Raw genomic sequence first — 57,671 nt, 5'->3', positions numbered from 1 at the left:
TCCATGAACTGGGTGGTGAGGCGCTCCTGGTCCTCGACCTGGCGGGCGGCGTACTCGAGGAGCGCGGCGACGCCGCCGGGGCTGAAGGGGAGGAGCCCCTCCTTGCGGCAGTGGGCGGCCACGAAGAGGGCGTAGTCCTGCATGATCTCGGGGGTACGGTGGATCCTCGAGTCGAAGTCGGCGCGAACCTTGAAGAATTTGCGGTAATCGGGATCCAGGTAGAAGAGGAGGTAATAGATCCAGAGGGAGCCGATCATGATGATCTTCGCGTGCAGCGGGATCGGCTCCGGCTTCAGCGACACCACGGTCATGAAACGGTACTGCTCGAGGACGTCCTCGATCCGGATCTCCGAGTTGCGGATGCAGCGCTTCAAGGACTCCCAGGCGAAGGGATTGAGCAGCACCTCGCGGGCATCCACGATGAGGTAGCCGCCGTTGGCCCGGTGCAGCGCCCCCGGCTTGATGAGGGTGAAGTTGGTGGTCGCCACCCCTCCCATCTGCATCACGTTCTCGATGCGGCCGAAGAGGTTGTTGTAGGTCGGATTACTCTCGAAGATGATGGGGGCGCCGGAGTCCGGGTCGTTCTCGACGACCACGTTCACCTCGTACCGCTCGAAGGTCGGCTCCTGCCGGGGGAGCTTCAGGCCGGGTATCTGGGGGGGAGGGGTCTGGGGCTTGAAGTCCTCCAGGTTAAGAAGGAGGTCCTCCTGCACGGTCTCCAGGTAGTGGAGCACCTTCTGGAAGCCTGCGTACTTCTCCTTGAGGGGGTCGAGGTGGTGGCCGATGGCCGAGATGCCGAGCTCCCGGTCGAGGCGGGCCAGGTCGTCGCGAAGCCCCTTCTCGTTTTCCCGGACCTGCCTCAGGGCGTCGTTGAGCTTCTCGGTCAGCTCGCGGCCGATACCATCCATCCGCTCCCGCTCGTCCTTGTCGAGCCCCTCGTACTCCTCCTGGGTGTAATTGCGCCCCTCCTTCTGGGGCACGATCACCAGGCCGGAGACCGTCCGCTGCAGGGCGAACCCCTGCTCGGAGGCATCCTGTTCGAGCTGGGAGAAGATCTCGCCGTTTCTCTCCTGGTACTGCTCGATGATGGAGACCCGGTCGCTCTCGTACTCCTTGCTCTCGAGGGCGGAGGGGATGTTGGAACGGACGTAGTCGAGGAGCTCCTGCATGTCGTCGGCGAACTCCGCCCCCTTGCCGGCGGGGAGCGAGATGGCCAGGGGGGAATCGGGGGCCTCGAAGTTGTTGACGTAGCACCAGTCGGCCGGCGGGGGGCTGTCCATGGTCCGCTTGCGGAGCATGTGCTCGATGGTGGTGCTCCGGCCGGTACCGGGCTCGCCGGCCAGGTAGAGGTTGAACCCGTGGCTGGACATGCCGAGGCCGAAGTCGATGGAGGTGAGGGCGCGCTGCTGGCCGATGCTCCCTTCCAGACCTGAGATATCGGAGGTGGAGTTGAAGGTGAAGAGGGAGGGGTCACAGACCCATCTCAGTTTTTCGACGGGGACTTTGCGATCGGATTCCGACATGGGAGCCTCCTTGGGCAGCGGCGATCCGGCAGGGGAAGAAAGCGGCGGTCTCCCTTTTTGTGAGCCGCCTCAGCAGCGCGGCAGCCGGCTTTCCAGCCGTGGGTGAAACCGCTCGCCGACCAGCGCTTTCACCTGGTCCATCGGGGGAGAGTCCCCCCTTTCCCGCGACAGGGAGGTGATGGGGCACCCCTCCATCCCGCACGGGTTGATATGACGAAAGGGCGAGACGTCGGGGGCGACGTTGAGGCAGAAGCCGTGCATGGAGACCCAGCGTCTCACCCCGACGCCGATGGAGGCGATCTTCCCTCCCTCGCTCCAGACCCCGGTGCGCCCCGCCACCGTGTGCCCCGGGACCCCGAACTCCCCGGCAACCTCCACCAGGAACTCCTCCAGGAAGCGGAGGTAGCGGTGCAGGTCCCGGCCGCGGCGGGAGAGGGCGAGGATCGGGTAGCCGACCAGCTGCCCCGGGCCGTGGAAGGTGACGTCCCCGCCGCGGTTGATCCGGATGGCGTCGATGGCGGGGTCGAGGAGGTTGTCGAGGCTCCCGGCCGAGCCGATGGTGTAGACCGGCTCGTGCTCGAGAAGAAGGAGCGCCTCTCGTCCACCCTGCGCCACCTCCGCCACCTTCCGCTCCTGCCAGGCCAGCGCCTCGGCAAAAGATATGGTTCCCAGATCGACCACTTGCATCGACGCTCCTAAGGTTCTTTTTGTTCTCATGCCATCAAGATCTTCCCTTCTTCCCTTCCTTATCCCTCTCCCGGAGGGAGAGGGGATGACTATACAAGGGGCAGGGGAGGGTATCTCACGCGTGAATCGCCTTCTTGTCCACGTCCAGCGCCGCCTCCCTGAGAGCCTCCGAGAGGGTGGGATGGGCATGGATGGTGAGGGCGATGTCCTCGGCACTCCCGCCGAAGCTCATCACGGTGACCGCCTCGGCGATCATGTCGGAGGCGCGGGGGCCGAGGATGTGGATGCCGAGCACCCGCCCCCCTTCCTTCTCCGCCAGCACCTTCACGAAGCCGTCGGTCTCGTCCATGCACTTGGCCCGGCCGTTCCCCATGAAGTTGAACCGGCCGACCTTGTACTCCACCCCTTCCTCCTTGAGGGCCTCTTCGGTCTTGCCTACCGAGGCGGCTTCCGGCCAGGTGTAGCAGACCCCGGGGATGCAGCCGTAATCGGCCAGGCTCGGCTCCCCCTTCATCCGCTCCACGCAGACCACCCCTTCCTCGGAGGCCTTGTGGGCCAGCATAGGGCCGGCGATCAGGTCGCCGATGGCGTAGATGCCGGGGACGTTGGTCTGGTACTCGCCATCGACCACCACCCGCCCCCGGTCCAGCTTGATCCCGAGCTCCTCGATGCCGAGCCCCGCGGTGAGCGGCTTGCGCCCAACCGCGACGAGGATCTTGTCACACTCGATCTCCTGGTTGCCTCCCTCGCTCTCGACCCGGGCCACCAGCTTGCCGTCCCGCTTCTCGACCCCGGCCACCTTGGCCTGCATCACGAACTGCATCCCCTGCTTCTTGAGGGAGCGCATCAGTCCCTCGGCGACCTGGCCGTCGCTGCCGGCGACCAACCGCGGGAGCATCTCCACCACCGTAACCCGGGCGCCCAGCCTAAGCCATACCGATCCGAGCTCCAGCCCGATGTATCCCCCCCCGACCACCAGGAGGTGCTCCGGCACTGCCGGGAAAGAGAGGGCCTCGCGGGCGCTCACCACGCTCTCGCCGTCGAAGGGGAGCGCGGGGATCTCCACCGCCTCGCTCCCGGTTGCGAGGAGCACCTTGCGGGCCGATACCGTGGCCCGGGAATCCCCCTTCACCTCGACCCGGTGCACCCCGTTGCCGTCCGCCCCTGCCAGCCGTCCCTCACCGGCGAAGGAGGAGATGCCGTTTTTCTTGAAGAGGAAAGCGATGCCGTCGGTGAGCTTCTTCACGACGTCATCCTTGCGCGCCATCATGCGGCCGACGTCGATGGTCGGGGGAGCGACTTCGATCCCGTGGTGGGCGAAGCGGTCGCGGGCCAAGTGGAACAGTTCGCTGGAATCGAGGAGCGCCTTGCTCGGGATGCACCCCTCGTTGAGGCAGACCCCGCCCATGGCGGAGCGTTTCTCCACCACCGCCACCTTCATTCCCAACTGGGCCGCCCTGATGGCTGCCACGTAACCACCCGGTCCGGCGCCGATCACCACCAGGTCGAAGATCTCTTCAGACATGCCTCGTCCTCCTGAACGTTAGCGGCCGGCAGGAGCGCTGCCGCCGATTATGTGAGATGAAATAAAAGGAAGGGGAGTCGCCTCCCCCTAAACTATAGCCGGTTTCTTCAATGCTGCCGCCGGAGGGTTCCCGCCCCTTCAAGGGGAGAGAGAGGGTGAGGATGGAGATCACTCCCTACCCCTCCAGCAGCATCTCCTCCGGCTCCTCGATGTACTCCTTGACCTGCTTCAGGAAGCCGACCGCCCCCTTGCCGTCCACCAGCCGGTGGTCGTAGGAGAGGGCCAGGTACATCATCGGGCGGATCACGATCTGGCCGTCCCGGACCACCGCCCGGTCCTGGATCGCGTGCATGCCGAGCACGCCGCTTTGGGGGGTGTTGAGGATCGGAGTGGAGAGGAGCGAGCCGTAGATCCCCCCGTTGGAGACCGTGAAGGTACCTCCCTCCAGGTCGGAGACCGCCAGGCGGTTGGTGCGGATCTTCTCCCCGAACTCGGCGATCTGCTGCTCGATCTGGGCAAGCGTCATCCGGTCCGCGCTCCTCAGGACCGGGACCACCAGCCCCTTCTCCCCGCCCACGGCGACGCCGATGTCGCAGTAGTGGTGATAGACGACGTCATCCCCCTCGATGCTGGCGTTCACCTCCGGGAAATCCTTCAGCGCCTGGCAGCAGGCCCGCACGAACAGCGACATGAAGCCGAGCTTCACCTGGTGGCGCTTGAGGAAGAAGTCGCCGTGCTGCTTGCGGAGCTCGATGACCTTCGACATGTCCGCCTCGTTGAAGGTGGTCAGCATGGCGGTCTGCAGGCGCGCCGCCACCAGCCGCTCGGCGATCCGCTTGCGGATGGGGGGCATGGCCTTGCGGGTGATGCGACCTTCCTCCGAGGATGGCGGGGCCGGGGCCGGGGCCGGGGCCGGGGATGGCGGAGCGGCGGCAGCAGCCGGCGCTGGCGGCGCGGCAGTGGCGGCGGCCTCGCGTGCCTGCGAGCGGCCACTCCCCTTCACCGCCGGGGTGAGCGTCAAAGCGGGCTCCGGCCCGGCGGAAGCCGCCTTCTGGAGGTCCTCCACGGTCACACGGCCGCCCCGGCCGCTCCCCTTCACTTCCCGCGCATCCATCCCCATCTCGCGGGCGAGCTTCCGCCCGGACGGGGACATGGGGGGCTCGGGGCCGGAGGGGGGCTCCTTGACCGGCGGGAGGGTGGGCTTCGGCTCCTCCACCGGGGGCTTCGGCGGTGCCGGCTCACCTGCCGGGGGAGCCGTCTCAGCGGTGGCACCCTCCTCGATGGTCCCGATGACCGCGCCGATCTTTACCGTCTCCACCTCGGGAACCAGGATGTGCAGGACCCCGTCCGCCTCGGCGGTGACCTCGAGGGTAATCTTGTCGGTCTCTATCTCGCAAAGCGGCTCGTCCTTGGCCACCTGCTCGCCATCCTTCTTGAGCCACCTGGCAATCAGCGCCTCGAACACCGATTCGCCGACTGACGGGACCTTGATCTCCATAAAAAGCTCCTTTTCAAACAAGTTCGTAAGTCTTTAAAAACAGTTCTATGTTCTAGGTTCTATGTTCTAGGTTGGAGGCTTTGCGGACTCTTTTGAAATGCAAAACAGAGAGAGCTCTCCGAGGTCCATGCTTTTCAACATAGAACCTAGAACGTAGAACATAGAACAGCAGTTAGCGTTTGTCGTCGTTAGATTCCCAGCGCCTCGCTGACGATCCGCTCCTGCTCCACCCGGTCCAGCCGGTGCGAGCCGGAGGCCGGCGCCGCCGCCTCGGGACGCCCCACGTAGCGCGGGACATGGCCCAGGATGTCGGTCAAGACCGGCCTCATGAACCGCCAGGCGCCCATGTTGTGGGGCTCTTCCTGGACCCAGCTGAAGGGGACGTCGTTCGGGTAGCGCTGCAGCTCGTTGCGGAGCTGGTCCACCCCCAGGGGGTAGAGCTGCTCGACCCTGACCAGGGCGGTCCCCTGGAGCTGGTCGCGGGCGATGCGGTCGGCGAGGTCGTAGTAGATCTTCCCGGTGCAGATCAGGACCTGGCGCACGTTCCCCTGCTGGGGCGGCTCGGCGATCACCTCGCGGAACTGCCCGCCGGTCAGTTCCTCTACCTTGGAGACGCAGGAGGGATGACGGAGAAGGCTTTTCGGGGTGAAGAGGATCAGCGGCTTCCGGAAACTCTGCACGATCTGCCGCCGCAGCACATGGAAAAGCTGGGCCGGGGTGGAGGGATAGACTACCTGGAGGTTGCCGGCTGCGGAGAGGGCGAGGAAGCGCTCGATGCGGGCGCTGGAATGCTCGGCCCCCTGCCCCTCGTAGCCGTGCGGGAGCATGAGCACGAGGCCGCTGGAGCGCTCCCACTTGGCCTCGCCGCTGGTGATGAACTGGTCGATGATGACCTCGGCGCCGTTGACGAAGTCCCCGTACTGCGCCTCCCAGATGACCAGCGACTCGGGGGACTCGAGCGAGTACCCGTACTCGAATCCCAGGACCGAAAATTCGGCGAGCATGCTGTCGAAGGCGCAGAAGGCGGCCTCGCCGGTGGCTGCCGTGGTGAGGGGATAGAAGGGTGACCCGGTGACCTGGTCGAATAGGGCCGCGTGACGGTGGCTGAAGGTGCCGCGGCGGACGTCCTGGCCCGAGATGCGGACGCTCACCCCCTGGTTGAGGAGGGTCGCATAGGCGAGGGTCTCGGCGGTCCCCCAGTCGAGCGGTCCCCCTTTCTGCACCGCTTCGCGACGCTTCTGCAGGAGGGCGGCCACCTTGGGATGGGGATTGAACCCCTGCGGGGTAACGGAGATCTTCTCGGCGAGGGCCTGGATGACCTCCTCCCCCACCGCGGTATGCACCGCCCCCCTCGGGATTGCGGGCTTCATGCCGCTCCAGCGGGCCAGGAAGGCGGACTCGCGGGGGACGGATTCACGCTCGCTCGCCAGGCGAAGCTCCTCGACCACCTCGGCCTCGATCCCCTTCAGGCTCTCGGCGTCGTACCCCTCGGCGATCAGCTCGTTCTGGTAGAGTTCGTGGAGTTGGGGGCGGAGCTTGATCTGCTGGTACATGAGGGGCTGGGTGAAGTACGGCTCGTCCCCCTCGTTGTGGCCGAATCGGCGGTAGCAGATCACCTCCACCACCACGTCGCGGTGGTAGCGGTCCCGGAAGGCCAGCGCCAGCTCGGTGGCATGGAGGACGGCCTCCGGGTCGTCGCCGTAGACATGGAAGACGGGGGCGTTGACCATCTTGGCGGCATCGGTCGCGTAACAGGTGGAACGGGCGTCGGCGGGGAGGGTCGTGAAGCCGATCTGGTTGTTGAGCACGATATGGAGGGTGCCGCCGGTGCGGTAGCCGGCCAGCTGCGACAGGTTGAGGGTCTCCGCCACCACCCCCTGGCCGGAGAAGGCGGCGTCGCCGTGGATGAGCAGGGGAAGGACCCGGGTCTCCCCGTCGCTCCCCAGGCGGTCCTGGCGGGCGCGTGCCTTTCCCTCCACCACCGGATCGATCGCCTCCAGGTGGCTCGGGTTGGCGGCCATGGTCAGGTGGATGGAACGGTCGCCGGCGACGGTGAAGTCGGCGGAATACCCCTTGTGGTACTTGACGTCCCCCTCCCCCACCACCCCGAACTCGGAGTTATCGGCGAACTCGGCGAACATGTTCTCGTACGGCATCCCGAAGATGTTGCAGAGGACGTTGAGCCGGCCGCGGTGCGGCATCCCGAGCACCACGTCGGTCACCCCGAGCTCGGCCGCCTTCTTGATCGCCGAGTCGAGCATCGGGATCAGGACGTCTCCCCCTTCCAGGGAGAAACGGGTCTGCCCCGGGAACTTCTTCTGCAACACCCGCTCGAAGAGCGCCGCCTCCTTGAGCTTCCGGAGGATGGTGAGCCGCCGGTCGCGGTCGAACTCACCCCGGTTGCAGGTCGGCTCCATCTGGTCGATCAGCCACTGGCGCTCCTCGGGGGACTGCAGGTGCATGAATTCGACCCCGGTCGAGCCGCAGTAGGTGCTCCGCATGACCTGGACGACTTCCCGGAGCGTCACGGGACTCTTGGTGAACCTGCGCGTGTGGAAGGAGGTGTCGAGGTCGGAGGTGTCCAGCCCGAAGGCGGAGAGGGCAAGGTGCGGGTGCTCGAGCTTGCAGGGTGAGAGAGGATCGGTACAGGCCAGGAGGTGGCCGATGTCCCGGTAACGGTAGATGAGGGATTGAACCCCCGAGTGCTTCATGAGCTCCTCGACGGTGCAGGGAGCCCCCCCTGCCTCTCCGCGAGGAGCAAGGCCCAGGTCGAAACCGGTGAAGAAGGCGCGCCACTCTTCGGAAAGGGCTTCAGGATTCTCCTTCCAAAGCTGGTACTGGTTCTCGATCCACAGGGGACTCACATTGTCCGGCATTCCCATCGTCTGCTCCTTTTCGGTTTCATGAGCGTCCCGCGCTCATGAACTTATCGAAGTTTAGCAGATGAGGTATTCCTTTCAAGGGGTCGATTTCCTTGCGTAACGGCGGACAGTGACGTTCTCGGTGGTGATGAGTCCCCCATCGAGCATCTCCTCGATCTTCGGGATGACCGCTTCGCACTTGGCGGGCTCGTCGATCACCTCGACCACCACCGGGAGATCCGAGGAGAGGCGCAAGAGCCTTTCGGAGTGGATGCCGCTACGGGGGCCGAACCCGGAGATCCCGCGGAGTACGGTGGCGCCGATGAACCCCTCCTTGCGGAGCATTTCGACCAGCGCCTCGTAGAGGGGGATGTGCCGGAAGCGGTCACCCTCTCCAATGAAAACCCTGATCAGGGTCAGTTCCTCGGCCTCTGCGTGATCGGACATAGCTCACTCCCTATGGGTGGTAAGGTGCCGGGGGTGCGTTGCCAGCCGCCGGGCTACTGGAACTTCCATCCGACGTTGACTCCCCAGATATCCGAGGAGGAGTCGGGCTGATAGATATAATTAGCGCCGGAGAGCTTGAGGGGGGACTGGGTGAAGCGAAATCCCTGGTAACTGAGGCTCACCTTCAGCTTTCCGACGGTTACCCCGCCTTCCGCGAAGGCGCTCCACTCTCCCTGGGGCCGGACGGTGGCGGAGTTGACGGTGTTACTTACATAGAAGGGGTACTTGGCCCCTCCCTCCAACTCCAGGGTGGTCCGCTCCGCCAGGGGATACCGGGAACGGAGCCCCGCCAGCCAGTACCAGCTCTGCCACGCCTCGGTGTAACCGGAGGCCGGACCGACCTGGGTCATGGTGTCCTGCAGGTCCCGCAGCCAGAAGCGGTAGCCGATCCCGCCGAAGGGCTCCACCGTCACCCGCGCGAGCCGGATACGGTACGCGAGGTCGAGCTCTTCGCGAACGCCGAAGTAGACCACGTCGGTCTTGGCGGGGACGGGGGTGAGCCCCTGGGTCTCGCCGTCGTAATCGACCTTGCCGCCGAAGATCTCGCCCCTCCCCCGGAAAAGCACCGGCGTGTCGGTGGCCACCGTTCCCACCACGCCGAGGGCGAAGATGGCCCCGCTCTCTTTGAGCCGGGTCCGTCCGCCGTAGTACTCGTCCCAGTAGTGGTGAAGCGCCGAGAGGTACGGGGTGACCTCTTCGAAGGAGGCGGCGGATGCCGCCCCCGCACAGCAAATGGACATCACCGCGGCGATCGGGAGCAGCGTGATCGTCTTGCCCAGTCCCATTACTCCTGGCTTTCTCCCTTCTTCTTGCGCGGCGAGCGGGGCTTGCTGGCAGGCTCTTTCTCCGGCAGGGTCCCCGCCTCGCCCGCCTTGGGAGCGGCGGCGGTCTCCTTTTTCGCCTTACCGGTAGCCTTCGCCCCCTTGGCAGGCTTGGCCTTCGCCTCCCCCTTCGCCTCGGGTTGCGGTTCGGCCTTGGTTTCCGGCTCCGGCTGGGCCTTGGCGGCAGTGGACTTCGTTGCCCGCTTCGCCCCCCCCTTCGCCTTGGGCGCCGCCTCGGCTTCGCCCTTTCCGGCCTCGCTCTCCGCCTTAGGAGCAGCCGCGACCGGCGCCTTGCCGGCAGCCTTGGAGGCAGCAGCGACCGGCGCCTTGGCAGCAGCCTTGGGGGCCCTGGCTTTTCCTTTCCCAGCGGGCTTGGAGGTACCCGCCCCCTCGCCTGCTTCGGCGGCGGGTACCGGCTCGGCGATCGCCGCGGCGGGTTCCAGTTTGGGCGCGGCGGGCTCGGCCTGAGCGGCGGAGGCCACGGCGGCGGCAGGCTCGGTCCCCTCCTTGGCCTTGGTCCCCTTCCCTCCCCTCTTGCGGGACGGCTTGGCGGCAGGGGCTTGCGAAGCGGTGACGTTCGCCGGCTCCTGCACCACTACCTCCTGGACCACCTCGGGCGCCAATTCACCGGCCACCCCTTGGACGGCGGGTTCGGCAGCGGCCACGTCCTTGGCCGCTTTGCCCCCCCGCTTCCCGCGGGAGCGGCGACCCTTGCCATCCGGGCGAGGCTCCTCACCGGCGGCCTCCTCCATCACGGCAGCCTCGACCACCTCGGAAACGTCGGCGGCCGGGACTTCCTGGACGGAGGAAGCGGCTTTCCCGGTGGTCTCGACCACTTCCGGGGTAACCGCGCCCTCCTCAGCGGGCTTCTTCTTGGAGCGACGGCTTTTCGCCGTCTTGGGTGCCGCGGCACCTTCGGCGGCAGCTTCGCCGGCGGCGGGAGCCGCCGCTTCATGGGGCACCTCGGCGGGCGCCGTTTCGGGAGCTATCTCCCCGGCAGCGGCCTCGCCACCGGCCTCGCCTGCGGCGGCCTCGGCAGCAGCCTCATGGGCGCCGCCTTTGCCCCGCCGTCTCCGGCGCCGGCGCTTCTTCTTGTGCTCATCGACATGCTCCTCGCCGTGCTCCGGATGTTCGGCGGTTTCGGCGGCTTCGGCGCTCGCCCCTTCGGGAGCCACTTCCGCCGGGAAGAGCCCGGCAGGCGCTTCCGGGAGGTCGATGGCCACCTCGGCCTGTTCGGCGGCCTGCGCCTCGGCGCCCCCCCCTTTGCCCCGCTTCCGCTTGCGACGGCGCTTCTTCTTGTGTTCCTCGTGTTCCCCTTCGGTGAGCACCCGCTCGCCCCCCTCCGGTTCCACAACCAGGGCGACCGGCACCTGCTCGGGCCGCTCTTCTTCCTCGGCGTGGGCGGCCGCCGCGGCGGGCACCGCCTCGGTGACTGCCTCGACCACCGCCTCGGCCTCCGCCGCCCCTTTCCCTTTCTTTTTCTTCTTCTTGCGCCCCTCGGCCGGAGCCCCTTCCTGGACGGCCCCCTCCTCCTTGGCCGCCTTGGCGGCCGGCTTCTCCTGGGGGACCTCCTCCTGGGGGATTTTCTCCCGCTTGATGAGCTCGAGGTCCATCTGGTTGAGGAGGTAGGAGGGTTTCCCCTTCACCGTGACCTCGATGTCGTAGTCGCTTTCGATCCGGGAGAGCTCGCGCCGCTTGCGGTTTAAGAGGTAGTAGGCGACCTCCAGCGGGAGGCTTCCGAGCACCTCGGCCACCGTCCCCTTGGCCGCCGCCGCGTGCACCTTTCTCAGGAAGGAGAGCGCCATCGCCTCCACCGACTTCACCTTGCCGCGCCCGTCGCAGTGCGGGCACTCCAGGGTGGAAGCCTGGTGGATGTTCTGGCGGATCCTCTGGCGGGACATCTCGAGCAGGCCGAACTCGGAGATGCGGGAGACGTTGACCCGCGCCTTGTCGGCCTTGAGCGCGGACTTGAGGGTCTTCTCCACCTCGATGTTGTGCTTTCTCTCCCGCATGTCGATGAAGTCGATGACGATGAGACCGCCCAGGTCCCTGAGCCTGAGCTGCCGGGCGGCCTCCTCGGCGGCCTCCAGGTTGGTCTTGAAGGCGGTGTCCTCCACCCCCTTCTCGCCGGTCGACTTGCCGGAGTTGACGTCGATGGAAACGAGCGCCTCGGTCGGCTCGATGAAGATGGAGCCGCCGGACTTGAGGGGAACCTTCTTCTCGTAGATGAGGTCGATCTGCTCTTCCAGCTGGTAGCGGGAGAAGATGGGTCGCTTCTCCTGGTGCAGCTTGACCAGCTTCTCGAACTGGGGATCGATCTCCTTGAGGCAGTCGCGCACGTCCTTGAAGACGTCCTTGCTGTCGACCAGCACCTCGTCGATGTCGGAGGAGAAGTAGTCGCGGATGGTCCTGATGAAGAGCGCCGACTCCTGGTAGATGAGCCCGGCCCCCTTGCCGGAGAGCCCCTTCTCCCGGACCCCCTCGTAGAGGGCGACCAGCGAGTCGAGGTCCTTTTGGAGCTCCTCCCTGGTCCTCCCCATCGCCTCGGTCCGGATGATGTAGCCGTACCCCTCCGGGATGGTCATCTCGGAGATGATCTCCTTGAGCTTCTTCCTTTCCGACTCGCTCTCCACCTTGCGGGAGATCCCGGAGGAATCGCTCCCCGGCATGAGCACCATGTAGCGCCCCGGCAGCGACACGTAGGTGGTGAGGGCACTCCCCTTGTTGTCGCGCTCCCCCTTCTCGACCTGGACGATCAGCTCCTGCCCCCGCCTCAGGATCTCCTGGATGCGGGGACGGCGGTGCCGCTGGTCCTCGGAGATGTCGTCGCGCCACTTGTAGTTCTCGGGGTGGATCTCCCCCATCTGCAGGAAGCCGAGCTTCTTGAGCCCCACATCGACAAAGGCGGCCTGCAGCCCCGGCTCCACCCGGACCACGACGCCCCGGTAGATGTTGCCGCGGATCTGCTCGCTCCCGGCGATCTCCACGTCGAGATCGACCAGTCTTCCGTCCTCAACGATCGCTACCCGCGCCTCTTCGGCGTGCAGTGCATTGATCAGCATCTTTTTTGACATAAATTGGTTGTTTCCTTTCCTTTTGGCCGGCGCGGCACCGGATGATGCTCCGGCGTCCTGCGCGCCCAGTTTGGTATCGGCTCCCCCAAGGGTGCCGTCATTCTCTATTTGCAAGCCCATTAGCGGGCGGCAATGTTAATGAAAAACTTTGCGATTATAGCAGAAGAATTCCTCCTCGCACATAAAAAACGCAGAGGTTCAGCGGGATTTCCCAACTTTCGCCCTCCCGCAGACCGGGAGTAATTATCATTAAGGAGGCGCGGGGGTCGGGAAAACGGTGCCTATCCTCCCCCCCGCCGGCGACCGCACCAATGAAAGCATCGCCCCGTGCCTTCTATAATTAAGGTTTGACGAAGTCGACTTTCATGTTATTTTGCCCTAACTTCTCCCGCTGGCAAGGGATATGCTTTCATCCTCGTTTTTCTGGAGCCCCGATGGTGCGAGACTTTCAGAACGTTGGCGCTGTGGCCCATGTCATCCAGCTCTCGGTCGCTCCGGTCTTTTTGCTGACCGCGGTGGGGACCATGCTGGGGGTCATGATCAACCGGCTGGCGCGGGTCATCGACCGGGCCCGCCACTACGAGGGAAGACTCGAGACCGCCCGCCCCGAGGACATCGCCAAGCTGCACGACTCCCTGGCCACCCTCCGGCGCCGTGCCGACCTGATCGGCCGCGCCATCTTCCTCTGCACCTCCACCGCCGTCCTCGTCTGCACCGTGATCGCGCTCCTCTTTCTGGGCGACTACCTCCGGTACGACATGTCCCAGCCGGTCGCCCTCCTGTTCATCCTGGCCATGCTGATGCTGGTCATCGGGCTGATCCATTTCCTCAGGGAGGTCTTCGTCGCCAAGGCGAGCCTCAGGATCGGCCCCAACCGATAGCCCCCCCCGATTGCAAGGAGAATCCGATGAGACAGCTCCTCCCCGTTTTCGACAGCCACCTCCACATCATCGACCGCCGTTTCCCGCTGGTCCCCAACCAGGGGTACCTTCCGGACGATTTCACCTGCGAGCAGTACCTGGCCCGCACCGCCTCCTGCAACCTCAAGGGGGGAGCGGTCGTGTCGGGTTCCTTCCAGGCCATGGACCAGGAGTACCTGGTGGACGCGCTCGGCAAGCTCGGCCCGGGCTTCGTGGGGGTGACCCAGCTCCCCGCCACCGTGAGCGACGACGAGCTGGTCCGCCTCGACAAGGTCGGGGTACGGGCGGTCCGGTTCAACCTGAAGCGGGGAGGGTCGGAAGGGGTGGAGCACCTGGAGCGGATGGCCCGCCGCGTCCACGAGCTGGTCGGCTGGCACGTCGAGCTCTACGTCGACTCCCGCGATCTCGGCGAGCTGAAGGAGACGCTGGCCTCGCTGCCGGCGGTGAGCATCGACCATCTCGGGCTGGCCAAGGAGGGGTTCGGGACACTGCTGTGGCTGGTGGAGCGCGGGGTACGGGTGAAGGCGACCGGGTTCGGCCGGGTGGACTTCGACGTCAAGGGTGCCCTGAAGGAGATCTGCGCGGCCAACCCCGCCGGCCTCATGTTCGGCACCGACCTCCCCTCCACCAGGGCACCACGCCCCTACCGGGACGAGGATCTCACCCTGGTGCTCGATGCCCTGGGCGACGAGCTGGGGAGAAGGGCGCTCTACGACAACGCGGTCGCCTTCTACCGGCCGTGATTGGCGGGCCTGCGCCCCGGCGGGAGTGACAACCGCCCGAAGGCCTCCCGCAGATCCTCCACCGGGGTGTTGACGTTGCGGAAGGATTTTTCGTACGAACTGTCGGCGAAGACGATGCTGTTTTCCGGCATGAAACGGCTCAACTTCGACTTTAAGTCGAGCGCGATGAGGATGGCCTCTTCCAGGGTGGGAGGAGCCGCCATGGCCTTCTCCATCACCGACAGGACGTAGAGGAGGGCAACCTCCGCCTCGACCAGCTCGATCCCCACCGAGACAATGATGTTGCTTCGCCGCAGCTTGAAGAGCAGCGCGAAAAGTCTCGCCTGGTTCTCCTCCTCCATGGCCAATTTAAGCCAGAGATGGGAAGGCTCCCGCTCGGCCTTGAATAACTCAGCGAAATAATGGTAGAGCTCGGCACACCGCAATTCGACCGCCTCACAGACCTCCAGCACATCGCTGCCGCCAAGCCCTATACCAGTGCTGCCGCTATCGTGATCCATTTACCTGCTCCTCCGCAAATAACTGATCATGGTCCTGGCACTGCCTAACAGTATATTTTATATTGACTTTTATGCAAGATTGATTGATTTTCAGGGAAAATGATTCATAGTTGCAAGTGCCGTCCTTTCTATGCCAGATACAGTACTCACTCTGTCTTCCTTTATCAACAGAAATATTTAATATTACTCAATGCCGGGAATTTTATTCATAACAGACTCTCAGTATATTGCCTCTCTGGCTGAGAACCTGCAATTGCTGATAGACCAACCGCTGGCAGTGGAGAACGATCTTTCTGCCGGGATCAGGCACATCTTCGATGACCGCCCCGACCTGATCCTTTTCCAGGGGACCGTCGGGGGGATTCCCTGCGACAAGGCGGCCCGGCAGGTGAAGATGCTGCTCGGCGGGACCCCCGCACGGCTGATCCTCCTCTCCGACGACGGCTCTCGTCCCCTCGGCGACACCTTCGAAGAGGTCCTCGATCTCCGGGTTTCCTTCGACGACCTGGTCCTCAAGCTCCGGGAGATGGTGGCATCGCCGGAGAGCGTGCCGGCCGCCGCGGAGGAGGAGCCCCCCTCCATCGACCTGGCCGACGCGGTGGAAATCACCCTGCCGGAGGACAAGATCGAGGAGTTCTGGACCTACACCACCACCGCCGATGACGAGGTCGACAACTGGGATTTCGCCGCCGAGGCCGGGGAGAGTCCGCAACCGGTCGCCGAGCAGAGCGAAATCCCGCCTGCCGGCCCTCCGGTCGGCGACGAGCTCGGGATGCGGGTCACCACCGACGAGTTCGGGCTGCCGATCTACGACCTCCCCGCCGGGAGCTTGTCGGACGACTGGGACGATCTCCCCCTGCCGGTTGTGGACCCGCTCCCGGCCGAGCTCTTTCCGCGGTCTGCGGCCGGCGCCGCGCCCCCTCAATCCTCTCCGCCTACCGTCGAGGAGGACCACTGGACGACTCCGGTACCGGGAGAAGAGCCATCCGCCGCGGAGCCTGCCGAGCCGGAAACCGCGCCAGAGCCTCCCGCCCTGCCCGATCTCCTGGCCGAAGAGCTCCTCCCCGACATGGAAGAGCTTCCCCCGAAACTGCGCTACGCCCCCCCGATCATCCCGACCTACGACCGGGTCGAACGCGAACGTGCCGACCGGCTGTTCGGGAACATCTCCGAAGAAGGGAACGACCAGCCGCCGGTTCCCATTCAGGAGCCGAAGCCATCCGAAGGGAACGCGGCAGGCAAGCGGGTTTCGAAATCGGGATCGCGCGGAAAGGTCACCACCCCGGCAGAGCAACACGCCCAGGGGATCAGGAAGGCCGGGCCGCCGACCCCCGCCCCAATAGACGACAACCTCTTCCAGGCGCCGCCCGACGAGTTCGACGCCGGCTCGGTGAAGATCGACCAGAGCGCATCCGCCCGCAAACCTGCGGTCTCGAGCGCCACCGTCGCGCTGGCGGGCGCCGTGGTAGTCTGCCTCGTCTTGGCGGCCGCCTATCTCTGGCCGCGCCTGCAGATCGGCAAGGGCAGCGCCCCGGTGACGCCTGCGCCGGTGCAGAGCCGTCCGGCGGCAACCGCGGCGGCCCCGTCCGCCCCGCATGAGCTTCCGGCCTTCATCCCGAAGGGAGCCGCCGATGCCTCCTACGGCGCCACCCACCCCGGATGGGAGCGTTACCAGGCGGACGGTCTCGAATACCTCGTGTTCCGCGATCAGGGGGCGATCAGGGCCATCCAGGTCGTCGCCAAGGAACAGGGGACCATCACGGTGCCGCTGGTGAAGACCTGGGTGCTGATCGCCACCGGTGCCGAGCTCCCTGCCGCCACTACGGTCCGCCAGCAAGGAGGCTTCGAGGTGAGCGGCGGCTTGCTGGCCAACGGCGCCGAGTTCGCCCTCTACCGCAGCGTTCCCGAAGGGGACCTCCGCGGCTTCGTCCTCTCGCTCCCGGCGGCCGCTCCCGCGCCAGCCGGGGGCCAGAACCCACCGCGCTAGTCCAAGACCAATTTTCACTGCACCACCCGGCCCGCAACAAGCGGATCGGTAGCAGCAGATCGGAGAATACATGCAGCTTGCGCTTCCCGCCGGATACCGTCCTCTTCTCCTGGCCACCCTCTTCGTGGCGGGGCTCCCCCTGTCGGCCCGGGCCCTCGACGCCAAGTTCGAGATCGCCCCCCAGCAGCTGACCAGGAAAGCGCCGACTGCTCCCGCTCCCGCCGGGCCATCGCACCCCCCCGCTTCCCCCGCCGCGGCATCCCCGGCCGGGACCTCGCACGCTCCCGGGAAGCACGAGGCGAGCCGGGAAACCGTGCGCTACACGGTGAAACCGGGTGACCAGCTGTACCGTCTTTTGGCCCGGGAGTACGGCATCACCGGCGACCGGGCGGATCGCCTGGTCCGGGAAATCAGGCAGATGAACCACCTCTCCAACGTGCGCGGCCTCCAGGTCGGCTCCACCATCCTCCTCCCGGGCGGCCTGACCGGCAGCCACCGCCGGACGGCCGTCAGGCACGACCCCTCCCACGCCTCCCACGCCTCCCACGCCAGCCGGAGCAAGACCGTGGCACGCCGGGAGGGCGCCGCCACCTACCCGGAAGAGACGCCAAGCGTAGCCGGAGTCCCCAACGTAGCCGGCGGCGCCACTGCGCCGGGGGCACCCCTGCTGCCGCTCCGGCTCTCGCAGGCCCTTCCGGATGCCCGCGAGGTCTGGGGACGCCTGGTGACCGCCCCGGCCGCGCCCAACGACCGTTACGGCTACCTCTCCAGCACCTTCTCGCTGTCGCTCGATCCGGACCGCTACCCGCTCCTCCCCGCCCAGGACGGCGGGAGCATCCTGGTGGACGCCAACGGAACCCTTCCTCCGCTGGTCAAGTCGCTCATCACGGAGAAGAACCCGAAGCTGCGGGTCGTCACCGAGGATCCCGACAACACCCGCCGCTTCTACCGCTCGCTCTTGGACGCCTCCCACTTCTACTCCTTCGAGGAGGACTTCCAGGTCTACCTGGGAGCGGACCCCAAGATCACCGTGCGGGCCGACTTCAAGATCGAGAAGACCCCGGACAGCCTCGCCAAGCAGGACATCACCCTGCTCAACGTCGACAGCAACCGTCCCGCGGTGCCGGAAGGGCTGGTGAAAATGCTGGCCGGGAGCGGCTTCAACCTGGTGGAGGCCAACCGCTATCACGCGGAAGGGAAGCAGGGGGAGCCAAAGGTCCTCTACCAGGTCAGCGAGAGGGAACCGACCGCCCTGTGCGACGCGGTGCTCGACGCGCTCTCCATCCGTCCCCAGGGCGACCTGAATCTCGACCTCTACGCCGGCGACAACCTCGGCATCCGCCTGGAGGTGCCGGTGGACCGCTACTTCGAGATCCGGGGGCAGCGCTACGTGGTGGCGCTCTTTCGGGACGATCCGGTGATGTACACCCTGGTCCGGCTGCTGGAGACCAAGGGGTACAAGGTCATCGTGCTTCAGAAGGGGGACGACCTGGCCCAGGTGGCGGACCGGATGCTCTCCCGGATGCAGATACCTGCCCGCTACCGCGAGCAGGATCTCTGGTCGCTTAGGGATGTGGGATACGGGGTGAAGCTGGCGGGAACCATGGTGCGGGAAGGGCAAAACGGCCGCACCGTGTTCATTACCGACAAAAAGGTGGATCCGTTGGTGCAGGAACTGGCGGAGGCGAATGGGTACCGGATGCAGGCTAAATAAAACCTGCCAACCGTCCGATACTCACGCCTGCACCAAGACAGCTTGCTTCGTCAAAGAGTGCGAACCGCGTGCTCTTCGAGCCGAAGCAGGTCGCGGTTAAGCCGAAACGGGTCGCGGTTAAGCCGGTGCGGATCGCACTTAAGCAGAAGTCGCCCGTACCTAAGCAGAAGCACCTCCTCTTTTTCCAGGAGCAGGTCGCGGTTAAGCAAAACATGACCGCGGGTAAGGAAATTGCGCGCCTCATGAAGAGCGGTCGATTCCTTTCCGGTGAAAAACCGGTCTGCCGTAGGTTAGCACGAGGCGCTTCCGATCAAAAGTTGGGCATAAAACGCTTACCGCTCACCTTTCGCGACGGTAAACGGGGGACTCGCCAGCGAAGGCCGTGCATCGCGGCATGACATCGCGGGGTGCATAAGGTAAGCGGCAGGTGATTTAAGCTAGTGAAGAGCTTGCTTAACCAAAAGTGGATGTCACTTAGCTTAAAGTCGACCTGACATTAAAGATACGCGGTGTACTTCTGCTTACGGAGGGGGCGGTGCTGAAAATGAAACAACCCCGGCGGAAGTCCCGATGTGCAGGAACTAAAATCCGCCGGGGTTGCTGCAAAAGAGGTGGGATCGCGAGCGGGGGATCGCCTGTCGGTTTAGGCGATGGCGGCGGGCTTTGCTGCTTTGCGGTTTCTCTTCTGGCTCTTTACGGTGACGACGCCGGTATTCAAGAGTAACTTGATTTCGCTTTCCTCGGCCATAACCCCCATGTAGCGCAGGATCTTCTTGATGCGGAGATCAAGGTCCTTGCGCGCCGTTTTGCGGGCAGCGATGTGGAACCGGTTTCCGCTCCGTCCGCTTTCGAACATCTCCCGGAACAAATCGATGCACGATTGCAGCACGCTCTGGGAACCGAGCTTTTCGTCCGGCCACCCCTGCTTGAAGATGGCAAGAGCGAACAAGACGGGGAAAAACGAGTTGATGTTGGCCAGGTACGACGAGTCGGTGCCGGTTCCGTTGAACTTGAGATCATCCATGGCTTGCCTCCTTATGGGCATCGAGTTGATGTCGCTTCTACCTGGAGCTTTATCAACTAAATTGCCAACGCCTCCGGAACCCCGCCAGCGCACCGCATTTATTTATTTTAATTACATTCTTCCACCCATTCGACATCCGCGGTGAAATCAACATTCATCGGCAGTTGTATCCCACCTGCACACCCCGCTCCGGCACTCTACCATAACCTGACGATTCCACAGGGAAAACATGAGATGACCACCAAGGTCAAAGGTTGACCTCGAGCGCAATCCCTTCCGGATAAACGGTGCTGCGCGATCAGTCGATAATCAGGGGGAGGAGAGGCGGAGGTAGCAGTCGGCGCGGTAGAGGGAGGCGTCGGAGGCAAGGGGCGAGTTCGGGAACCTCTTCAGGAAGGTGTCGAAGAGAGCCAGCGATTGCCGGTACTCTCCTTTGAGGTAGGCACGTTTGGCCTGCTGGTAGGCGTCCTGCTCGGCAGCCGGGGAGGCCGCGGCTCCCTTGGCACCATTGGACTTAACACTTCTGGCGGACTTGGACTTTTTGCCGTTCACTGTGCTCTTCGCCGGCACGCCCGGCTGCGGAGCCGGGGCGGCCTCCTGCTTGGGCGCAACCGGGGCCACGGCCTCGCCTCCGGCGGGCTTGTTCTCCTGCTTGCCTACACCTTCCTCGACCGCCTTCTCACCCTTATGAGCCTCGACCTGGCCCGCTTTTCCCCGCTTCACGCGGTGATGGCGGGCTTTTTTAGTTTTGGCCGCCCGGTGCGTCTTCCCCTTGGCGGGAGTCTCCCCCGCCTCGGCGGATGCCTGCTCCCCCCTCTTGACCGGCACCAGCAGCTCCTCGCCGGGATGGATCAGGTCCGGGTTCTTGATGGTGTTGAAGAGGAGAACCTGCGGAAACCAGCTCGCCACCCCCATGTGCCTGCGGGAGATCTTCTTCAGCGTGTCGCCCCGCTTCACCGTGATCTTGCGGACCAGCACCCCCTCTGAGGGATCGGCGGGCGCCTTTTCTCCGGCCGCAGGCTTCGGCGCGTAGAGGAGGAACTCCTCGCCGTGGGAAAGGGAGGGCGCCCAAAGTGCCGCCAGGAGCGAAGTGGTGAGCAGGGTCGCCTTCTTCATGATCAGTACCTGTTACCGATTTGATCCTGGTAGTTTAACAGGTTCTTGAGCTGCATGTTGGTCCCCACGGCGGTTCCGGGCTTCACGCGGTAGGTGACCTTGATGCTGCGGGTCTCGCCGGCGCCGAGCTCCTCGAAGCGCCAGGAGTAGACGCCGTTGTCGGCGCGGGTGAAGGCCGGATCGGCGGCCACCAGCTCGAGCTGGTTCGGGAGCATGCTCTCCACGGTGACCTGCTTGGCCATGTTGGTCCCGCGGTTCACGCAGTTGAGGTCCAGCGAGGAGACCTCGCCCGGCTTCAGGCGGCCACCCTTGGCAGCCATGCTGAGCTCGAGGATCGGGCGGGAGAAGGTGAGCTGGACTTCGGCGGAGGCGACCCGCTCGGGAGCGTTCTCCGGCTCGAAGGATACCGAGGCGAGGGCAGCCTGGCCGTCGTTGGCGGAGGCCGGGGTGGCGATCTCCAGCACCACGTAGGCCTCTTCCTTGGGAGAGAGCGGACCGACGTGGTTGATGATCGGCTCGTTGGCCTGGCGCTTGCCGTCGCGGTTCAAGTCGTCGAAGAAGGTGTAGGTGGCGCCTCCGCCGACGTTGGCCTTGATGGCGAAGACCTCGCGCGAGTTGCCGGTGTTGGTGACGATGAGGGGAACGGATACCACCTGGCCGGGGATGACCACCAGCTTGCCGGCGGTGGTCCTCACCGCCACCCCGCTCACCTTCTGCACCACCGAGGTGGCCGATACGAAGGAATCCTTCTTCTCGAGGTCGTTGTTGATGACGTCGGCCCGCAGGAAGAGCTCCTGGTCGGCCAGGGCCTCGTCCTTAAGCTGGAAGGCGAGGTTGAAGTCCTTGCTCTCCCCGGACTTGAGCTGAACGCTGTCGAGCACCAGGGCGGCCTTGCTCTCCTGCTTGAACCCGGAGGCGAGGGCCCCGACCGGCTCGTACTGCGGCGGGTAGTTCACCCTCATGGTCACCCCGCGGGCCGGGGCGGTACCGATGTTCAGGAGCGAGATGCGGTAGGAGACCTTCTCGCCCGGGACCAGTTTCGGCCTGTCGGTCTTGACCACCGCGCGAAGCAGCGGCGCCGAGGTGATCAGCTCGATCTCGCGGGACTGGGAAGCCTCGTGGGCGAAGGAAGAGACGATCTTGATCGGGTAGGTGTTCCGCTGCCCGTCGATGTTGGAACGCGGGATGGTCCCCACCGCCACCATCCTGAACTTCTCGCCGTTGGCCAGGGTCGGGGTGGTGTTGATCGGGATGTCCGGGGTGCCGGGGGCGGCGAAGTGGAAGTCGAAGTCGCGGGGGAAACCGGACTCGAGGTAGAAGCTGTCGTTGCCGTTGCCGATGTTGACGACGTCGATCGGGATGACGAACTGCTTGCCGGCCTCCTCGGTCTCGGGAACCGGACCGACGCGGACGTCGAGGTTTGCGTACTGGGCCACCTCGAGGTTGAAGACCTGGGAGGTCTCGGCCGGCCGGGTGGCGGCCATCTGCCTGGGAGCCGGGTACTCGATCCCGAGCTGGCGGAGTTTGGCGGTGGCATTGGCGGCCGCCGCACTGCCGGGGAACTTGTCGATCACACCCTTGTAGGCGTCGATCGCCTTGTTGCGCATGGCGACCTTCTCCTGCTCGGCGCCTCTTTCCGCCGCAGCCTTCTCCGCCGCAGCCTGCTCGGCGGCAGCTTTCTCGGCCAGCGCCTTCTCGGCAGCCAGTTTCTCGGCGGCAGCCTTTTCAGCGGCCAGGCGCTCAGCGGCCAGGCGCTCGGCGGCGGCGCGGTCGGCGGCGGCCTTCTCGGCGGCAGCCCTTTCGGCAGCGGCCTTTTCCTGGGCAAGCCGTTCGGCGGCCGCCCTCTCCGTCGCGGCCTTTTCGGCGGCGGCTTTGTCACGGGCGGCCTTCTCGGCAGCCATCCGTTCAGCGGCAGCGCGCTCGGTAGCCACCTTCTCGGCGGCGGCCTTCTGGGCGGCCAGGCGGTCAGCCTCGGCCTTCTCCCCGGCGGCCTTGGCGGTAGCGGCTCTTTCCGCCGCGGCCTTGTCGGCAGCTGCCTTCTCGGCGGCAAGCTTCTCCGCGGCGGCAGACTCTTCGGCCGCCTCGGTGGCCTCCGGCTGCTCCGGCACGACCTTCTCCGAGGCAGCCGTCCCGGCGGGAACCTTCTGGACCACCGCGGTCCCGGCCGCCGGCTTCTGCGCCGGCACTGCCCCCTTGTAATTCTCGGCGAGCTGGACCAGTTCCTCCTCCACGGTCCCCTTCAGCGGGTTGTCGGGGTAGTCATGGAAGAACTGCGACATGTACTTGGCGGCCTCGTCCTTGTTACCGGCCCGGTAGTTCGCCCGTGCCAGCCAGAAGATCGCCATGTCCTTGAGAGGCGTGTCGGGATACTTCTTGAGCAGCGACGACATCGTCTGGACCGCACTCTTGTAGTCCTTCCTCTGATAGGCGTTGAACCCGGTAATGAACATCTTCGAGTCTTCGGAATCGAGAGAAAAGGCAGGTGCTGGAACGAGGACTGCTACAAGCAGAAGGACGGCGAGAAATTTCAGGACTGAAGCACGGAAAACTTTATATACATGCACGTGAAGAACCTTTCCGAGCGGAGTAGATATATGATGAGGAACGTGACGGAAAGTATCATTATAGACAAGCGTTGTCAACGCAGAATGGGCCCCTGTTTTATACTCAAAGAGCCGCGAATCACAGGACTTTAGCCGGTTCTTCGACCGGCGCCAGAGAGAGATTAATCGCCGCACACACAGGCCATACCCAGCACCAACCGCGGGTTGATTGAGAGACAGATTTTCCGTTGAGCTGGCGGCCGCCGGGCGATGGCCGCCGTATTGACACCACCCCCCTTCTTGGCTACCATCGCGACGTTGCCACCGGTAATCGTCAAGGAGGAAACCCATGTCGCCATCGTACCGTCCCCGCGGCCCCAGAACGGTGCCACCAAAGAGCGCGGAAGAGATCGACGAGATCGTCCGCAAGATGAGAGGGGAGCAGAGCAGGCCGGAGAACTACCGGGAGCGCTCGCTGAAGATCCACGGCTGGATCTGCGCCAAGTGCGGCCGGGAGTTCGAGCTCTCCAACCTGCACCTTTTGACGGTCCATCACAAGGACGGCAACCACAATTACAATCCCCCCGACGGCAGCAACTGGGAAAACCTCTGCGTCTACTGTCACGACGACGAGCATAGCCGCACCATCCTGGCCGACTACCTGGCCGGCAAGGACAAGAAGCGCTGACCGACGAGCCGTTTGACAAAAAGCCCCCCCTCCCCCTACAATGCCCGATTGGCGTCCCACTCTCCTCTCTGTGCAGGCGCCCCTTCTCCCTCACCCTAACCCTCTCCCGGAGGGAGAGGGGACTGTCGGGATATCAACACCTTTGCAAAGGATCTACTCATGCTCCACCTCAAAAAACTATCCAAGGATTTCGCGGGCAAACCGCTTTTCACCGACATCAGCTGGCACCTGAAGAAGGGCGAGCGGGTCGGCCTGGTCGGGGAAAACGGCGCCGGGAAGTCCACCCTGATGCGGATCATCGCCTCCGAGGTGGAGGCATCGAGCGGAGAGATCCAGATCACCCGCGGCGGCACGGTCGGCTACCTCCCCCAGGACGGCATCGTCGCCAAGGGGCGCCCCCTCTTCGAGGAGGTGATGACCGCCCTTTCCGAGCTGCAGGCCATCGAGCGGGAACTGGCCGAGCTCACCGCGCGGCTCGAGCGCGAGCCCCACGATGCGCCGGGGCACGAGCAGCTGCTCGACCGCTTCGGCCACCTCCAGGAGGAGTTCCGCCTCAAGGGGGGCTACGCCATGGAGAGCGAGGTGGGGAACGTCCTCTCCGGCCTCGGCTTTTCCCCGGCGGACTGGCAGAAGGAGTGCGGCGAGTTTTCCGGCGGCTGGCAGATGCGCATCGCGCTCGCCAAGCTCCTTTTGAAAAAGCCCAACGTCCTGTTGCTCGACGAGCCGACCAACCACCTCGACATCGAGGCCCGCAACTGGCTGGAGGGATACCTGCAGGGGTACCCCTACTCGGTCATGCTGGTCTCCCACGACCGCTTCTTCCTCGACCAGGTCTGCTCCCGCATCGCCGAGGTCTGGAACCACGCCATTACCGACTACCACTGCAACTACAGCCGTTACCTCGTCCTTCGCGAGGAGCGGGTCTCAGCTTTAAGGGAGGCCAAGAAGCGCCAGGACGAGGAGGTCGAGAAGATGGAGGATTTCATCTCCCGCTTCCGCTACAAGGCCGACAAGGCGGCCATGGTCCAATCGCGCATCAAGCAGCTGGAGAAGATCGAGCGGATCATCCTCCCGCCGGAACGCAAAAGAATCCGCTTCACCTTCCCGACCCCGCCCAAAAGCGGCAAGACGGTGATGGAACTCTCCGGGGTCACCAAGGCCTACGGCTCCAATGTGGTGCTGAACCAGGTGGACCTCCTGGTCGAGAGCGGGGAGCGTGTCGCGCTGGTCGGCCACAACGGCGCCGGGAAATCGACCCTCATGAGGGTGCTGGCCGGCGGCGAGGTCACCGGCGGGGCGGTGAAGGTCGGTCATAACGTCATCCGCGACTACTTCGCCCAGGACCAGGCCCAGGAGCTCGACGCCACCCGGACCGCCTACGAGGAGCTCTACGCCGACGCCCCCTTCGACATGGTGCCGCAACTGCGCGACATCCTTGGCGCCTTCCTCTTCTCCGGGGACGACATCCACAAGAAGGTGGCGGTCCTCTCCGGCGGGGAGCGCAACCGGCTGGCGCTCGCCAAGCTCCTTTTGCGCCCCTCGAACCTCCTCCTCATGGACGAGCCGACCAACCACCTCGACCTCTTCAGCAAGGAAGTCCTCCTCGAAGCGCTCAAGAATTTCCCCGGCACCGTGGTCTTCGTCTCCCACGACCGCCACTTCATCGACGGACTCGCCACCCGGGTGGTCGAGGTAGCCGGCGGCAAGCTCGAAAACTACTACGGCGATTACGAGTACTACCTGGAGAAGAGCGGCCAGGGCGAGGCGGTCCGCCCGGAGGCCCCCCAGCTCGCCAAGCCGGCCCCGGAGGGGGAAGCGCGTAGAAGCGGAGATCCGGCGCCTCTTCCCCCCATGGCCTCCAAGGCCTCCCGCCAGCAGCAGCGCGAGGAGGATAAACAGCGCCAGAAGGAGGAGCGGGCCAAGGAGAAGAAGCTTGCCGAGATCGAGAAGAGCATCGCCGGCAAGGAGGGGGAGCTGGCCGACCTCGAAACCGCCATGGCGGCCCCGGACTTCTTCAAGGACGTCGAGGGAGCCCGGGTGGCCGGGGAGAAGCATGCCCTCCTTACCGCCGAGATCTCCGAGCTCTACCAAGCCTGGGAGGCGCTCTCCTAACCCCGCCTAATTGCATAGTAACTTTAGGATTTTCCCCTCCACGTTTGTTGACAGGTGACGCAACTCCATTACTCTTAGTATTGGGAAAATATCCAGTCCCGCTCTCATGGGAGACCCAATGACCGAGAACATCACCATCAACATGCCCGAGATCGTCCCCCTGTACCCGCTGCGCGAGATCATCGCCTTCCCGTACATGGTTTTCACCATCTTCCTCAAGCACGAGGACATGCCCCCCTTCGAAGAAGCGGTGCTCTTCAACAACCTGGTGGCGCTCGTCAAGCTGAGGCAGGAGCCGTCGGGGGAGCTCTTCTCCGCCCTTCATGAGATCGGCACTCTCTGCAAGGTGATGCAGATCAACAAGCTCCCGCAGGGTGGGGCCAAGGTCGTCCTGGAAGGAGTCGTCCGCATCCGGGTGCTGGCCATCGTCCAGCAGACTCCGGTGGCCCTCTCCCGCCTCGAGCCGGTCCGCGAGTTCGCCGAGAAATCGATGGTGTCCGAGGCCCTGGTGGGAAGCCTCAACGCCCTTCTGAAGATCGCCCTCTCCTACGGCCGTCCCCTCCCGGACGACGTCATGAAGATGATCGACTTCATCGACAACCCCGCCCGCCTCTCCGACCTGGTCGCCCTCTACCTGAACCTCCCGGTGGACGAGCTGCAAAACCTTTTGGAGACCGTCGATCCCTTGGAGCGCCTGAAAAAGGTCTACATGCACCTCACCAACGAGGTGCAGCGGCTGCAGATCAAGGGGGAGGTGCAGGCGGAGGTCACCAAGAAGGTCGGCAAGAGCCAGAAGGAGTTTCTCCTTCGCGAGCAGATGAAGCAGATCCAGGAGGAGCTCGGCGAGGAGGATTCCAAGCAGGGTGAGGCCAACGAGCTCCGCACCAAGCTGGAAAACGCCAGGATGCCGGAAGAGGTCAGAAAGATCGCCGAGAAGGAGCTGAAAAGGCTCGAGCGGATCAACCCGGCCTCCCCCGAATACACGGTCTCCCGCACCTACCTCGACTACCTGACCGGGATCCCCTGGCAGGTGAGCACCCCTGACAACAAGGACATCAACCAGGCCGAGAAGGTCTTGAACGAGGACCACTACGACCTGAAGAAGGTAAAGGAGAGGATCCTCGAGTACCTGGCCGTCCGCTCGCTGAAAGAGAAGATGAAGGGACCCATCCTCTGCTTCGTCGGCCCTCCGGGGGTCGGCAAGACCAGCCTCGGCAAGTCGATCGCCAGGACGCTCGGGAGGAAGTTCATCAGGATCTCGCTGGGCGGCATGCGGGACGAGGCGGAGATCCGCGGGCACCGGCGCACCTACATCGGCGCCCTTCCCGGCCGCATCATCCAGGAGATCAACCGGGCCGGCTCCAACAACCCGGTCTTCATGCTCGACGAGGTGGACAAGATCGGCGCCGACTTCCGCGGCGACCCCGCCAGTGCGCTGCTCGAGGTGCTGGACCCGGAGCAGAACTTCTCCTTCACCGACCACTACCTCGACGTCCCCTTCGACCTCACCAACGTGATGTTCATCACCACGGCGAACCTCCTCGACCCGATCCCGGCCCCGCTGAAGGACCGGATGGAGGTCATCTCGCTCTCCGGCTACACCGACGAGGAGAAGCTCAACATCGCCAAGACCTACCTGGTGGCGCGCGAAATCGAGGAAAACGGGCTGAACGAAATGCCCCCCGAATTCACCGACGAGGCGATCTACCGGATCACCCACGACTACACCCGCGAGGCCGGGGTGAGGAACCTGCAGCGAAACATCGCCTCCATCTGCCGCAAGATCGCCAAGGAGGTCTCCCAGGGGAAAGAGCCGCGCAAGCTCATCGCCCCCGAGGACGTCGCCGAGCTTCTCGGCCCCCCCAGGTACTTCGACGAGGTGGCGAGCGAGAAGGACCGGGTCGGGGTGGCGACCGGACTCGCCTGGACCGAGAGCGGCGGGGACATCATCTTCGTCGAGGCGACCATGATGAAAGGGAAAGAGGACCTGATCCTCACCGGTTCCCTCGGCGAGGTGATGAAGGAATCGGCCAGGGCGGCGGTCTCCTTCGTGCGGGCCAACTGCGAGGAGCTCGGGATCGACAAGAAGGATTTCGAGAATACCACCATCCACATCCACGTTCCGGCCGGCTCCATCCCGAAAGACGGCCCCTCGGCCGGCGTCACCATGGCCACCACCATCGTCTCCCTCTTCTCCGGGCGTCCCGCCCGCCGCGACGTGGCGATGACCGGCGAGATGAGCCTGACCGGGCGGGTGCTCGCCATCGGCGGCTTGAAGGAGAAGGTGCTGGCCGCCCGGCGCGCCGGGGTGAAGAAGGTGCTGGCCCCCGCCAAGAACAAGAAGGATCTCGAGGACATCCCCGATAACGTCAAGAACGAGCTCGAGTTCTGCTTCGTCGAGGACGTTCGCGACGTCTTCGCCCAGGCGCTCCAATAGGGGCGCCGATGCCCGATCCAGCCGTGGCAACCAGCCCCAGGGTGCAGGAGATCTTCCGGGAGATCGGGGCCATCGCGGCCCTCACCCGCCGCGCCGTAGCCGGCATCTTTCAAAAGCCTTACTACCAGAGGGAGTTCGTGACCCAGCTCGACAAGATCGGGGTCGGCTCCCTCTTTATTATTCTCCTGACCGGGCTTTTCACCGGCATGGTGATGTCGCTCCAGGCGCTCATCCAGCTCAAGCCTTTCGCCGCCACCAGCTACGTCGGGGGGATGGTGGCCATGGTGATGGTGAAGGAGCTCGGGCCGGTCCTCTCCGCCTTGATGGTCACCGGGCGGGTCGGCTCGGCCATCACCGCCGAACTCGGCACCATGGTGGTTACCGAGCAGGTGGACGCCATGCGGGTGGAGGGGACCGACATCGTCAAGCGGCTGGTGGTCTCGCGGCTGAAGGCGATCCTGGTGGCGCTTCCCCTGTTGGCGGTGATCACCGATACCGTCGCCCTCTTCGGGGGGTACCTGATGGCCGCCGGGGCGGGGGTCAACCTCATCATGTACCTGCACTCGATACCGCAGTTCATGGCGCTGCAGGACATGGTGGAGGGGCTCGCCAAGCCCGCCTTCTTCGGGGTGATCATCGCGATGATCGGGTGCCAGGTCGGCCTGAGCACCCGCGGCGGCGCCGAAGGGGTCGGCAGCTCGGCCAAGCGGGCGGTGGTCCTCTCCTCGGTGCTGATCCTGGTCGCCGACTTCTTCCTGACTAAGATCTTCATCGCCTTCCGGTGAATCGGCTGGGGCAGACATTCCCTCCTCCCTTCAGGGGAAAGGGACAGGTGCGAGGGAGGGGTAAAAGCTGCCCTCACCCGGCCTTCGGCTCTCCCCTAAAGGGGCGAGGGTATATATGAGAGCGTCCCCTCCCCTTCCAAGGGAGGGTCAGGGTGAGGATGGGGGTATGTCCACCACCGGGATTAAACTCGACAAGGTGACTTACAGCGTCGGCGGCCGCCTGATCCTCCAGGACTTCGACCTCTCCCTCGACCGCGGGGTGAACCGCACCATCCTCGGCGTCTCCGGTGCGGGCAAGACCACCATCCTCAAGCTGATCCTGGGACTGATCCCTCCCAACAGCGGGAGCATCACCATCGACGGCACCGAGATCACCGGCCTCTCGGAGGCGAGGCTACGCGAGGTGCGCCGCCCCATCGCCGTCGTCTTCCAGGGAGGCGCCCTCTTCGACTCCATGACGGTGGGGGAGAACGTCGGATACCGGCTGATCGAGCAGGGGACCCAAAGCCCGCAAGAGATCGAGCGGGTCGTCCTGGAAAAGCTCGGCTTCGTGGGACTGGAGGATGCCATCGACCTCTACCCGGCCGAGCTTTCGGGGGGAATGAAGAAGCGGGTGGCCATCGCGCGGGCGCTCGCGGCCGATCCCGACTACATCCTGTTCGACGAGCCGACCACCGGCCTCGACCCCATCGGGGTCTACAACATCTGCGAGCTCATGAGGCGCCTGCAAGAGCAGGGAAAGACGACCCTGATGGTGACCCACGACCTGCACACCGCCTTCCAGGTTTCCCAGCGCTTCTCCTTTATCCACGAGGCCCGCCTGGTCTTCGAGGGGACCCGGGAGGAGCTCATGGCGGCCGAGACGGAGGTGACCAGGGAGTTTCTCTCCCCCACCCCCCGCTCCATCTTCGCCTGCACCGACCACCGCGGCACGGCAGAGAGCGGGCGACCAGAACCTCCCTCACCCGGCCTTCGGCCCACTCTCCCCTCTAGGGGCGAGGGTAGCTCGGCGAAAGGACCACGGCATGAACCGTAGCGATAACATAGCCCGCTCCCAGCTCAGGATCGGCATCTTCGTGGTGGTGGCCCTCGCGCTTCTCTGCCTGGGCATCCTCTTGCTGGGGGAAAAGACCAAGATGTTCACCTCCAAGGGGAGGGTCACGCTCATCATGACCGACGTGGCGGGCCTCAAGGAAGGGGCTCCGGTCTGGCTGGCGGGGGTGGAGATCGGGGTGGTGCGCTCGATTCGCTTCGAGCGTCCCGAGGCGAACAACAACGTGGAGATCCTGCTGGAGGTGGAGAAGGAGTCGCAGAAGAAGATCGGCAAGGATTCGGTGATCACCATCAAGACCCGCGGCCTGATGGGGGAGAAGTACGTCGACATCACCCCGAGCGCCCACCTGGTGACCGTCCCCGAGACCCGGGTCTACGGGACCAACGTCCCCAAGCTCGACGACGTGATGCAGAAGGCGGCCGCCGCCTTCGACAACCTCAACGCCACCATGGAGAAGATCGTCAGCGGAAAGGGGACCATGGGACAGATGATCACCGATCCCAGGCTCTACCAGAACCTGACCCAGCTTACCGCAGAGATGAACACCTTCGTCGCCACCGCCAACCAGGGGAAGGGGACCATCGGGAAGCTCAACCGCAACCCCGAGATCTACGAGAAGCTGGTCAGCACCCTCGAGCGGGCCGACCGCACCCTGGCCGACATCCAGAACGGCCAGGGGACCATGCACCTCCTGCTCCACGACCGCGCGCTCTACGACAAGCTCCTCTCGCTGGCCGACAAGAGCCGCCAGGCCGCCGACGACATGCACGCCATGAACGTGAAGCTCCTCTCGCCGCAGGGAACCATCGGCAAGCTGGTCCAGGACCGGGAGCTCTATGACAAAGGGGTGGCGGCCATCGAGAGGGCGGACCGGTCGATGGCTTCGCTTCAGGAAGTGCTGGAAAGGGTGAAAAGCGGCCAGGGGACGGCCGGCAGGCTGGTGAACGAGCGAGCCCTCTACGACAAGCTCAACGGCGCGGTGGACGATCTCGACTCGCTCTTGAAGGATGTCCGTGAGCATCCACGGCGCTACTTCAAGTTTTCCCTCTTCTAGGCCGGACTCCTACAACTTCGCCGCCTCGGCGACCACCCTCCTCACCCGGTTCAAGGCGTCGTCCTCCATCATCCCCCGCACCAGGAAAGCGGGGACGTTTCCCCCGGGGTCGGCGAGGATGGTGTAGGTGATCCTGGTCCCGCCGGATGCCGGCCTCAGTACCCAGCGGCCCCGCGCCCGGATGGCGACGCACCCCGGAGCAGGCTTTCCCCTCGGCCACTCGTCCCGGCTCTCGAACTCGACCTCCACCGTCCCGTTCCCCTCCCGTTTCAGCCAGGTACGGGCGGAAGCGCAGCGGTCACTCAAGACCGGGGTCTTGATGAGATCGCTCCAGGCCGCCGCCTCGGGCGAGCGCTCCAGGACCCTTCTCGTCATCCCCGGGTCCGCCTCGTCGATGTAGCGCCCCATCAGGTAGGAGACGAGCTTGGCGCTCGGGGTCCCGGTCGAGGTCTCGATCCTCAGTTCCATGAACCGTGCCCCCTCCACGGGCCGCCCCATCACGGTCAGCCCGTGCCCTTTGCGAAGCGGCCTCCACTCGTCCGCACCTGCCGCAGCCCGGAAAAGCGACAGGGAAAGAAGAAGGCTCGCCACCAGGGGAAGCCATCGTACGGTACCGACTCTATCCACCTCAGAAGTTCCCTTGCCCTTGTCAGTAAAAAACGCTCAACACAATACACTCGATGGCCGATTCATTCAAGAAGGGAGATCCGTCCAGGTAAACCGTTACCTCTGTTGAGCAAACCGGTCCAGGATCGAAGGGGGACGGGAAGTGGTGCGACCTCGAAGGAGGCTCATAGTGCGGATACGCTCAACGGTGTTGACAGTGGCGTGGATGGTGGTGACTGGTGTGTCGAGCCCGGCCTGGGGTGACGACCTTTCCGAGGCAACCCAGGTCTTCGATGAATACTGTGCTGCGGCCAGGACGGGTGACTTCGAGAGGATCATGTCGCTTTACACGGAGGATGAGCAGCGGATCAAGCGGGAGCAGAACCTGCCGAAGGAGGCGCAGGACGGCTTCCTGCTGAAGGCCCGCTCGCTGGCCCCCGATTCCTACACCGTTCAGCATGTCAGCTGGAAATTGAAACGGGACCGGAGCGCGGTGACACTCTACCTGGAGGGGGTTGCCCACGTCCCGGACGAGTGGAAAGCGGAGCGCCCCGATTGGGCCATGCGGGAGTCAGTCGCCTTGAAGAAGGAGTCGGGGCAGTGGAAGATCGATGCCGTCGTGAACTGGGGGAGGCCGGGCACCGCCGGCGCCGCCCCGGACCTGCGCTACACTCCCGCCGACCTCGACCCGGAAAAGACGGTCAAGGTGGAGGGACGGGTCCTGCGGGTCGATTACCAGCCAGCCTACACCCTGGTCCTGCTGGAGCGCCGCGCGGCGGAGGAGGTCGCGGTATTTCTCCCCGCCAGGGAAGAGCTGGTCGCCTCGGAGGAGGTCCTGCAGTGGTTCGGGGAACCGCTCCAGCAACTGGCCCCCTGGAACCTCTTCGAATTCGAGTGCCACCCCGCCCGCACGAGCGACTCCAAGTGCTTCGCCGTCCGGGGTTGGTGGATCGGGGACTAGCTACTTGGCCCGCACCTTCACCTTGACCGGTATCTCGTCCAGCCAGTGCCCGATCTTCTGGGCGATCAGCGACTCCGCCACCGCAAGCACCAGCGCACTGGTGGCGTAGATCCCGACGCACCTGGTAAGGGTGCTCGGGGAGACGTCGCCGTCCTGGAAACGGGAGAGGATGATGGCGACCACCACCCCGGCGATCGCGGAGCCTACGTGGCGCTTTACCCAGTCCTGTTCCATCTCCAACAGCACCTTCATCAGTTCCACCTCTTCCTCTTCGATCATCCATTCCGCGTTCAGCCAGGCGATGTACATCCGGGGAACCATGATAACGAACGTGGTGAAGGTAACGGTGATCATCATTGCCGGTAAAAGTGTCATTACGCCCTCCTGGCAACTGTCGTCTCGATGCTCGCTTTTCCGTCAGCACAAACGGGTCCAAAACCGGCGGGGCACGCAGTTATTTTTCCTTAATCGATTTCCCCTTATTTCACCGACACTTAGGGCGCGGCAATCACTGGCATTCCACCCTTTGCCGATCCGATTTACCCGAAACTGCGACCTTTTTGAACAGCATCCCCCATCAACGATTGAACAGTCCCCCTCCCTGCCGGACGCCAAAGGACCGTGACGTGCCGCCAAAAGGCAAGAGGAGGCCCGCCGTGGCCGTTGCATAAGCTATTGGTTGGTGTTATCTTTTTCCTCATTTGCAGATGAATAGAGAAGGCCCGAGGTTATCATGAAGAGAGTGCTCAGCATCGCGGTCGCCTGCGCCTTGTTGCTCCTTTCGGCAACCAGTTTCGCGCAGGGTCTGGCCGACAAGGTGCAGGAATACACGCTTAAAAACGGCATGAAGGTCCTCATGGTCCCCCGCCACACCTCCCCCACGGTGGCGGCCTGGATCCGCTTCAAGGTGGGGAGCGTCGACGAGCGAAGCGACGAGCGGGGCCTTGCGCACCTGCTCGAGCACATGCTCTTCAAGGGGACCAAGACGCTCGGGACCCGCGACTACGCGGCCGAGAAGCCGGTCCTGGACCAGATCGAGAAGACCGCCCAGGCCCTGATGGCCGAAGAGGCGAAGAAAGACAAGGCCGATCCCAAGGTGGTGGACAAGCTGACCGCGGATCTCAACCGGCTCGAGAAGGAAGGGGAGCAGTACGTCATCAAGGAGGAGTTCGCGGACATCTACGCGCGAAACGGTGCCACCGGCTACAACGCCTTCACCAGCAAGGACGGCACCACCTACATCATCAACCTCCCCTCCAACAAGCTCGAGCTCTGGGCGGCCATTGAGTCGGACCGGATGCAGAACGCGGTGCTGCGGGAGTTCTACACGGAGATGAAGGTGGTCAAGGAGGAGCGCCGCCGCTCCTACGACGCGGAGCCGGAAGGGAAGCTCTGGGAGACCTTCATCGCCGACGCCTTCAACGCCCATCCCAACGGCCAGCCGACCATCGGCTGGATGTCGGACATCGAGCAGTTGACGAGGACCAAGGCGGAGCGGTTTCTCCACAAGTACTACGCCCCCAACAACGCCATCATGGCTCTCGTGGGGGATTTCGATCCCTCCCAGGCGACAGCGCTCATCGAGAAGTACTTCGGCAACATCCCCCCCGGCCAGCCGGTCCCGCCGGTGACCGTGGAGGAGCCGCAGCAGGCGGGTGAGAAGCGGACCGAGGTGATCGGGGACGCGGAGCCCGAGCTGTACATAGGCTTCCACAAGCCGACCCTCCCCGCCTTCGACGACTACGTCTTCGACGTCATCGACATGCTGTTGACCAGCGGGCGCACCTCGAGGCTCTACAAGAAGCTCGTCATGGAGCAGCAGCTCGCCACCTCGGTCTCCAGCTTCACCGCGCCGGGAAGCCGCTATCCCAACCTCTTCATCATCTCCGCCACCCCGCAAGCTCCCCATACCGCGGCCGAGGTGGAGAAGTCGATCGACGAGGAGCTGGAGCGGCTGAAGAAGGAGCCGATGACCGCCCGGGAGCTGCAGCAGATCCTCAACCAGCTGGAGGCGGAGGAATCGCGCCAGATGGCCTCCAACGGCGGGCTGGCGAGAAACCTCACCGAGTACGAGGCGGTCGCCGGGACCTGGCGCTACCTGATCGAACACCGGCAGAAGGTGGCGACCATCACCCCCCAGGACGTCATGCGGGTCGCCAACCAGTACTTCACCAAAGAGAACCGAAACGTCGGCTACCTGACCAAGAAACAGTGACCCCTGCCCTCGCAGGGGGTGAAATTATCCCCTCGCCCCTTCAGGGGTGCCCGAAGGGCGGGTGAGGGGGGCCGTTTCGACCCGCAGGGAGTAAGCCCCACCTCCGCCCGATATACCATTTATCAAGGGAGCAGCAGATGATTGCACCTCTGACATCGAGATCCTTGTTCCGCGCGACCCGCACCCTGGTCCTCGGGGTGGCCGCCCTGGCGGCGGCCGGTTGCGCCACCGTGCCGGGGGCCGACACCGGGACCGGCAAGGCCGCGGCCGCGACCGAGCTCGCCAATCCCCGCACCATGACCTTCCCGGCCCTGAAATTCCAGCTCCCCAAGAGCGAGCGGGTGGTGCTCGATAACGGCATCACCGTCTACCTGCTCCAGGACCACGAGCTCCCGCTGGTCCAGATCACCGCCTACCTGAGCGGGGGGAGCATCTTCGAGCCCGCCGACAAGGTGGGTCTGGCGGCGCTGACCGGGGCCGCGATCCGCGACGGGGGGACCCTTTTGACCCCGCCCGCCAAGCTCGACCAGGAACTGGAATTCATGGCCTCCTCCATCGAGTCCTCGATCAACGCCGACCATGCCACCGTCTCCATGTCGACCCTGACCAGGAACCTCGACCGCACCCTCGCCCTCTTTGCCGAGGTGATGACCAAGCCGGCCTTCGACGCCGCCCGCTTCGAGATGGAGAGAAACCGCGCCATCGAAGGGATCCGGCGCCAGAACGACGACCCGAAGGGGATCGCCGGCCGGGAGCTCACCAAGGCCATCTACGCCGGGCACCCGCTGGGGAGGATCCCTACCATCGCCTCGGTCCGCGCCATCACCCGCGACGACCTCAAGGCCTTCCACCAGCGCTACTTCTACCCCGGCAACACCATGCTGGCGGTCTCCGGCGACTTCGACCGCGTAAAGCTCCTCGCCGAGCTCAACCGGCTCTTCGCCTCCTGGCCGGACCACCGCCCGCCGCTGCGGAGTTTCCCGATGCCGGTGGAGGACAAGACTCCCGAGGTGCTGCATGCCCAGAAGGAGGTCAACCAGTCGGTGATCCGGATGGGGCACCTCGGGATCGACAAGAACAACCCCGACCTCTACGCGATCAAGGTGATGGATTACATCCTGGGGGGGGGCTTCACCTCGCGTCTCACCCAGCAGATCCGTTCCGACCGCGGGCTCGCCTATAACGTCGAGAGCTACTTCGAGACCGGCCGGCGGCTCCCCGCGCCCTTCGTGATCGAGACGGAAACCAAGACGGAAACCACCGCCCAGACCATCGAGCTCATCCGCCAGATCGTCGAGGGGATGACCACGAGCGAGGTCACCGACGCGGAGCTGAAACTCGCCAAGGACCACATCGTCAACTCCTTCATCTTCGGCTTCGAGAGAAGCGACGTGGTGGTGAACCAGCAGGCGCGGCTCGAGTTCTACGGCTACCCCCCGGGCTTTCTGGAGAACTTCCGCGAGAACGTCGCCAAGGTCACCAAGGAAGACGTCCTGAGGGTGGCGAGAAAGTACCTCCAGCCGGAGGCGATGAAGCTGGTCGTGGTGGGCGACGAGAAGAAGTTCGACAGGCCGCTCTCGGAGTTCGGGAGCGTGCGCGAAATAAGCCTGACCATCAAATAGGAGGAAAGATTATGGCAAACTGGAAATGCAAAAGCTGTGGATTCACCAAGGAAGGAAGATGCAAACCGCAGAAGTGCCCGCAGTGCCAGGAGAAGGGGAACTTCGAGAAGGTAGAGGAATAGGTTTCACCGTTTCCTCAGCCGCACCCTCAAACGACAAAAGGCCGGTGGCGTCAGCCCCGGCCTTTTTCATTCTCTGCAATTTCCATTTCAACGGTTATTGAATCACTTCTGCCCACTCTTCAGATTTAAAATCGATGTTTATCAAAACAGCCATCACTCCCCCGAGAAGACCGGCGTCCGTTTCTCCAGGAAGGCCTTGATCCCCTCCGCGTAATCCTTGCTGTCGTAGACCGTCCGCCTGAGCCCCTGCACCCGTTCGAAGGTGACCGGGTTGAGCGGGTGGGCGCTCGCCAAAAGCCGGATCTGCTCCTTGATGACGCCGATGCTCAAGGGGCTGTTCCTGGTGATGTTGGACGCCAGCTCGTAGGTGAAGCTCTCGAGGTCGTCCACGTCCACCAGGTGGTTCAAGAGGCCCGACTGGTAGGCCCGCTCGGCCGACAGCGGCTGGGCCGTGAAGAACATCTCCTTGGCCACGTTGACCCCCATGATGTTCATGAAGTGGAGGATGCCGGTAACGTTGTACGGCACCCCGATCTTGGCGGGGGTCATGCAGAAGGAGGAGGTCTGGCAGCCGATCTGGATGTCGCAGGAGAGCGCGAGGTCGCAGGCGCCTCCCCAGACGCTCCCCTCGATCATGGCGATGACCGGGATGGGGAGGCTCTGGATCGACCTCAAAACGGTCACCAGGGGGTCGTGGTAGCTCAAGGGGTCGCGCCCGGGCATGGGTAGCTCGTGCACGTCGTGCCCGGCCGACCAGACCTTCGCCCCCTTCAGGGCCCGGATGATCAGCACCCGCATCTTCCCCTTCTGCAGCGCCCCGATGGACTGCAGGGTCTCGTTGATGAGCTCCTTGCTGAGGACGTTTCGGTGTTCGGGATTGTTGAAGGTGATGGTGCCGATATTGTCCTGCAGCTGCGTATTGATGATCGCCATGGATTTCCCCCTTGCGTGTGAATCCCGCGAGCTCCGCCGGCAGACGGGCTCGCGGCACCCTCACATTCTACCATCCGGGCGGGATACGTCAGGCGGGGGATGCACTCTTCAGCTGTTCGAGGAAATGGTCGAGGCGGTAGCCGGCCACCGCCGCCAGCTCGGCCAGGCGGGCCGCCACGGCCTCGGGCTCCCCGCCCGGCGCCTTTGCGTAACGCGCGGTGCGGGCCAGCCAGTCGAGGAGGATCTCGAAGCGTTCCTTGTTGAACCAGTCGACCCCGTCGCTTTCGTGCAGCAGGACGAAGCCCCCGGCCGCAGGGTCCTCCAGCAGCTCCGTCAGGGACTCCCGCTCACCCTCCTGCCGGTAATCGGCCAGGAACTGCTGGTGCCGCAGCAGCACGCGGAGCAGGTCGCTCCAGTCGACGGGGGAGAGGTGGGGGGCGGTTTCGGCCGGATCGGGGAGCGAGGCGAAGGCCTCCACCACCGGACGGCCGAGGCCGAGGTGATCGAGCACCTCGTGCGCCTCGGGCGGCGCATCCTCGCCGTCGAAGAGCTCGGCGACCCGATGCAGGACCAGGAAGGCGTTCAAAAGGAGCCACCCCTGGGGGCCGGCGGCGGGATCGGCCATCCCCTCCTTGACGGCCGCGGTGATCTCGGTCCCGAAAGAGACCAGCAGGGCGCGCTGGGCCTTGTCGGTGGCATCCGGGGCCAGGGTCTTCAGAAAGCCTGCCAAAAGCGGCTCGACCAGGGGGATCATCGACTCCGCCTCTTCGCCGGGCTCGCCCGCCGCCGAGGCGAGCTTGGCGAGCAGCGCCCGTAGCGCGTCGTTGGCGGCGCCGTAGCGGATCTGCTTCACCTCCTCGTCGAGGCTCTCCACCCCGGCGCCGTTTAACCGGTAGCAGAGCGTCCCCCAGGTGCCGTAGTCGTCGTCCCGGATCTCCTCGAAGTCGACGAAGGCGTGGTATTCGTAGGCCCCCATCTCCACGTAGAGCCCCTGCTCCCAGAGGTCGCGGCCGTTTCTCAGGTAGCTAAGCCCGGCGCCGAAGTCGCGGAAGCGGTAGTAGTGGCGCCCGTCGCCGTTGAAGTCGAGCGCCTCCCCGAGGCTTCGCTGCACGAGCCGGCTCCCGCCGCTTACGTCCTTCCTGAGGATGGCGCAGGAGTAGCGGATCCAGCCGGCGGTGGAGCCGTAGCGGTTGTTGTAGAGGACGAGGCCGCGCTCGTTTCCCGCGCGGTTCGAGTAGGCGAAGACGTTCTCGTCGACGTGGCTGCCGCTGTAGAAGTCGTAGAGCACGAACTGGTCGGAGCCGGAGAAGATGTGGCGCCGCCGCATGAGCGGGAAGATGTGGGTCTCGTGCCGCCGCACCAGCTCCTGGTCCACCGGTTCGTCCCAGTAGGCCCGCCGGTACTCCATCCCGTACTTCTCGTGGAACCCCTCGATCTGGCCGTGGCCGAACATCGGGAGCCCCGGCATGGTGACCAGCAACAGGGTGGCGCCGAAGTATTTCCCCTCCTTGCCGAACTGGTCGACCGCGGTGCGCTCGTCGGGATTGTTCATGAAGTTGACGAAACGCTTGAGGATCTCCGGCTCGAACTCGAGGACGTTCTTCAGGGTCTGCCGGTACTTGGCGTTCTCCTCCATCTTCAGCATGTTCATGAAGGCGGAGTTGTAGACCCGGTGCATCCCCAGCGTACGGACGAAGTATCCCTCCATGAGCCAGAAGGCCTCGGCCAAGAGGAGGGTGTCGGGGGCCTCCACCGCCACCCGGTCCACCACCTCGCGCCAGAACTCCTCCGGGAAGGCCCGGTCGAAGCCCTCCTGGTCCATGCCGTGCTCGGCGCGGGAAGGGACCCCGCTGCCGTGGCCGGGGAGGGGATACCACAGGCGCTGGTAGTGCTTCTTGGCGAGCGTCATGGCGGCGTCGAAGCGGATGATCGGGGTCTGGCGCGCCACGTGGAGGATGGTCTGGATGACCGCCTCGCGGACCTCGGGGAGGAGGTAGTTCAGCTGCGCGGTGTCGTTCCAGGGGGTCGAGGTGCCGTCGTTGCCGTGGTAGATGTAGCGGACCCGGCCGTTACCCCGGTCGAGGTGCTTGAAGACCACCGCCGCGTCCCGCTTGTCCCAGTAGCCGTCCTCGATGAAGAGGCCGATCCTGTCGTCCGCCGAGAGGTCGGGGCCGTTGAACTGGTAGTCCGGATAGGGGGGATAGTCGAGCTGGATGTACCAGTCCGGATGCTCCAGCGTCCACTTGGAGAAGAGCCCCGTGTGGTTGGGGACCATGTCGGAGGCGAGCCGGATCCCGCGGGCGGCGCAGCGACTCTTCAGGTCTTCCAGCGCCCACTCACCGCCCAGGTCGTCGGCGATCACGTAGTCGTAGAGCGAGTAGGCGGAGGAGATGGCCTCGATGTTGCCGCCAATGTGTTTGATCTTCTGCGAGGAGGGGGAGCGCTCCCAGATGCCGATCAGCCACAGGGCGGTAAAGCCCCAGCGGGAGAGCTTGTCGAGCTCGGAGTCCGGGATCTGGTCCAGGGTGCGCACCTCCCGCTGGTAGTAGCGGGAGAGCTGGTCGAGCCAGACGTAGACCATCTTGGCGACCATCACCACGTTGGGCATCCAGTCGGCGTCGGGTGAGAAGCGCTCGTATTCCGGGTAGTCGCCCCCCTTCCCGAAGCGGCCGAAGCGGAGCACGTCGGTCCCCACCCCGCCGCGCCCCTGGAAGAAGGAGCGCTGCTCCTGGGCGACGACGTCCAGGGCGGTGGTCAGCTCGATCAAGAGGTCGGGCGGAAGAAAGGCCGCCCAGTGCTCCTTGATGTAGGCGATCTGCCCGGTGAGGGAGTCCGGGGAGGCCTTGAGGGGAGCCCTCAGCAACTCGGGGAGCGGGATCCCCACCGGCTGGAAGGGGGGGGCCTCGGCAAGCCGGCGATCGAGCTTGCCGGTCACCGTACGGTAGGGGGAGGTCTCCTCGAGGTCGCGGGCATCGAAGAGCCGGCGGAACTCGTCGACGGCCCGGTTCTCGCCGCACAGCATCATAAGGAGCAGCTCCCCGGCCAGCGAGGAGCGCCGGGTCAGGGAGTCGTCATCGGCGGCGAGGTAGCCTGTCGCGGTCTCCTCCCCCAGCACCATCCGGCGGGAGGGGAAGAGCTCCATGAAGCGGACCATGCTCTGACCGGCCTCTCCGGAGAAGGAGGGGTAGCCCGCCCGCTCGGCCACCTTCACGAGCACCCGCGGCTGCTGCTCGGTGCAGTACTGGCCGATTACGTAGCGGAAGACCCGGTTCAGCATGCTGTAAAGATGGAGCAAACCCGGCTGGACCCGCGGCTCGCCGGCCGCCAGTTCCCGGTTGACGCGGGCGGCCACCCGCCGCGCGTAGATGATGCCGGGGACGGTTCCCAGCTCCTCCAGAAGGTTGCGCAGCCCAATGCGAACGCCGCACTCGGCGGAGATCTGTATGTTGAAGGGGAAATAGTCTGAGTTCACAAACCTCTGCTTCATAGGCACCTCGTCCTGATGGAGTGGTTAAGGCCATACATCATACAACGGATTTCCGTTACTGTCTTTACTAAAATTTATTAACAATTTGAAATGTGAGGAAGCTCCGGCTATGCGGCCGGGTTTACCCTTGACACAGTTTGCGATTTGACCTAAATCTAGCATATTTAGCGAAGGCATCGTTTTTACAAAGGGAAGACGTCATTACCGTTTCAGGCATCACACACATTCTGCGCACGCGGCGCAAGGAAATCGCCGCCGCGATTCTGCTACTGATACTCATCCCGGCCATCCGCATCGTCACCTTCCTCGAGGTCTCTCCCGGCAACGGGAGCCGCATCGAGCTGGTGGAAGTCGGCCGGGGACGCCCGCTGCGCGCCCTGGCCGCCGACCTCGAGTCCCGCGGCATAATAAGCAGCGCCAGGCTCTTCACCCTCCTCGCCCGTTTCAGGGGGGGGGACTCGCGGATCAAGGCGGGCATCTACCAGCTGCACGACGGCATGCACCCGGGGCAGATCCTCGCCAAGATGATCTCCGGCGACATCTATCAGCGGATCTTCGCCCTTCCGGAGGGGTACTCGAGCTACCAGGTGGCGGAGATGATGGAGAAGCGCGGTTTCTTCAAGAAGGACGCCTTCCTGGACGCCTGCACCGACCCCACCCTGCTGGCGGAGCTCGGCATCCGGGCCGGGAGCGTGGAAGGCTACCTCTACCCCGGCAGCTACAACATGCTCCCCGGCAAGAGCGAGCGGGACGTGGTGCGCGAGATGGTGAGCCGTCAGCGGGCCATGCTGGAGAGCTGCATCAAGACCAGCCCGTCGGTTCCCCGCCTCTCCCACCGGGAGATCCTGACCCTGGCCTCGATGGTCGAAAAGGAGGCGGTGCTCCCGGCCGAAAAACCGCTCATCGCCGCGGTCTTCGAAAACCGTCTCAGAAAGGGGATGCGGCTGCAGAGCGACCCGACGGCGACCTACGGAGTCAGGGCCTTCGGCGGCAAGGTCACCAAGCAGGATATCATGCGTGCGACGCCTTACAACACGTACCTGATCCCGGGGCTGCCTCCCGGGCCGATCGGCAACCCGGGGAAGGAGGCCATCCAGGCGGTCCTGAGCCATCCCCCGGTCCCCTACCTCTACTTCGTGGCCCGGGGCGACGGGAGCCACCAGTTCAGCAGCGATCTCACCGCCCACAACGAGGCGGTGCGGAGGTTTTTGAGAACACCGGGCGCACCCCCGGGAGGGAACCGATGAGCAGACGAATTCTGCTGGCGGAGGATAACGAGCGGCTTCGCGAGATGCTGCGCGGCTTTCTGGAATCGCTCGGTCACCGGGTGGCCACCGCGGCAGACGGCAACGCGGCCCTGGCAGCCCTCAACGCCGGCGGAGTCGATCTCCTGATCCTCGACTTAAAGCTGCCGGGGATTAACGGCGTCGAGATCCTCAAGACGGTGCGCAGGACCCCGCAGTACCAGGGGATCGAGGTCATCGTGATGACCGGCGTCTACCGCGGCGAGAACTACGCCCAGGCCGCCCTCAAGCTGGGGGTGAAGGCCTACCTGGAGAAGCCGTTCGGCAAGGAGGATTTTCTGAAGGCGGTGGCCGCGGCAGCGGGGGAGGAACAGCGAAATCTCGCGGAGCTCCTGGTGGAGCTCTACCGTAGCCGCCAAAGCGGTACCCTCCAGCTTTCCGGCGGGACCAGCGTGACGGTGGTCGGCGGGGAGGCGGTTTCCTGCAGCTCGGAAGGGTTCCACGGCTTCCTGGTCTCCGGCGGCACCGTCGCGGAGGGGGAGCTCGAACGCTACCGCCAGCACGGGGGAGCGCGGCTGGGGCTCACCGAGGCGGGGCTATTGAGCTACGACGAGCTCCTCGACAAGTCGCGCCTGTTCCTCGTGAAGACCCTGAGCGACGCCCTTCACCAGCAGCAGGGTGCCCGCTTCATCGCCGGCAAGGTCGAGCCGGAGCTTCCGCTCACCCCGGTCTTTCTTCCCCGCGTCATGCACCAGGTCTCCCGCAGCGCGGCGACCGGCTTCGAGATCGCCCCCTTCCTCAAGCAGCGCGGCCCCCTCTTTCCCGCCAAGACCAAGGAGTACTTCCGGCTGGCCAACCTCTTCAGCATGGGGCGCGACGAGATCGAGCTCCTCGAGCAGGTCGGCCGCGGCGCCAACCTGGCGGCCCTCGTCTCGCACGGGGAGGACCAGGGGAAGCGGGCCTCCTTCCTCGACTTCCTGGTCCGGATGGGGATGATCTCCCTGGAGGCGTCCCCCCAGGGGGGCGAGCAGGCCGATTTCCCGCAGAAGCGCCTCTTCAACACCCCCATCGAGGAGGTCAACGGGGGGGACGGCGAGACCATGAGTTTCGACGACCTGGTGGAGGAGGTTTCCGACTCGGTCGAGCTGGTGGTCGGCGAGGAGGGGATGGCGGCGCCGCTTTCCGCCAACGAGATCACCTTCGAGCAGGACGTCCAGCGCGATTACGCCGCCATCCAGGACAAGAACTACTACGAGATCTTCGGGCTGACCCAGGCCACCTTCAGCTTCTCCGGCCTGAAGGAAGCCTACTTCGCCAAGACCCGTCAGTACTCCCCCGAGCGTTTCATGGAACTCTCCGGCGCCACCCTCTCGCGCGCCCAGGACGTCCTCTCCCACTACGCCAACGCCTACAACACCCTCTCCAACGTGATCGCCAAGGAGCGCTACGACGAGATGCTGAAGGCCAACAGCATCGGTTCCGGCCGCGAGGAGGACCAGCTCCAGGCACGGATACAGTTCCAGTCCGGGAAGGTCTTTTTGGAGATGGAGGATTACGCCAACGCCGAGAAGACGCTGCAGGAGGCCTACACCCTCGACCCGCAGGACGCGGTAACCTGCGCATTCCTCGCCTGGTCCATCTACCGCAACCCCTCCAACAAGGGGTCCCACGCCGCCCAGGAGAAGTCCCGGATGCTCCTCTCCAAGAGTCTCCAGATGGGAAGGTGCTCCGAGGCCTTCGCCTTCCGCGGCTGGATGCTCATGGACGAAGGGAGGGACGGTCTCGCCGAGGGGGAGTTCCAGAAGGCGCTCAAGGCCAGCCCGCGCGACCGGCTGGCCCAGAAGGGGCTCGCCATCATCGCCGAGCGCAAGGAAGCGGAGAAGAAAGGCCTTTTCAAGCGTATCTTCGGCTGATCCCCGCCCGCACCCTCTCGCACCCGCTCGCCCCACCCGACCCCACCCGACCCCACCCGCCCCCACCCGAACGACCCGTCAGACCAGCAGTTGCCCCCCGGCGCCCGCCTCTTTCCTTTGTCCCGCCCTTGATCTTCAATCATTAGATTGTACTATTTAAAGCACGCTAACCATTCTCCCCATTAAATCCCAAATCCAAAGGCAAGACCACCACAGGGCACATCCCTGCCCTGGTAGCGGGAAAGGAGGATCCCATGAAGAGGATCGCTTTGCTCATCGCCGTGCTCCTTTGCAGCGCGGTAGCCGGACAGGCCGCCGAACCGGCGGGCGACGTCATCAAGATCGGCATGGTCAACGACCAGACCGGCGCCAACAAAGGTTCCGGTCGGGGGATGAAGGTCGGCGTGGACGCCTACTTCAAGGCGGTCAACGCCAAGGGCGGGGTCAACGGCAGGAAGCTCCAACTGGTAGTGGTGGACGACCAGATGGTCATGGACAAGACGGTGGACGGACTTCTCAAGCTCGCCGACGAGCAGAAGGTCTTCGCGGTAGTCGGCTCGGTCGGCACCCCCAACTGCGTGGCGAGCCTTCCCATCGTCAAGGAATACAAGCTCCCCTTCATCAATCCCCGGACCGGCGCCACCGAGCTGCGGGAGCCGCTGATCAGGGAGGTCCTCCACATAAGGGCGAGCTACAAGCAGGAGATCGACAAGATTGTCGACGCGCTGGTGAAAAAGGGAGCCAAGCGCTTCGCGGTCTTCTACCAGAACGACGCCTTCGGGACCGACGTCCTGGTTTCCACCGAGAAAGCCGTGCAGCGCCACGGCCTGAGCGTGGTCTCCAAGGGCTCCTTCGAGCGCAATACCAAGGCGGTGACCGCAGGGCTGGCCTCCGTCATGGAGGGGAAACCCGATGCCATCATCGTGGGGGCGGTCTACGCCCCGGGTGCCGAGTTCATCAAGCTAGCCAGGAAGGAAGGGGTCAAGGCCCATCTCGCCTCCTGCTCCTTTGCCGGGGGCTCCAACCTGGTCAAGGCGTCCGGCGACGCCGCCGAGGGGCTCGTGATGAGCCAGGTCGTCCCGGACCTCGACGACCTATCGCTGCCGGTAACCAAGGAGTGCAAGGAGGCGATCGAGAAGAATCCCGAGGAGGTGGGCTTCAACACCATCAGCCTCGAGGGGTGCATGGCGGCCAAGTCGATGGTGATGGCGCTGGAGAAGGCGGGCAATCCCCCCACCAAGGAGGGTTTCGTCAACGCCTACGAAAGCATGAAGGACGCCGACCTCGGTGGCATCAAGCTCACCTTCTCCCCGACCGATCACACCGGCCAGGATAACGTCTACCTCTACATCGTGCAGGGCGGGAAGCTGGTCCCGATGAAGGACTGAGGGAAGGAGCGGCGCGATGACCGTCAAAAGCAAACTGCTCAGCAATCTGGCCCTGACCATCATCGGCATCGCCGTGATCGCCGGGATAGGGCTCTTCTCCATCACCAAGGTCAAGTCGAGCATCGAGATCCTGACCGGGAAGTCGACGCCGCTGCATTTGAAGATGCTGGAGTTGCAGCAAACGGTGGAAAAGGTTTCCGCCGACTTCATGCGGCTGGAGATGACCACGGAACCGGGCGAGGTGAACAAACTGTCCCAGACCATCACCGAACGCATCCAGCGCATGGAGACCCTCAACGAGGAGATCATGTCCGGGGGTGCCGCCTCGAGCGGGGTCGACACCAGCGTGCTGAAGGAGATCGAGAAGACGGTGGTGCGGGTCGCCACCCAGCGGCTTAAGGACATGTCGCTCTTCAAGAACGAGATCGCCTCGGTGAACACGGAGCTCCAGAAGGCGGAGACCAGCGTCGGCTCGATGCGTAAAAGCATCAGCAAAATGGGGAGCAACGCCCTCTCCGCCATCAACTCCTCCCAGTCGGCGAACCTCCAGGTGAACAGCAGCATCAAGAAGCTCCTCACCCTGCAAAGCCGCCTGAAGGACATCCACATCATCCTGAGCGACCTCGAGCTGGTAAGGAACAAGTTCAAGATCGCCCCCCTCAGGGAGCGGATCAAGAACACCATCGAGCTGACGCGCAACATCGAGGTCGGGGGCGGGGACAACCCGGCCATCAAGGAGGTGAGGGGGGTGGCGCTCGATATCCTCAACCGGATCGCCTCCGAGGAGGGTGGGCTGGTGGCCCTGAGGCTGGAAATCCTCAGTACGCCGGAGAAGAGCGAGACGGAGCAGTACGCTGCCAAGCGGGCGGAGATCATGAGGCCCCTGGAGGAGAACAGCAAGAAGATCTTCAACACCATCGACGCCCTCGAGCTGCAGATCATCAAGGACCGCAACAAGGTGGTCTCCTCGCTCGGCTTCCAGAATGCCGCCAGCACGGTGATGGAGGCGGGGAGCGGCATCAGCGTGGACGTCAAGGAATTGAACGCCGGGGTGCGCCAGATCATGCTCTGCACGACCGACCAGGAGGTGGCGACCCTTGCCGCCACCCTGGGGCAGGCCCAGCGGCGGATCGAGGCCAACGTCTCCATGGCGCGGGGGCTCCTGGTGCAAAACGGCCAGAAGGAGCTCGCCAAGAGCATCGCCGAGGTATCGGGGACCATCCGGCGGGCCGGTGCCTCCATCCGGAAGATCGAGGCGACCAAGCTGAACGTGATCAGGAGCAACCAGGCGATGCACAAGGCCCTGGAGTCGGCCCGGGGGATCTCGCGGGAGCAGGCCCAGCGAAGCGAGGAGCAGGTGAAGAGTATCGGCGAGAACCAGCAGCAGATCCTGTCCGGCGTCCGCCAGGCGGTGGGAAACGCCTCGCTCTTGTCGATGGTGATGATCGGGGTCTCCTTCGGGGTGGCGCTCGTGTCGCTCATCATAAGCCTCAGGATCATCTCCTCCATCACCAAGCCGCTCGGGCATGCCAAGCTGGTCACCGCCGAGATCGCCAACGGCAACCTGACCAGGAGGATCGAGCTCAAGACCCGCGACGAGATCGGCGAGATCTGCGACAGCATCAACAACATCGTGGTCCACTTCCACGAGGTCATCTCGCGGGTCACCCACAACACCCGCCAGGTCGCCTCGGCCTCGGCCCTGCTCTCCAACGCCTCCGACCAGATGGCCTCGGGGGCCGCCCGGGTGGCCGAGCAGGCCGCCACCGTCGCCACCGCCAGCGAACAGATGGCGGCCACCTCGAGCGAGATCGCCCTCAACTGCACCCAGGCGGCGACCGGCTCCCAGCAGGCCAACGACGCGGCCATCACCGGCGCCGAAGTGGTCAAGCAGACCGTGGAGGGGATGAACCTGATCGCCGAGAACGTGAGGGAGTCGGCGGTCACCATCGGGAACCTCGGCAGCCAGTCCGAGCAGATCGGCGCCATCGTGAAGACCATCAACGACATCGCCGACCAGACCAACCTCTTGGCCCTCAACGCCGCCATCGAGGCGGCGCGCGCCGGAGAGCACGGGCGCGGCTTCGCGGTGGTGGCCGACGAGGTGCGGGCGCTGGCCGAGAAGACCGGGAGCGCCACCCGCGAGATCGCCGCCATGATCAAGTCGGTCCAGCAGCAGACCAAGGGGGCGATGAAGGTGATGGAGTCCGGGGTGACCCGGGTGGAGCAGGGGACCGTCGAGGCGTCCAAGTCGGGGAGCGCGCTGGAGGAGATCCTTCAGCAGATCAGCGCGGTCGCCATGCAGGTGAACCAGATCGCCACCGCCGCCGAGCAGCAGACCGCCACCACCGGGGAGATCAGCAACAACATCCAGAACATCAACGAGGTGGTCCAGGAAACGGCCAGGAGCGCGCAGGAGTCGGCCAGCTCGGCCCTGCAGCTGTCGCGGCTGGCCGAGGAACAGCAAAAGCTCGTCGGCCAGTTCAAGCTGAGTTAGGGCTCAAAAAGGGAGAACCCCATGGCATTCGAGGCCCAATTGCAGATGGCGCAGGGGGTGGCGAGAATCACCCTGGCCGGCTCGCTGGACGCCGCCTCGGCCCCCCGCTTCCGGGAGGTCATCGAGCAGGCCGCGGCCCAGGAGGCCGGTAAGCTGGTCCTTTTCATGGAGAAGCTGGAGTTCCTGGCCAGTGCCGGCCTGCAGGTGCTGATCTTCGCCCGCCGGAAGATGGGGGCCGAGGTCGATATCTACGTGGTCGGGAGCCAGGGCCCCGTGCTGGGCACCCTGGAGATGACCGGATTCCGCCACGGGGTCCATATCCAGGACACCTTCGCCGACGCATGACCAGCCGCGCCACCGTCCTTTCCACCGTTGTTTTCCGCCGCCCAAGCGCCCTGCCGTCGCCGCCGGCGACCAGGGGCGCCTTCAGCAGGGGTATCAGATGGAGCCGTTAAGCCTCCCCGCAAAACTGGATTCGCTCGAAAAACTCGGGAGCTACGTCGTCCGGGCAACCACGGAGGCGAAGCTCGCCGCCAAGGCAGCCTACGGTCTGCGCCTGGCGGTGGACGAGATCGCCACCAACATCGTCACCCACGGCCACGAGGAAGCGGGAATAAGCGGGGAGGTGACCGTGAGCGTGGCCCTGACCGACGATTCCCTGACCGTCGTGCTCGAAGACGGCGGCCTTCCCTTCGACCCGTTAAGCCACCGCCTTCCCGCCGAAGATGACCTGAACCTCCCCCTGGAGGAGCGTGCCATAGGCGGCCTCGGCATCTTCCTCGTTCTCAAGAGCGTCGATGCCTTCCGCTACGAGCGGACCCGTGACGTCAACCGCAACATCTTCGTCATGAACCGCACCCCGAACGGGGCAGCCTGAGGCGAAGAAGCGGGGTTCGAACCGGAGACAAGCCATGCTGACCAAGCCGTTCGGCGCACCAAGCATCGGGAGGGTGATCCTGCGGGCCCTGCACGCTCTACCGGCCCTGCTCCCGGTCGTCATTCCGCAGGGAAACATCAGGGGGCGCATCCTGCGAGCTCTCCTCGGAGTCTCCGTTTTGTCGCTGCTCTGTTTCACGGTGATATCGCTGCACGGCATCAGCCAGATCGAGGAGTTTGCCGTCCACGCCTGCAGCGCGCCCGCCGAAGGGGCCGAGGCACCGGCCGTCCCCACCGAAACCGCCTTCGTCACCGTCATCTCCCAGCTCGCCCTCGGCATGAGGAGGCTGATGGTGGTCCTGATCCTGCTCTTCTTTGCCGCCATCACCGCGGTCTACCTGGTCGCCCGGGAGCTCGCGCGCGTCATCACCGACCCGATCCTCGTCCTCGACGCCGGGGCCAAGGTGATCGGGGACGGCAACCTCGATCACCGGATAGAGGTGCATACCGGGGACGAAATCGAGGCTCTGGCCGAGACCTTCAACAAGATGACCGGCAGCCTCCGGGAGTATGTCCGGAACCTGACCGAGACCACCGCCGCCAAGGAACGGATCCAGGGGGAGCTCAAGGTGGCGACCGACATCCAGGCGAGCCTGCTGCCGAGACTGTTCCCACCGTTCCCGGCCCGCAAGGAGTTCGACATCTTCGCCCACATGGACCCGGCCAAGGAGGTGGGAGGGGATTTCTACGACTTCTTCTTCGTCGACGACAAGACCCTCTGCTTTCTGATCGCCGACGTCTCCGACAAGGGGGTGCCGGCCGCCCTGTACATGATGGTGGCGAAGACCCTTCTCAAGACCGAGGCGCTCCGCGGCCTCGGGCCGGACGAGATCCTGTTCAGGGTCAACAACCTCCTGGCCGACAACGACAGCTGCATGTTCGTCACCGTCTTCTGCGCCCTGCTCGACACCGCCAGCGGCGCGGTCCGTTTCTCCAACGCCGGCCACAATCCCCCCCTTCTCTACCGAACGGGGCGCGGGTTCGAGTTTCTGAAGATCCGGGCGGGGTTCGTGCTCGGCCCCATGCCGGACACCACCTACTCCTTGGAGACGGTGACGCTTGGGGCCAACGACCTCCTCTTCCTCTACACCGACGGCATCACCGAGGCGAAGAACCCCGCGGGCGAGCTGTACGGAGAAAAACGTCTGCTGGAGGCGCTGAAAGGGGGAGAGGTCGGCGACCTGACGACCATGGTACAGGCGATACGTACCCGCGTGGACGAGCATGCCGACGGCGCTCCCCAATCCGACGACGTCACCATGCTGGCCCTCAGGTTCAGGGGGGTGTCCCGTGAGAGTTAGCTTCTTCGGCCCCGGCAGGGGGAGGCTCGCCATCATGCTCGTGCTGGCCGTGGCCTTCGCCCTGACCGCCGCCCGCGCCCCGGGAGCCGACCGGAAGGTGCGCAGGGTGGCGATGATCCTCTCTAGGGGGGAGACCCGCTCGGAGCAGGGGTTCCGGGACACCATCCACGCCTCGCGCGATTTCGTGGTGCGCTGCCGGACCTTCAACGCCGGCCAGAGCCAGGAGCGGCTGCAGGAGATCATGGCGACCCTGGACCCGTCCCAATACGACCTCATCTATACCTTCGGCACCATGGCCACCCAATCCGCCATGGAGAGGATCAAGGAGGTGCCGATCGTCTACAACGTCGTCCAGCGCCCCATCGAGGCGGGGATCATCACGAGTTGGAAAAGCTCGGGGAACAACGTGACCGGCGCCTCCAACATCGTCGCCACGGAAAGCGCCTTCAGGGCTCTCACCATGGTGATGGGCATCCGCAAGCTCGGGTTCATCTACAGCGACCAGGACCCCGCCTCCAGGATCCAGAGGAACGAGGTCGAGAAGATCCAGCAAAAGTACGGCTTCCGGATCTTCGACATGCCGGTGCGGGACCGGGAATCGATTCCCGGGGCCATCGGGCTCGGGGTCAGCGCCAAGGTCGATGCGGTCCTGCTCCCCGCCGACTCCTTCGTGAAGGCCAACGCGGGGACCATCGTGTCGGTGCTCAACGAACACCGGATCCCGACCATCGCCATGATCCCCGAGATGGTGACCGAAAACGGCGCCCTGATCTCCCTGGGTCCCGATTATTACGAACTGGGGGAGCTGGCGGCCCGCAACGCCCTGGAAGTCCTGGGGGGGAAGCGGCCGACCGAGGTTCCGTCACAGACCGTGAGGACGCTCCATCTCTGCATCAACCTGAAGACCGCGGACCGGCTGGGGATCATATTCCCGTTGCAGCTACTGTCGATGGCGGCGGTGGTCCGCTAGGGAATTCGCCGCCCCGGGAGCACACGGGCCCGCACCCGTCGCGCCCTCTCTCGAGGGACCACTTCGCCGCAAGGGGGCCATGGTGAGCCACGCAGGACTCATCTCCATCGACGCGACCGAGGCGCTCATGATACTGCGCGGGTACATCCCGACGGTTCTGGTGGTCGTCATCGGGGTCCTGGTCGGCAAGCTGGATGAGTTCAGGCACCAGGCCACCCTGATCAAACTGATCGACTACGTCTTTCTCCCCTGCCTGGTATTTTCCGCCCTGCACCGGCACCCCTTCGACCTGGACGAACTGCTGCAGATCGGAGTGGCGGTCGCCGTGATGGTCTCCCTGTCGACCGTGGCCGCCATCTACCTCGTGGGAGACGGGAGGGGCGGAGCCGGCTGGAACCATCTGGCCACCATTTTCATGAGCAGCGGCACCATCCTCCTCCCCCTGGCCTACGTCCTCTTCGGCAACGAGGGGCTCGTGAAGGCGATCTATTTCCACCTGTTCGTCCTCCTGCTGCTCCACACCTTGGGAGCTCACCTCGTGAAGGGGACAAGCAACCTGCAATCCTTTTTCAGGCTCCCGTTCCCCTACGCCGTGGCGCTGGCGCTCGCGACCGCCTCGTTACCGGTGCCGGCCTCCGAAAACGTGCTGGAACTCGGCTGGCTGATGGAAAAGGGGATACAGATCGCCGGGCTGGGTGCCTTGCCGCTGCTGCTCATCAATTTCGGCTACCCGCTGGGTCTCATCAAGCTATCGGCTCTGCGCAAGGGGGCCGCCGGCGGACTCCTGCGGATCGTCGGCGGGCCGCTGCTGGGGCTGGCCGTCATCTACCTCTACCGCCAGGGTGGGTGGCTCAGCATGGAGAGGGGGTACGACATCCTCACCTTCATCGACCGGCGCACCACCGAGGCGCTCCTGATGCTGGGGGCCTCCATGCCGTCGTCCCATCACGCGCTCCGGATGGAGGCCGGCGAAGGGCTCATCGCTTCCGAGGCGGAAACGGGCACGTTCCTCGTGAGCGTGCTGGGGAGCGTCGTCACCGTCATCACGGTGGTATTCGTCGTGGACATCTACATCTTCCCGCACTAGGGAAGGCATCGACCATTGAAGCCAGCAATTGGCCTGGCCCGGAGCGATCGAGAACAATCATGCGCCTTATCTCGCCTGAAACGCTGATGGTCATACGCGCCGTGCTCCCCTCCTTCACCATCGCCCTGCTCGGCGTGCTGCTGGGGAAGATGGACCGCAGGCGGGAGCTGAACCAGAAGACCATCTCCAACATGGTCTACTGTTTCTTCACCCCCTGCCTGGTCTTCTCGTCGCTTCACAAAAGGTCCTTCGACTGCGTGGAGTTCGCCCTGATCGGCGGGGCGGCCTTTCTCCTCATCGCGGTCATGACCCCCATCGCCTTCTTCTTCAAGCGCCGGGCCGGGGTCAGGGAAAACGGCTACTGCCTCCCCATCATCTTCATGAACACCGGAAACATCTCGCTGCCGATCGCGCTGCTCCTCTTCGGCAACGACGGCCTCGCCAAGGCCATCCTCTTCCACATGATGAACATCCTCGTCCTCTATTCCTACGGCGTCTACCTGGTGAGCGGACAGACCGACCTCCGCCAGTTCCTCAAGATACCCGCCCTTTACGCGACCCTCCTCGGCGTGCTCGCGGCCACCACGACCCTCCCGGTGCCCGAAGCGGTCCTGCAGGGGTATGCCATCGTCTGCAAGGTGAGCGATCTCCTCGCCTACGCCGCGATCCCGCTATTGATCGTCAATCTCGGCTACTCGATGAGCGTCACCACCAAGCTGACCACCCTGAAGGACGACGCCACCGGAGCCTTCCTGCGGGTCGTGCTCGGGCCTCTTCTGGCCTTTGGGGTGGTGATCTGCTACCGAAAGCTCGGCTGGCTCCCGACCGGCGCCGGCCCCGACCCGCTCGTCACCATGGGATACCGCACCACCGAGGCGATCATCATCCTCAACGCCGCCATGCCCGGACCGGTCATGGCCTACCTGCTCAACGTGAAGTTCAACAACTGTCCCCAGAAGGCGGCCTCCATGGTGGCGCTGGGGACGCTCGCGGGGCTGATTACCATCCCCCTGACGCTTCATCTCATCAACCGGTTCATCGCCGTATAACGGCCAGGAGGTGGGAAAATGCAGATATCCTTGCAGCAGCAGCAGGACCACCAGGTCATCTCACTTTCCGGCAGGCTCGACGCGAGCACGGCCCCCCTTCTCCAGGATCGTTTTCAGGAGGCCCTCACTCCCGAAAGCTGCCGCTTCATCGTGGAGATGAGCGAGGTGGACTACGTCTCGAGCGGCGGCTTACGGGTGCTGCTGGTGATGACCAAGATGGTCAGGGCGCTCGGGGGGGGAATCGTGCTGGCGCAACTGCACCCCTTCGTGGAGGACCTGATGACCATGTCCGGGTTCCATACCATGATCCCCGCGACCGCCACCAAGGAGGAGGCGCAGAAGCTTCTCGCCGCGGGAGGTATGCCATGAAGGTCGCCATCATCGGCGCGGGGCACATCGGGACCACCCTCGCCTACACGCTCCTCATCAAGGGGTTCGTCTCGGAGATCGCCATCGTCAACAGGACCCGGGAGAAGGCCTTCGGCGAGGCGCTGGACATGACCCACGCCCTCGCCTCCGCCTCGCATTCGGTGAAGATCTATTCCGGCGACTACCGCGCCTGCGAGGGGGCCGAGGTCGTGGTGGTGACGGCGGGCGCGGCCACCGTCAAGGGGCAGTCGCGCCTGGAGATCGTCGCCGCCAATGCGGCCATCTTCAGGGAGCTCATCCCGAGTATCCTGGAACACAACCGGGACGCCATCTTCCTGGTGGTCACCAATCCGGTCGACGTGAACACCTGGCTGGCGCTACGTTACTCGGGGCTCCCCTGGCAGCGGATCATCGGCTCGGGGACGGTGCTCGACTGCCAGCGTTTCCAGTCCTTTCTGAGCCGGCATTTCAACGTCCACCCGGCCAACGTCCAGGGGCTCATCATCGGCGAGCATGGCGACTCGATGATCCCGTTGTGGTCGCGGGCCTCGATCTGCGGGATTCCGCTTTCCGAGTTCCCCGGATACGACCAGCAGGAGATGGAGGACATCTTCGACATCACCAGGCGCGGCGCGGCCATGGTCCGGGTCACCAAGGACAGCACCCAGTACGCAACCGCCATGTCGGTAGCCCGGGCGGTGGAGGCGATCCTGCTCGACAAGAAGGAGGTCCTCACCGTCTCCACGCTGGTCAGCGATTTCTACGGCATCGGCGACGTCTGCCTCAGCATGCCGGCCATCGTGGGGAAACGGGGGATCGAGCGGGTACTGAAACCTCGGCTCGCCGATGACGAACGGGAAAAACTCCTCCGCTCCGCCGCCATCCTCAAAGGGGTGCTCGCCTCGGTCGATGAAGATAGGCCGACTGGCGGTGCATCCGGCGTATAACTTTTCTATACAGCCCCCCGGGGTGGCCGAACCTGCCGAATCTGCGGCAGATGCGGCTCTCGGCCACCCCCCACCCCTCCCCCCTCCCCTTCCTCTGTATACCTAGCCTATACACCAGCCGGTCATCGGGAGCACCGAGCACACCGGGCGACCGACAATAACCCCCGATAAATCAACCTGTTAGTAAAAAGTAAATTTTTTACAATTTAAGGCACGGCAAATGCTAACCGAGGGAAAGGGGACCATATCGAGGCCGGTGTCCCGCTTCCCACCGGGGAGAGGGGCACGACCATTCATTTATTTTCCGGAGTAAAAACCGATCGGGAGGAGAAACCATGAGACTGCCATCGAGCATCGTGATCCTGGCTGTGCTTACCTGCGGGATTTCCGGGGCCCACGCCCTGGAACTGAAGGATGTCACCTTCAACACCAACGGCGGCGGAAAGGTGGTCTTCAGCCACGAGAAGCACCTGAAGAAAAAGGAGCTGAAGAGCCGCAACGTCAGCTGCAAATCCTGCCATGACATCGCCGCCAAGCCGGGTGTCCACTTCACCATGGCCGACATGGAAAAGGGAAAGTCGTGCGGCAAGTGCCACACCGGCCAGAAGGCCTTCGCCCTGGCCAAGTGCACCGGCTGCCACAAGGTCAAGGAGGTCACCTTCCAGGTCAAGGAAACCGGCCCGGTCCGCTTCAGCCACAACAGCCATTTAAAGAGCATGCAGTGCAGTTCCTGCCACAACAAGCTCTTCAATACCGGCTCCAACAAATCGGTCACCATGGCGGAGATGGAACACGGCAAGTCGTGCGGCGCCTGCCACAACGGGACCAAGGCCTTCAGCATCGAGAAGTGCGGAAGCTGCCATCCCTCGCCCAGGCAGGTGGTCTTCAAGGTCAAGGAGACCGGCCCGACCATCTTCAGCCATGCCCGGCACGTCGAGAAGTACAGCTGCAGCGCCTGCCACACCAAGATCTACGCCCTGGGGTCGAGCAGGCACGTGACCATGGCCGCCATGGAGAAGGGCAAGTCGTGCGGCGCCTGCCACAACTCGCGGGACGCCTTCGCGGTGGCCCAGTGCAGCAGGTGCCACCCCACCAAGGAGATCACCTTCAAGCTGGCCGCCATCTCCAACGCCAAGTTCGATCACGACAAGCACCTGGCCAAGTACAAGTGCAGCGCCTGCCACACCGGCACCTTCCCGCTTTCTACCAAGGCGAGGCCGGTGACCATGTCGGAGATGCACCGCGCCAAGTCCTGTGGCCTGTGCCACGACGGCCAGAAAGCCTTCTCGGTCTCGGGTAACTGCGACTCCTGCCACATCAAGGACAGCCGGGCGGCATCGACTCCGGGGGATGAGAAAGGGTAGACGGGGGAATTAGCGAGGGGATCGAGGAGTAGCCATTGGAAGCCGGCTCCAGGAAAAACGCCCCCTCCCGATTCGGGAGGGGGCGTCGTGCAAGAAGGGATGAGGGTCATTCGAACCTGCGGATCCGCTCGAGCCTGGCGGCCGTATCGCGGATGGCCCGGAAGGCGTAGCTCGTCACCGTGAAGTGTTCCAAAAGTAACAGTACAAGGCCGGCCACGAAAACCACCGGGAAGAAGGTATCCGCGTGCTCGGTGAAGATGCAGAGGGGATAGAAGACGGTCGGAAGACCGACGTTGTACCAGCTGTACCCCGGTTGGCCGTCCCCTCCCCGGCGCCCGATGATCAGCACGAAGGAGGAGAGCCATGACACCGCCAGCACCAGGTGAAGGGCGACCGGTGGCGGCCCGTCACCCACCATCTCCCTGATCTCCGTCGGGATCAGGCTGAAGAGCCCCGAAGAACTGCCGTAAAGGGCGGCCGCGCTTGCCGCCATGAAGAGGACGAGCCCCCACAGTCCACGGCGGGAAAGGGCATGGAGGGCGGCCAGTTGCTCCTCCATCCGCTCGCAGTTGGTCTCGTGGACCGGCTGATACATCGAACGCTCATGGTGAACGGCACTCTTAGGTCTTAGCTGCTCTATCAGGTGTCCTAACATGGCGTGCCTCCTTTACCGCATCAGTGGCTGCTACCCTGGCTGATGTCCCCCTCCCCCGTGGGGTGGTCCGCCGCAGTATTCCGGGTAGTGGCGGACCGGGCGGTAGCCGGGGGGAACCAGTGCATCGTCCTCGCTCGGGCGGTGATGGTCGTCATGCTTGGGGAGCTCCTCCCAGCCGGTCAGCATCGGCTTGATGTAAGCCATCGGAGTGGCGCCCAAGGTCGCCAGGTAGACGTGGGTGAAGAGGAAGGCACAGAGCGAGCAGGCCAGCAGGAAGTGGAGCCCGTCGATCACCTTCAGTCCTCCCCAGGCGAGGATCAGCACCCGCAACGGGGTGACGTTCATGAGCAGTATCCCGGTCAGCCCGACCAGCGGCATGAGGACGAACATCACCGCCAGGTAGGCAGATTTCTGCATGGGGTTGAACTTCTCCTCGGGCGTGGCGTGGAAGGGGCTCGGCCTCCCCAGGAAGTACCAGAAGCAGTAGAACATGAGCTGGCGAACGATGCCGTGTTTCAGGTCCTCCTCGTTCGGGATGTAGAGCCGGTCCAGGGTGTGCTTGACCATCTTGTAGTAGAAGAACCAGAACGAGAACGAGACGGAGACGATCACGCCGGCGACGTTGTGGACGTGGATGGCGTTGCGATAGCTCCCCAGGGCCTGGACAGTCTCGGGAAAACGGATCTGGGCTCCGCTGACGATCAGCGTGATGATGCCGAAGGCGTTAACCCAGTGCCAGATCCTCACCGGTATCGGCTGCAGGTATATCCTTATCTTCTCTCTCATCACGGTTCCTCCTCTTCTTTTCTATTCTTGCGGGTCAAAAAGCGCA

At 64.4% G+C, this 57,671-nt stretch carries 46 protein-coding genes (2 of these 46 only partly in view); 27 read left to right on the top strand and 19 right to left on the bottom strand.

Features of this window, described 5'->3' with window-relative positions; genetic code table 11:
• The 8 genes from ACYVL5_RS07920 to ACYVL5_RS07885 all read right to left on the bottom strand — a co-directional run.
• Window positions 1-1,523: the 5' portion of a Lon protease family protein gene (locus ACYVL5_RS07920; RefSeq protein ID WP_460595019.1), read on the bottom strand. It extends 913 nt beyond the left edge of the window; 1,523 of the gene's 2,436 nt are visible here — the first part of the coding sequence; it begins with the start codon at window positions 1,521-1,523; its stop codon lies off the left edge, out of view.
• Window positions 1,524-1,592: 69 nt separating this feature from the next.
• A complete protein-coding gene (gene lipB / locus ACYVL5_RS07915; protein WP_460595018.1) occupies window positions 1,593-2,210 on the bottom strand; it encodes a lipoyl(octanoyl) transferase in 618 nt (205 codons plus the stop codon).
• Window positions 2,211-2,325: 115 nt separating this feature from the next.
• Window positions 2,326-3,735: a dihydrolipoyl dehydrogenase family protein gene (gene lpdA / locus ACYVL5_RS07910; protein ID WP_460595017.1), complete on the bottom strand. Its 1,410-nt coding sequence runs from the start codon at window positions 3,733-3,735 to the stop codon at window positions 2,326-2,328.
• Between the two features lie 175 nt (window positions 3,736-3,910).
• Window positions 3,911-5,233 (bottom strand): 2-oxoglutarate dehydrogenase complex dihydrolipoyllysine-residue succinyltransferase, encoded by a 1,323-nt coding sequence (gene odhB, locus ACYVL5_RS07905; protein WP_460595016.1) that lies wholly within the window; start codon window positions 5,231-5,233, stop codon window positions 3,911-3,913.
• A 188-nt stretch (window positions 5,234-5,421) separates the two neighbouring features.
• Window positions 5,422-8,115 carry a 2-oxoglutarate dehydrogenase subunit E1 gene (locus tag ACYVL5_RS07900; protein WP_460595015.1) on the bottom strand — a complete coding sequence of 898 codons (2,694 nt, stop codon included), beginning with the start codon at window positions 8,113-8,115 and terminating at the stop codon, window positions 5,422-5,424.
• A gap of 75 nt (window positions 8,116-8,190) precedes the next feature.
• Window positions 8,191-8,541, bottom strand: a complete 351-nt coding sequence (locus tag ACYVL5_RS07895; RefSeq protein ID WP_460595014.1) for a DUF190 domain-containing protein — start codon at window positions 8,539-8,541, stop codon at window positions 8,191-8,193.
• Window positions 8,542-8,594: 53 nt separating this feature from the next.
• A complete protein-coding gene (locus tag ACYVL5_RS07890) occupies window positions 8,595-9,386 on the bottom strand; it encodes a hypothetical protein (protein WP_460595013.1) in 792 nt (263 codons plus the stop codon).
• Complete coding sequence (locus ACYVL5_RS07885) at window positions 9,386-12,496, bottom strand: Rne/Rng family ribonuclease (protein ID WP_460595012.1); 3,111 nt, start codon at window positions 12,494-12,496, stop codon at window positions 9,386-9,388. Before ACYVL5_RS07885 ends, ACYVL5_RS07890 begins: the two co-directional genes overlap by 1 nt.
• 434 nt (window positions 12,497-12,930) lie before the next feature.
• Here ACYVL5_RS07885 and ACYVL5_RS07880 point away from each other — a divergent pair, with 434 nt between their 5' ends.
• Together ACYVL5_RS07880 and ACYVL5_RS07875 are read left to right on the top strand one after the other, a co-directional pair.
• On the top strand, window positions 12,931-13,377 hold the full coding sequence (locus ACYVL5_RS07880; RefSeq protein WP_460595011.1) for a DUF2721 domain-containing protein: 447 nt from the start codon (window positions 12,931-12,933) through the stop codon (window positions 13,375-13,377).
• Between the two features lie 26 nt (window positions 13,378-13,403).
• A complete protein-coding gene (locus tag ACYVL5_RS07875; protein WP_460595010.1) occupies window positions 13,404-14,159 on the top strand; it encodes an amidohydrolase family protein in 756 nt (251 codons plus the stop codon).
• Here ACYVL5_RS07875 and ACYVL5_RS07870 read toward each other — a convergent pair.
• The gene (locus ACYVL5_RS07870) at window positions 14,147-14,659 is read right to left on the bottom strand and encodes a rubrerythrin (RefSeq protein WP_460595009.1); all 513 of its coding nucleotides are present in this window, start codon (window positions 14,657-14,659) and stop codon (window positions 14,147-14,149) included. The two genes, ACYVL5_RS07875 and ACYVL5_RS07870, sit on opposite strands and share 13 nt — an antisense overlap.
• A gap of 253 nt (window positions 14,660-14,912) precedes the next feature.
• Between ACYVL5_RS07870 and ACYVL5_RS07865 the strand changes: the two genes are divergently transcribed.
• Window positions 14,913-16,646: a hypothetical protein gene (locus ACYVL5_RS07865; protein WP_460595008.1), complete on the top strand. Its 1,734-nt coding sequence runs from the start codon at window positions 14,913-14,915 to the stop codon at window positions 16,644-16,646.
• Between the two features lie 70 nt (window positions 16,647-16,716).
• Window positions 16,717-18,360, top strand: a complete 1,644-nt coding sequence (locus tag ACYVL5_RS07860) for a LysM peptidoglycan-binding domain-containing protein (RefSeq protein WP_460595007.1) — start codon at window positions 16,717-16,719, stop codon at window positions 18,358-18,360.
• Between the two features lie 643 nt (window positions 18,361-19,003).
• On the opposite strand, the gene ACYVL5_RS07855 is transcribed toward ACYVL5_RS07860, so the two are convergent.
• From ACYVL5_RS07855 to ACYVL5_RS07845, 3 genes are all read right to left on the bottom strand, one after another.
• A complete protein-coding gene (locus ACYVL5_RS07855) occupies window positions 19,004-19,384 on the bottom strand; it encodes a hypothetical protein (RefSeq protein WP_460595006.1) in 381 nt (126 codons plus the stop codon).
• A 309-nt stretch (window positions 19,385-19,693) separates the two neighbouring features.
• Window positions 19,694-20,500 (bottom strand): LysM peptidoglycan-binding domain-containing protein, encoded by an 807-nt coding sequence (locus ACYVL5_RS07850; protein ID WP_460595005.1) that lies wholly within the window; start codon window positions 20,498-20,500, stop codon window positions 19,694-19,696.
• A 2-nt stretch (window positions 20,501-20,502) separates the two neighbouring features.
• Window positions 20,503-22,950, bottom strand: coding sequence for a tetratricopeptide repeat protein (locus ACYVL5_RS07845; RefSeq protein WP_460595004.1), 2,448 nt, complete (start codon window positions 22,948-22,950; stop codon window positions 20,503-20,505).
• A gap of 442 nt (window positions 22,951-23,392) precedes the next feature.
• Here ACYVL5_RS07845 and ACYVL5_RS07840 point away from each other — a divergent pair, with 442 nt between their 5' ends.
• The 6 genes from ACYVL5_RS07840 (at window position 23,393) to ACYVL5_RS07815 (ending at window position 31,173) form a co-directional block, all read left to right on the top strand.
• Window positions 23,393-23,731 (top strand): HNH endonuclease family protein, encoded by a 339-nt coding sequence (locus ACYVL5_RS07840; protein ID WP_460595003.1) that lies wholly within the window; start codon window positions 23,393-23,395, stop codon window positions 23,729-23,731.
• 159 nt (window positions 23,732-23,890) lie between these two features.
• Window positions 23,891-25,843, top strand: coding sequence for an ABC-F family ATP-binding cassette domain-containing protein (locus tag ACYVL5_RS07835; protein ID WP_460595002.1), 1,953 nt, complete (start codon window positions 23,891-23,893; stop codon window positions 25,841-25,843).
• 118 nt (window positions 25,844-25,961) lie between these two features.
• Window positions 25,962-28,280 (top strand): endopeptidase La, encoded by a 2,319-nt coding sequence (gene lon / locus ACYVL5_RS07830; protein WP_460595001.1) that lies wholly within the window; start codon window positions 25,962-25,964, stop codon window positions 28,278-28,280.
• Window positions 28,281-28,288: 8 nt separating this feature from the next.
• A complete protein-coding gene (locus ACYVL5_RS07825; RefSeq protein WP_460595000.1) occupies window positions 28,289-29,065 on the top strand; it encodes an MlaE family ABC transporter permease in 777 nt (258 codons plus the stop codon).
• A gap of 166 nt (window positions 29,066-29,231) precedes the next feature.
• Window positions 29,232-30,101 carry an ABC transporter ATP-binding protein gene (locus ACYVL5_RS07820; protein WP_460594999.1) on the top strand — a complete coding sequence of 290 codons (870 nt, stop codon included), beginning with the start codon at window positions 29,232-29,234 and terminating at the stop codon, window positions 30,099-30,101.
• On the top strand, window positions 30,091-31,173 hold the full coding sequence (locus ACYVL5_RS07815) for an MlaD family protein (protein ID WP_460594998.1): 1,083 nt from the start codon (window positions 30,091-30,093) through the stop codon (window positions 31,171-31,173). Before ACYVL5_RS07820 ends, ACYVL5_RS07815 begins: the two co-directional genes overlap by 11 nt.
• 9 nt (window positions 31,174-31,182) lie before the next feature.
• Here the strand turns inward: ACYVL5_RS07815 and ACYVL5_RS07810 are convergent, their stop codons facing one another.
• The gene (locus tag ACYVL5_RS07810; protein ID WP_460594997.1) at window positions 31,183-31,800 is read right to left on the bottom strand and encodes an SRPBCC family protein; all 618 of its coding nucleotides are present in this window, start codon (window positions 31,798-31,800) and stop codon (window positions 31,183-31,185) included.
• Window positions 31,801-31,969: 169 nt separating this feature from the next.
• On the opposite strand from ACYVL5_RS07810, the gene ACYVL5_RS07805 reads away from it, so the two are divergent.
• Window positions 31,970-32,740 carry a nuclear transport factor 2 family protein gene (locus tag ACYVL5_RS07805; RefSeq protein ID WP_460594996.1) on the top strand — a complete coding sequence of 257 codons (771 nt, stop codon included), beginning with the start codon at window positions 31,970-31,972 and terminating at the stop codon, window positions 32,738-32,740.
• Here ACYVL5_RS07805 and ACYVL5_RS07800 read toward each other — a convergent pair whose 3' ends face one another.
• Window positions 32,741-33,115 carry a hypothetical protein gene (locus ACYVL5_RS07800; RefSeq protein ID WP_460594995.1) on the bottom strand — a complete coding sequence of 125 codons (375 nt, stop codon included), beginning with the start codon at window positions 33,113-33,115 and terminating at the stop codon, window positions 32,741-32,743.
• Between the two features lie 358 nt (window positions 33,116-33,473).
• On the opposite strand from ACYVL5_RS07800, the gene ACYVL5_RS07795 reads away from it, so the two are divergent.
• From ACYVL5_RS07795 to ACYVL5_RS07785, 3 genes are all read left to right on the top strand, one after another.
• Window positions 33,474-34,955 carry a M16 family metallopeptidase gene (locus ACYVL5_RS07795; RefSeq protein WP_460594994.1) on the top strand — a complete coding sequence of 494 codons (1,482 nt, stop codon included), beginning with the start codon at window positions 33,474-33,476 and terminating at the stop codon, window positions 34,953-34,955.
• Window positions 34,956-35,092: 137 nt separating this feature from the next.
• Window positions 35,093-36,577 carry a M16 family metallopeptidase gene (locus tag ACYVL5_RS07790; protein WP_460594993.1) on the top strand — a complete coding sequence of 495 codons (1,485 nt, stop codon included), beginning with the start codon at window positions 35,093-35,095 and terminating at the stop codon, window positions 36,575-36,577.
• An 11-nt stretch (window positions 36,578-36,588) separates the two neighbouring features.
• The gene (locus ACYVL5_RS07785) at window positions 36,589-36,699 is read left to right on the top strand and encodes an RCKP-type rubredoxin-like domain-containing protein (protein WP_460594992.1); all 111 of its coding nucleotides are present in this window, start codon (window positions 36,589-36,591) and stop codon (window positions 36,697-36,699) included.
• 153 nt (window positions 36,700-36,852) lie between these two features.
• Here the strand turns inward: ACYVL5_RS07785 and scpB are convergent, their stop codons facing one another.
• A complete protein-coding gene (gene scpB, locus ACYVL5_RS07780) occupies window positions 36,853-37,632 on the bottom strand; it encodes a methylmalonyl-CoA decarboxylase (RefSeq protein ID WP_460594991.1) in 780 nt (259 codons plus the stop codon).
• An 88-nt stretch (window positions 37,633-37,720) separates the two neighbouring features.
• The gene (locus tag ACYVL5_RS07775; protein ID WP_460594990.1) at window positions 37,721-41,119 is read right to left on the bottom strand and encodes an alpha-amylase family protein; all 3,399 of its coding nucleotides are present in this window, start codon (window positions 41,117-41,119) and stop codon (window positions 37,721-37,723) included.
• Between the two features lie 137 nt (window positions 41,120-41,256).
• Between ACYVL5_RS07775 and mltG the strand changes: the two genes are divergently transcribed.
• The 13 genes from mltG to ACYVL5_RS07710 all read left to right on the top strand — a co-directional run bounded on the left by mltG (window position 41,257) and on the right by ACYVL5_RS07710 (window position 56,184).
• Window positions 41,257-42,366: an endolytic transglycosylase MltG gene (mltG, locus tag ACYVL5_RS07770; protein WP_460594989.1), complete on the top strand. Its 1,110-nt coding sequence runs from the start codon at window positions 41,257-41,259 to the stop codon at window positions 42,364-42,366.
• Window positions 42,363-44,276, top strand: coding sequence for a response regulator (locus ACYVL5_RS07765; protein ID WP_460594988.1), 1,914 nt, complete (start codon window positions 42,363-42,365; stop codon window positions 44,274-44,276). Before mltG ends, ACYVL5_RS07765 begins: the two co-directional genes overlap by 4 nt.
• 254 nt (window positions 44,277-44,530) lie before the next feature.
• On the top strand, window positions 44,531-45,664 hold the full coding sequence (locus ACYVL5_RS07760) for an ABC transporter substrate-binding protein (RefSeq protein ID WP_460594987.1): 1,134 nt from the start codon (window positions 44,531-44,533) through the stop codon (window positions 45,662-45,664).
• 16 nt (window positions 45,665-45,680) lie between these two features.
• Entirely contained in the window at window positions 45,681-48,161 is a 2,481-nt protein-coding gene (locus ACYVL5_RS07755) for a methyl-accepting chemotaxis protein (RefSeq protein WP_460594986.1), read from the top strand.
• 21 nt (window positions 48,162-48,182) lie between these two features.
• On the top strand, window positions 48,183-48,506 hold the full coding sequence (locus tag ACYVL5_RS07750; protein ID WP_460594985.1) for an STAS domain-containing protein: 324 nt from the start codon (window positions 48,183-48,185) through the stop codon (window positions 48,504-48,506).
• Between the two features lie 97 nt (window positions 48,507-48,603).
• Window positions 48,604-49,038: an ATP-binding protein gene (locus tag ACYVL5_RS07745; protein WP_460594984.1), complete on the top strand. Its 435-nt coding sequence runs from the start codon at window positions 48,604-48,606 to the stop codon at window positions 49,036-49,038.
• 34 nt (window positions 49,039-49,072) lie between these two features.
• Window positions 49,073-50,398 carry a PP2C family protein-serine/threonine phosphatase gene (locus ACYVL5_RS07740; RefSeq protein ID WP_460594983.1) on the top strand — a complete coding sequence of 442 codons (1,326 nt, stop codon included), beginning with the start codon at window positions 49,073-49,075 and terminating at the stop codon, window positions 50,396-50,398.
• Window positions 50,388-51,368 carry an ABC transporter substrate-binding protein gene (locus ACYVL5_RS07735; protein ID WP_460594982.1) on the top strand — a complete coding sequence of 327 codons (981 nt, stop codon included), beginning with the start codon at window positions 50,388-50,390 and terminating at the stop codon, window positions 51,366-51,368. The genes ACYVL5_RS07740 and ACYVL5_RS07735 overlap by 11 nt, the downstream gene beginning before the upstream one ends.
• An 82-nt stretch (window positions 51,369-51,450) precedes the next feature.
• Window positions 51,451-52,455: an AEC family transporter gene (locus tag ACYVL5_RS07730; RefSeq protein WP_460594981.1), complete on the top strand. Its 1,005-nt coding sequence runs from the start codon at window positions 51,451-51,453 to the stop codon at window positions 52,453-52,455.
• Window positions 52,456-52,514: 59 nt separating this feature from the next.
• Window positions 52,515-53,504 carry an AEC family transporter gene (locus ACYVL5_RS07725; RefSeq protein WP_460594980.1) on the top strand — a complete coding sequence of 330 codons (990 nt, stop codon included), beginning with the start codon at window positions 52,515-52,517 and terminating at the stop codon, window positions 53,502-53,504.
• 18 nt (window positions 53,505-53,522) lie between these two features.
• On the top strand, window positions 53,523-53,873 hold the full coding sequence (locus ACYVL5_RS07720; RefSeq protein WP_460594979.1) for an STAS domain-containing protein: 351 nt from the start codon (window positions 53,523-53,525) through the stop codon (window positions 53,871-53,873).
• Entirely contained in the window at window positions 53,870-54,820 is a 951-nt protein-coding gene (locus tag ACYVL5_RS07715; RefSeq protein WP_460594978.1) for a malate dehydrogenase, read from the top strand. The genes ACYVL5_RS07720 and ACYVL5_RS07715 overlap by 4 nt, the downstream gene beginning before the upstream one ends.
• Before the next feature lie 335 nt (window positions 54,821-55,155).
• A complete protein-coding gene (locus ACYVL5_RS07710; RefSeq protein WP_460594977.1) occupies window positions 55,156-56,184 on the top strand; it encodes a cytochrome c3 family protein in 1,029 nt (342 codons plus the stop codon).
• A 106-nt stretch (window positions 56,185-56,290) separates the two neighbouring features.
• Here ACYVL5_RS07710 and ACYVL5_RS07705 read toward each other — a convergent pair whose 3' ends face one another.
• From ACYVL5_RS07705 to ACYVL5_RS07695, 3 genes are all read right to left on the bottom strand, one after another.
• The gene (locus tag ACYVL5_RS07705; protein WP_460594976.1) at window positions 56,291-56,779 is read right to left on the bottom strand and encodes a hypothetical protein; all 489 of its coding nucleotides are present in this window, start codon (window positions 56,777-56,779) and stop codon (window positions 56,291-56,293) included.
• Window positions 56,780-56,869: 90 nt separating this feature from the next.
• Window positions 56,870-57,625: a cytochrome b/b6 domain-containing protein gene (locus tag ACYVL5_RS07700; RefSeq protein ID WP_460594975.1), complete on the bottom strand. Its 756-nt coding sequence runs from the start codon at window positions 57,623-57,625 to the stop codon at window positions 56,870-56,872.
• A protein-coding gene (locus ACYVL5_RS07695) for a multiheme c-type cytochrome (RefSeq protein WP_460594974.1) crosses the window boundary here: on the bottom strand, window positions 57,625-57,671 show its 3' portion. It continues 1,042 nt past the right edge of the window; the window shows 47 of its 1,089 coding nt (coding positions 1,043-1,089); its start codon lies off the right edge, out of view; its stop codon occupies window positions 57,625-57,627. Before ACYVL5_RS07695 ends, ACYVL5_RS07700 begins: the two co-directional genes overlap by 1 nt.

Source organism: Geomonas sp. Red276 (genome assembly GCF_054784495.1).
Note: the sequence above shows the minus strand (reverse complement) of the source record. Positions and strands in the feature narration are given on the sequence as shown.

What these genes read in the sequence shown, in the direction of transcription:
- ACYVL5_RS07760 (WP_460594987.1), top strand. Translation starts at nt 44,531, where the DNA reads ATGAAGAGGATCGCTTTGCTCATCGCCGTGCTCCTTTGCAGCGCGGTA.
- ACYVL5_RS07855 (WP_460595006.1), bottom strand. Translation starts at nt 19,384, where the DNA reads ATGGATGATCTCAAGTTCAACGGAACCGGCACCGACTCGTCGTACCTG.
- ACYVL5_RS07775 (WP_460594990.1), bottom strand. Translation starts at nt 41,119, where the DNA reads ATGAAGCAGAGGTTTGTGAACTCAGACTATTTCCCCTTCAACATACAG.
- ACYVL5_RS07875 (WP_460595010.1), top strand. Translation starts at nt 13,404, where the DNA reads ATGAGACAGCTCCTCCCCGTTTTCGACAGCCACCTCCACATCATCGAC.
- ACYVL5_RS07895 (WP_460595014.1), bottom strand. Translation starts at nt 8,541, where the DNA reads ATGTCCGATCACGCAGAGGCCGAGGAACTGACCCTGATCAGGGTTTTC.
- ACYVL5_RS07725 (WP_460594980.1), top strand. Translation starts at nt 52,515, where the DNA reads ATGCGCCTTATCTCGCCTGAAACGCTGATGGTCATACGCGCCGTGCTC.
- ACYVL5_RS07700 (WP_460594975.1), bottom strand. Translation starts at nt 57,625, where the DNA reads ATGAGAGAGAAGATAAGGATATACCTGCAGCCGATACCGGTGAGGATC.
- ACYVL5_RS07795 (WP_460594994.1), top strand. Translation starts at nt 33,474, where the DNA reads ATGAAGAGAGTGCTCAGCATCGCGGTCGCCTGCGCCTTGTTGCTCCTT.
- odhB (WP_460595016.1), bottom strand. Translation starts at nt 5,233, where the DNA reads ATGGAGATCAAGGTCCCGTCAGTCGGCGAATCGGTGTTCGAGGCGCTG.
- ACYVL5_RS07825 (WP_460595000.1), top strand. Translation starts at nt 28,289, where the DNA reads ATGCCCGATCCAGCCGTGGCAACCAGCCCCAGGGTGCAGGAGATCTTC.
- ACYVL5_RS07850 (WP_460595005.1), bottom strand. Translation starts at nt 20,500, where the DNA reads ATGAAGAAGGCGACCCTGCTCACCACTTCGCTCCTGGCGGCACTTTGG.
- ACYVL5_RS07800 (WP_460594995.1), bottom strand. Translation starts at nt 33,115, where the DNA reads ATGACACTTTTACCGGCAATGATGATCACCGTTACCTTCACCACGTTC.
- ACYVL5_RS07740 (WP_460594983.1), top strand. Translation starts at nt 49,073, where the DNA reads ATGCTGACCAAGCCGTTCGGCGCACCAAGCATCGGGAGGGTGATCCTG.
- ACYVL5_RS07715 (WP_460594978.1), top strand. Translation starts at nt 53,870, where the DNA reads ATGAAGGTCGCCATCATCGGCGCGGGGCACATCGGGACCACCCTCGCC.
- ACYVL5_RS07765 (WP_460594988.1), top strand. Translation starts at nt 42,363, where the DNA reads ATGAGCAGACGAATTCTGCTGGCGGAGGATAACGAGCGGCTTCGCGAG.
- ACYVL5_RS07750 (WP_460594985.1), top strand. Translation starts at nt 48,183, where the DNA reads ATGGCATTCGAGGCCCAATTGCAGATGGCGCAGGGGGTGGCGAGAATC.
- ACYVL5_RS07900 (WP_460595015.1), bottom strand. Translation starts at nt 8,115, where the DNA reads ATGGGAATGCCGGACAATGTGAGTCCCCTGTGGATCGAGAACCAGTAC.
- scpB (WP_460594991.1), bottom strand. Translation starts at nt 37,632, where the DNA reads ATGGCGATCATCAATACGCAGCTGCAGGACAATATCGGCACCATCACC.
- lipB (WP_460595018.1), bottom strand. Translation starts at nt 2,210, where the DNA reads ATGCAAGTGGTCGATCTGGGAACCATATCTTTTGCCGAGGCGCTGGCC.
- ACYVL5_RS07755 (WP_460594986.1), top strand. Translation starts at nt 45,681, where the DNA reads ATGACCGTCAAAAGCAAACTGCTCAGCAATCTGGCCCTGACCATCATC.
- ACYVL5_RS07880 (WP_460595011.1), top strand. Translation starts at nt 12,931, where the DNA reads ATGGTGCGAGACTTTCAGAACGTTGGCGCTGTGGCCCATGTCATCCAG.
- ACYVL5_RS07745 (WP_460594984.1), top strand. Translation starts at nt 48,604, where the DNA reads ATGGAGCCGTTAAGCCTCCCCGCAAAACTGGATTCGCTCGAAAAACTC.
- ACYVL5_RS07845 (WP_460595004.1), bottom strand. Translation starts at nt 22,950, where the DNA reads ATGTTCATTACCGGGTTCAACGCCTATCAGAGGAAGGACTACAAGAGT.
- ACYVL5_RS07890 (WP_460595013.1), bottom strand. Translation starts at nt 9,386, where the DNA reads ATGGGACTGGGCAAGACGATCACGCTGCTCCCGATCGCCGCGGTGATG.
- lpdA (WP_460595017.1), bottom strand. Translation starts at nt 3,735, where the DNA reads ATGTCTGAAGAGATCTTCGACCTGGTGGTGATCGGCGCCGGACCGGGT.
- ACYVL5_RS07815 (WP_460594998.1), top strand. Translation starts at nt 30,091, where the DNA reads ATGAACCGTAGCGATAACATAGCCCGCTCCCAGCTCAGGATCGGCATC.
- ACYVL5_RS07885 (WP_460595012.1), bottom strand. Translation starts at nt 12,496, where the DNA reads ATGTCAAAAAAGATGCTGATCAATGCACTGCACGCCGAAGAGGCGCGG.
- ACYVL5_RS07820 (WP_460594999.1), top strand. Translation starts at nt 29,232, where the DNA reads ATGTCCACCACCGGGATTAAACTCGACAAGGTGACTTACAGCGTCGGC.
- ACYVL5_RS07860 (WP_460595007.1), top strand. Translation starts at nt 16,717, where the DNA reads ATGCAGCTTGCGCTTCCCGCCGGATACCGTCCTCTTCTCCTGGCCACC.
- ACYVL5_RS07720 (WP_460594979.1), top strand. Translation starts at nt 53,523, where the DNA reads ATGCAGATATCCTTGCAGCAGCAGCAGGACCACCAGGTCATCTCACTT.
- ACYVL5_RS07870 (WP_460595009.1), bottom strand. Translation starts at nt 14,659, where the DNA reads ATGGATCACGATAGCGGCAGCACTGGTATAGGGCTTGGCGGCAGCGAT.
- ACYVL5_RS07840 (WP_460595003.1), top strand. Translation starts at nt 23,393, where the DNA reads ATGTCGCCATCGTACCGTCCCCGCGGCCCCAGAACGGTGCCACCAAAG.
- ACYVL5_RS07835 (WP_460595002.1), top strand. Translation starts at nt 23,891, where the DNA reads ATGCTCCACCTCAAAAAACTATCCAAGGATTTCGCGGGCAAACCGCTT.
- ACYVL5_RS07785 (WP_460594992.1), top strand. Translation starts at nt 36,589, where the DNA reads ATGGCAAACTGGAAATGCAAAAGCTGTGGATTCACCAAGGAAGGAAGA.
- ACYVL5_RS07790 (WP_460594993.1), top strand. Translation starts at nt 35,093, where the DNA reads ATGATTGCACCTCTGACATCGAGATCCTTGTTCCGCGCGACCCGCACC.
- lon (WP_460595001.1), top strand. Translation starts at nt 25,962, where the DNA reads ATGACCGAGAACATCACCATCAACATGCCCGAGATCGTCCCCCTGTAC.
- ACYVL5_RS07710 (WP_460594977.1), top strand. Translation starts at nt 55,156, where the DNA reads ATGAGACTGCCATCGAGCATCGTGATCCTGGCTGTGCTTACCTGCGGG.
- ACYVL5_RS07705 (WP_460594976.1), bottom strand. Translation starts at nt 56,779, where the DNA reads ATGTATCAGCCGGTCCACGAGACCAACTGCGAGCGGATGGAGGAGCAA.